Annotated in this window: 53 protein-coding genes (2 of these 53 cut by a window edge); 23 read left to right on the forward strand and 30 right to left on the reverse strand. The window is 70.7% G+C overall.

Annotated features, from left to right (window positions below; translation table 11 throughout):
* A protein-coding gene (locus FE633_RS24730) for a LacI family DNA-binding transcriptional regulator (protein ID WP_138047382.1) crosses the window boundary here: on the reverse strand, positions 1–382 show its 5' portion. Its footprint begins 653 nt before the window's first position; 382 of the gene's 1,035 nt are visible here — the first part of the coding sequence; its start codon is at positions 380–382; its stop codon lies beyond the left edge, outside the window.
* 215 nt (positions 383–597) lie between these two features.
* On the opposite strand from FE633_RS24730, the gene FE633_RS24735 reads away from it, so the two are divergent.
* Together FE633_RS24735 and FE633_RS24740 are read left to right on the forward strand one after the other, a co-directional pair.
* The gene (locus FE633_RS24735; RefSeq protein ID WP_138047383.1) at positions 598–2,055 is read left to right on the forward strand and encodes an amidase; all 1,458 of its coding nucleotides are present in this window, start codon (positions 598–600) and stop codon (positions 2,053–2,055) included.
* A gap of 83 nt (positions 2,056–2,138) precedes the next feature.
* Positions 2,139–2,597 carry a type II toxin-antitoxin system PemK/MazF family toxin gene (locus FE633_RS24740; RefSeq protein WP_138047384.1) on the forward strand — a complete coding sequence of 153 codons (459 nt, stop codon included), beginning with the start codon at positions 2,139–2,141 and terminating at the stop codon, positions 2,595–2,597.
* Here FE633_RS24740 and FE633_RS24745 read toward each other — a convergent pair.
* Positions 2,582–3,502, reverse strand: a complete 921-nt coding sequence (locus tag FE633_RS24745) for a TIGR02452 family protein (protein WP_138047385.1) — start codon at positions 3,500–3,502, stop codon at positions 2,582–2,584. The two genes, FE633_RS24740 and FE633_RS24745, sit on opposite strands and share 16 nt — an antisense overlap.
* Positions 3,503–3,736: 234 nt before the next feature.
* On the opposite strand from FE633_RS24745, the gene egtA reads away from it, so the two are divergent.
* The 5 genes from egtA (at position 3,737) to FE633_RS24770 (ending at position 8,449) form a co-directional block, all read left to right on the forward strand.
* The gene (gene egtA, locus FE633_RS24750) at positions 3,737–5,071 is read left to right on the forward strand and encodes an ergothioneine biosynthesis glutamate--cysteine ligase EgtA (protein ID WP_138047386.1); all 1,335 of its coding nucleotides are present in this window, start codon (positions 3,737–3,739) and stop codon (positions 5,069–5,071) included.
* Entirely contained in the window at positions 5,068–6,405 is a 1,338-nt protein-coding gene (gene egtB, locus FE633_RS24755) for an ergothioneine biosynthesis protein EgtB (RefSeq protein WP_138047387.1), read from the forward strand. The genes egtA and egtB overlap by 4 nt, the downstream gene beginning before the upstream one ends.
* Positions 6,405–7,196: an ergothioneine biosynthesis protein EgtC gene (egtC, locus tag FE633_RS24760; protein WP_138047388.1), complete on the forward strand. Its 792-nt coding sequence runs from the start codon at positions 6,405–6,407 to the stop codon at positions 7,194–7,196. The genes egtB and egtC overlap by 1 nt, the downstream gene beginning before the upstream one ends.
* Positions 7,193–8,155, forward strand: coding sequence for an L-histidine N(alpha)-methyltransferase (egtD, locus tag FE633_RS24765; protein ID WP_138047389.1), 963 nt, complete (start codon positions 7,193–7,195; stop codon positions 8,153–8,155). The genes egtC and egtD overlap by 4 nt, the downstream gene beginning before the upstream one ends.
* Before the next feature lie 78 nt (positions 8,156–8,233).
* Complete coding sequence (locus tag FE633_RS24770) at positions 8,234–8,449, forward strand: dodecin (RefSeq protein ID WP_138047390.1); 216 nt, start codon at positions 8,234–8,236, stop codon at positions 8,447–8,449.
* Between the two features lie 24 nt (positions 8,450–8,473).
* Here the strand turns inward: FE633_RS24770 and FE633_RS24775 are convergent, their stop codons facing one another.
* Together FE633_RS24775 and FE633_RS24780 are read right to left on the reverse strand one after the other, a co-directional pair.
* Positions 8,474–8,962: a phosphatase domain-containing protein gene (locus FE633_RS24775; RefSeq protein ID WP_138047391.1), complete on the reverse strand. Its 489-nt coding sequence runs from the start codon at positions 8,960–8,962 to the stop codon at positions 8,474–8,476.
* Between the two features lie 90 nt (positions 8,963–9,052).
* Positions 9,053–11,527: a SpoIIE family protein phosphatase gene (locus FE633_RS24780; RefSeq protein WP_138047392.1), complete on the reverse strand. Its 2,475-nt coding sequence runs from the start codon at positions 11,525–11,527 to the stop codon at positions 9,053–9,055.
* A 185-nt stretch (positions 11,528–11,712) separates the two neighbouring features.
* Here FE633_RS24780 and FE633_RS24785 point away from each other — a divergent pair, with 185 nt between their 5' ends.
* A complete protein-coding gene (locus FE633_RS24785; RefSeq protein WP_138047393.1) occupies positions 11,713–12,735 on the forward strand; it encodes an LLM class flavin-dependent oxidoreductase in 1,023 nt (340 codons plus the stop codon).
* A gap of 19 nt (positions 12,736–12,754) precedes the next feature.
* On the opposite strand, the gene FE633_RS24790 is transcribed toward FE633_RS24785, so the two are convergent.
* The 5 genes from FE633_RS24790 to FE633_RS24810 form a co-directional block, all read right to left on the reverse strand.
* Positions 12,755–13,525, reverse strand: coding sequence for a lysophospholipid acyltransferase family protein (locus FE633_RS24790; protein ID WP_138047447.1), 771 nt, complete (start codon positions 13,523–13,525; stop codon positions 12,755–12,757).
* A 233-nt stretch (positions 13,526–13,758) separates the two neighbouring features.
* Positions 13,759–14,529: a GNAT family N-acetyltransferase gene (locus tag FE633_RS24795; protein WP_138047394.1), complete on the reverse strand. Its 771-nt coding sequence runs from the start codon at positions 14,527–14,529 to the stop codon at positions 13,759–13,761.
* Positions 14,530–14,759: 230 nt separating this feature from the next.
* A complete protein-coding gene (locus FE633_RS24800; RefSeq protein WP_119104231.1) occupies positions 14,760–15,509 on the reverse strand; it encodes a succinate dehydrogenase/fumarate reductase iron-sulfur subunit in 750 nt (249 codons plus the stop codon).
* Positions 15,506–17,467, reverse strand: a complete 1,962-nt coding sequence (locus FE633_RS24805) for a fumarate reductase/succinate dehydrogenase flavoprotein subunit (RefSeq protein WP_138047395.1) — start codon at positions 17,465–17,467, stop codon at positions 15,506–15,508. The genes FE633_RS24800 and FE633_RS24805 overlap by 4 nt, the downstream gene beginning before the upstream one ends.
* 1 nt (position 17,468) lies before the next feature.
* Positions 17,469–18,176 (reverse strand): succinate dehydrogenase, encoded by a 708-nt coding sequence (locus tag FE633_RS24810; RefSeq protein WP_138047396.1) that lies wholly within the window; start codon positions 18,174–18,176, stop codon positions 17,469–17,471.
* Positions 18,177–18,260: 84 nt separating this feature from the next.
* Between FE633_RS24810 and FE633_RS24815 the strand changes: the two genes are divergently transcribed.
* Positions 18,261–19,145, forward strand: coding sequence for a LysR family transcriptional regulator (locus FE633_RS24815; RefSeq protein WP_138047397.1), 885 nt, complete (start codon positions 18,261–18,263; stop codon positions 19,143–19,145).
* Positions 19,146–19,299: 154 nt separating this feature from the next.
* Here FE633_RS24815 and FE633_RS24820 read toward each other — a convergent pair whose 3' ends face one another.
* The 3 genes from FE633_RS24820 to FE633_RS24830 all read right to left on the reverse strand — a co-directional run bounded on the left by FE633_RS24820 (position 19,300) and on the right by FE633_RS24830 (position 23,463).
* The gene (locus FE633_RS24820; protein WP_138047398.1) at positions 19,300–21,444 is read right to left on the reverse strand and encodes a putative bifunctional diguanylate cyclase/phosphodiesterase; all 2,145 of its coding nucleotides are present in this window, start codon (positions 21,442–21,444) and stop codon (positions 19,300–19,302) included.
* The gene (locus FE633_RS24825) at positions 21,441–22,253 is read right to left on the reverse strand and encodes an SAM-dependent methyltransferase (RefSeq protein WP_138047399.1); all 813 of its coding nucleotides are present in this window, start codon (positions 22,251–22,253) and stop codon (positions 21,441–21,443) included. The genes FE633_RS24820 and FE633_RS24825 overlap by 4 nt, the downstream gene beginning before the upstream one ends.
* A 229-nt stretch (positions 22,254–22,482) precedes the next feature.
* Complete coding sequence (locus tag FE633_RS24830; protein ID WP_138047400.1) at positions 22,483–23,463, reverse strand: SCO0930 family lipoprotein; 981 nt, start codon at positions 23,461–23,463, stop codon at positions 22,483–22,485.
* A 699-nt stretch (positions 23,464–24,162) separates the two neighbouring features.
* Here FE633_RS24830 and FE633_RS49285 point away from each other — a divergent pair.
* Together FE633_RS49285 and FE633_RS24840 are read left to right on the forward strand one after the other, a co-directional pair.
* On the forward strand, positions 24,163–24,291 hold the full coding sequence (locus FE633_RS49285) for a hypothetical protein (RefSeq protein ID WP_276147170.1): 129 nt from the start codon (positions 24,163–24,165) through the stop codon (positions 24,289–24,291).
* A 15-nt stretch (positions 24,292–24,306) separates the two neighbouring features.
* Positions 24,307–25,071, forward strand: a complete 765-nt coding sequence (locus tag FE633_RS24840; RefSeq protein WP_138047402.1) for a bestrophin-like domain — start codon at positions 24,307–24,309, stop codon at positions 25,069–25,071.
* A 152-nt stretch (positions 25,072–25,223) separates the two neighbouring features.
* Here the strand turns inward: FE633_RS24840 and FE633_RS24845 are convergent, their stop codons facing one another.
* Positions 25,224–25,712 (reverse strand): hypothetical protein, encoded by a 489-nt coding sequence (locus FE633_RS24845; protein WP_138047403.1) that lies wholly within the window; start codon positions 25,710–25,712, stop codon positions 25,224–25,226.
* Between the two features lie 335 nt (positions 25,713–26,047).
* Between FE633_RS24845 and FE633_RS24850 the strand changes: the two genes are divergently transcribed.
* Entirely contained in the window at positions 26,048–26,710 is a 663-nt protein-coding gene (locus tag FE633_RS24850; protein ID WP_138047404.1) for a class F sortase, read from the forward strand.
* Between the two features lie 48 nt (positions 26,711–26,758).
* Here FE633_RS24850 and FE633_RS24855 read toward each other — a convergent pair whose 3' ends face one another.
* The gene (locus tag FE633_RS24855; protein WP_138047405.1) at positions 26,759–27,745 is read right to left on the reverse strand and encodes a polysaccharide deacetylase family protein; all 987 of its coding nucleotides are present in this window, start codon (positions 27,743–27,745) and stop codon (positions 26,759–26,761) included.
* Between the two features lie 225 nt (positions 27,746–27,970).
* Between FE633_RS24855 and FE633_RS24860 the strand changes: the two genes are divergently transcribed.
* Positions 27,971–29,422, forward strand: a complete 1,452-nt coding sequence (locus tag FE633_RS24860) for an amino acid permease (RefSeq protein WP_138047406.1) — start codon at positions 27,971–27,973, stop codon at positions 29,420–29,422.
* Here the strand turns inward: FE633_RS24860 and FE633_RS24865 are convergent.
* Entirely contained in the window at positions 29,409–30,602 is a 1,194-nt protein-coding gene (locus FE633_RS24865; RefSeq protein WP_138047407.1) for a CapA family protein, read from the reverse strand. The genes FE633_RS24860 and FE633_RS24865 overlap by 14 nt on opposite strands.
* A 276-nt stretch (positions 30,603–30,878) precedes the next feature.
* Between FE633_RS24865 and FE633_RS24870 the strand changes: the two genes are divergently transcribed.
* The 3 genes from FE633_RS24870 (at position 30,879) to FE633_RS24880 (ending at position 32,881) form a co-directional block, all read left to right on the forward strand.
* The gene (locus FE633_RS24870) at positions 30,879–31,424 is read left to right on the forward strand and encodes a sigma-70 family RNA polymerase sigma factor (RefSeq protein WP_138047408.1); all 546 of its coding nucleotides are present in this window, start codon (positions 30,879–30,881) and stop codon (positions 31,422–31,424) included.
* A gap of 135 nt (positions 31,425–31,559) precedes the next feature.
* On the forward strand, positions 31,560–32,075 hold the full coding sequence (locus FE633_RS24875) for a hypothetical protein (RefSeq protein ID WP_138047409.1): 516 nt from the start codon (positions 31,560–31,562) through the stop codon (positions 32,073–32,075).
* Positions 32,076–32,230: 155 nt separating this feature from the next.
* Positions 32,231–32,881 carry an anti-sigma factor family protein gene (locus FE633_RS24880; protein WP_138047410.1) on the forward strand — a complete coding sequence of 217 codons (651 nt, stop codon included), beginning with the start codon at positions 32,231–32,233 and terminating at the stop codon, positions 32,879–32,881.
* A gap of 45 nt (positions 32,882–32,926) precedes the next feature.
* On the opposite strand, the gene FE633_RS24885 is transcribed toward FE633_RS24880, so the two are convergent.
* Positions 32,927–33,790: an Fpg/Nei family DNA glycosylase gene (locus FE633_RS24885; RefSeq protein WP_138047411.1), complete on the reverse strand. Its 864-nt coding sequence runs from the start codon at positions 33,788–33,790 to the stop codon at positions 32,927–32,929.
* A 50-nt stretch (positions 33,791–33,840) separates the two neighbouring features.
* Complete coding sequence (locus tag FE633_RS24890) at positions 33,841–35,931, reverse strand: SpoIIE family protein phosphatase (RefSeq protein WP_138047412.1); 2,091 nt, start codon at positions 35,929–35,931, stop codon at positions 33,841–33,843.
* Between the two features lie 158 nt (positions 35,932–36,089).
* On the opposite strand from FE633_RS24890, the gene FE633_RS24895 reads away from it, so the two are divergent.
* A complete protein-coding gene (locus FE633_RS24895; protein ID WP_138047413.1) occupies positions 36,090–37,508 on the forward strand; it encodes a lipase maturation factor family protein in 1,419 nt (472 codons plus the stop codon).
* Here the strand turns inward: FE633_RS24895 and FE633_RS24900 are convergent.
* From FE633_RS24900 to FE633_RS24935, 8 genes are read right to left on the reverse strand one after another with little or no spacing between them, the layout of a single operon-like run.
* A complete protein-coding gene (locus FE633_RS24900) occupies positions 37,496–38,347 on the reverse strand; it encodes an amidohydrolase family protein (RefSeq protein WP_246113823.1) in 852 nt (283 codons plus the stop codon). The genes FE633_RS24895 and FE633_RS24900 overlap by 13 nt on opposite strands.
* The gene (locus FE633_RS24905) at positions 38,344–38,658 is read right to left on the reverse strand and encodes an L-rhamnose mutarotase (protein ID WP_138047414.1); all 315 of its coding nucleotides are present in this window, start codon (positions 38,656–38,658) and stop codon (positions 38,344–38,346) included. The genes FE633_RS24900 and FE633_RS24905 overlap by 4 nt, the downstream gene beginning before the upstream one ends.
* Positions 38,655–39,695: an aldo/keto reductase gene (locus tag FE633_RS24910; RefSeq protein WP_138047415.1), complete on the reverse strand. Its 1,041-nt coding sequence runs from the start codon at positions 39,693–39,695 to the stop codon at positions 38,655–38,657. The genes FE633_RS24905 and FE633_RS24910 overlap by 4 nt, the downstream gene beginning before the upstream one ends.
* Positions 39,696–39,706: 11 nt before the next feature.
* On the reverse strand, positions 39,707–40,471 hold the full coding sequence (locus FE633_RS24915) for an SDR family NAD(P)-dependent oxidoreductase (protein WP_138047416.1): 765 nt from the start codon (positions 40,469–40,471) through the stop codon (positions 39,707–39,709).
* Positions 40,468–41,871 (reverse strand): L-fuconate dehydratase, encoded by a 1,404-nt coding sequence (locus FE633_RS24920; RefSeq protein ID WP_138047417.1) that lies wholly within the window; start codon positions 41,869–41,871, stop codon positions 40,468–40,470. Before FE633_RS24920 ends, FE633_RS24915 begins: the two co-directional genes overlap by 4 nt.
* 47 nt (positions 41,872–41,918) lie before the next feature.
* Positions 41,919–42,956: an ABC transporter permease gene (locus FE633_RS24925; RefSeq protein ID WP_138047418.1), complete on the reverse strand. Its 1,038-nt coding sequence runs from the start codon at positions 42,954–42,956 to the stop codon at positions 41,919–41,921.
* Positions 42,949–44,478 carry a sugar ABC transporter ATP-binding protein gene (locus FE633_RS24930; protein WP_138047419.1) on the reverse strand — a complete coding sequence of 510 codons (1,530 nt, stop codon included), beginning with the start codon at positions 44,476–44,478 and terminating at the stop codon, positions 42,949–42,951. Before FE633_RS24930 ends, FE633_RS24925 begins: the two co-directional genes overlap by 8 nt.
* Positions 44,475–45,551 carry a sugar ABC transporter substrate-binding protein gene (locus FE633_RS24935; RefSeq protein WP_138047420.1) on the reverse strand — a complete coding sequence of 359 codons (1,077 nt, stop codon included), beginning with the start codon at positions 45,549–45,551 and terminating at the stop codon, positions 44,475–44,477. The genes FE633_RS24930 and FE633_RS24935 overlap by 4 nt, the downstream gene beginning before the upstream one ends.
* Before the next feature lie 236 nt (positions 45,552–45,787).
* On the opposite strand from FE633_RS24935, the gene FE633_RS24940 reads away from it, so the two are divergent.
* Together FE633_RS24940 and FE633_RS24945 are read left to right on the forward strand one after the other, a co-directional pair.
* Positions 45,788–46,489, forward strand: coding sequence for a FadR/GntR family transcriptional regulator (locus FE633_RS24940; RefSeq protein ID WP_138047421.1), 702 nt, complete (start codon positions 45,788–45,790; stop codon positions 46,487–46,489).
* A gap of 123 nt (positions 46,490–46,612) precedes the next feature.
* Entirely contained in the window at positions 46,613–47,146 is a 534-nt protein-coding gene (locus FE633_RS24945) for a MarR family winged helix-turn-helix transcriptional regulator (RefSeq protein ID WP_138047422.1), read from the forward strand.
* 246 nt (positions 47,147–47,392) lie between these two features.
* Here the strand turns inward: FE633_RS24945 and FE633_RS24950 are convergent, their stop codons facing one another.
* Complete coding sequence (locus tag FE633_RS24950; RefSeq protein ID WP_171060112.1) at positions 47,393–48,136, reverse strand: DUF4142 domain-containing protein; 744 nt, start codon at positions 48,134–48,136, stop codon at positions 47,393–47,395.
* Between the two features lie 287 nt (positions 48,137–48,423).
* On the opposite strand from FE633_RS24950, the gene FE633_RS24955 reads away from it, so the two are divergent.
* Entirely contained in the window at positions 48,424–49,767 is a 1,344-nt protein-coding gene (locus FE633_RS24955; protein WP_138047423.1) for an amidase, read from the forward strand.
* A gap of 52 nt (positions 49,768–49,819) precedes the next feature.
* On the opposite strand, the gene FE633_RS24960 is transcribed toward FE633_RS24955, so the two are convergent.
* On the reverse strand, positions 49,820–50,302 hold the full coding sequence (locus FE633_RS24960) for a GNAT family N-acetyltransferase (RefSeq protein ID WP_138047424.1): 483 nt from the start codon (positions 50,300–50,302) through the stop codon (positions 49,820–49,822).
* A 59-nt stretch (positions 50,303–50,361) separates the two neighbouring features.
* On the reverse strand, positions 50,362–50,538 hold the full coding sequence (locus tag FE633_RS24965) for a hypothetical protein (RefSeq protein WP_138047425.1): 177 nt from the start codon (positions 50,536–50,538) through the stop codon (positions 50,362–50,364).
* Between the two features lie 413 nt (positions 50,539–50,951).
* On the opposite strand from FE633_RS24965, the gene FE633_RS24970 reads away from it, so the two are divergent.
* The 3 genes from FE633_RS24970 to FE633_RS24980 all read left to right on the forward strand — a co-directional run bounded on the left by FE633_RS24970 (position 50,952) and on the right by FE633_RS24980 (position 53,547).
* On the forward strand, positions 50,952–52,040 hold the full coding sequence (locus FE633_RS24970) for an S-(hydroxymethyl)mycothiol dehydrogenase (RefSeq protein ID WP_138047426.1): 1,089 nt from the start codon (positions 50,952–50,954) through the stop codon (positions 52,038–52,040).
* On the forward strand, positions 52,040–52,669 hold the full coding sequence (locus FE633_RS24975; protein ID WP_138047427.1) for an MBL fold metallo-hydrolase: 630 nt from the start codon (positions 52,040–52,042) through the stop codon (positions 52,667–52,669). The genes FE633_RS24970 and FE633_RS24975 overlap by 1 nt, the downstream gene beginning before the upstream one ends.
* 71 nt (positions 52,670–52,740) lie before the next feature.
* On the forward strand, positions 52,741–53,547 hold the full coding sequence (locus tag FE633_RS24980; protein WP_138047428.1) for an SDR family oxidoreductase: 807 nt from the start codon (positions 52,741–52,743) through the stop codon (positions 53,545–53,547).
* Here the strand turns inward: FE633_RS24980 and FE633_RS24985 are convergent.
* Entirely contained in the window at positions 53,526–55,046 is a 1,521-nt protein-coding gene (locus FE633_RS24985; RefSeq protein WP_246113824.1) for an SDR family NAD(P)-dependent oxidoreductase, read from the reverse strand. The two genes, FE633_RS24980 and FE633_RS24985, sit on opposite strands and share 22 nt — an antisense overlap.
* Before the next feature lie 102 nt (positions 55,047–55,148).
* Positions 55,149–56,467, reverse strand: partial view of a wax ester/triacylglycerol synthase family O-acyltransferase gene (locus FE633_RS24990; RefSeq protein ID WP_138047429.1) — the 3' portion only. Its footprint extends 19 nt past the window's final position; 1,319 of the gene's 1,338 nt are visible here — the last part of the coding sequence; its start codon lies off the right edge, out of view; the stop codon is at positions 55,149–55,151.

Here is a 56,467-nt window from a genome sequence, read left to right on the forward strand (position 1 = left end):
CGCGGGCCGCTTCGTCGCCCTGGAGGCCGACACTGCCGTACTGCACGACGGTGTAGTCGAAACGGCTGAGCGCCCACTGGAGTTCGTTGAAGAACTGGCTGTAGAGCGGGCCGACCGGCACGGCCGGCGCGGGCATCAGCACCATCCGGCTGTGCCCGGCGCGCAGGCTGCGGGCAGCCGCGTGCGGGACGTATCCGAGCTCCTTGGCGGCCTGGTGGACGCGGCGGCGCGTGGGCTCGCTGATCCGTACGGCGCTGGCGTTGTTCAGGACGTAGGAGACGGTCGCGCGCGAGACCCCCGCGAGGCGGGCCACATCCGCGCTCGTCGGCACGGAGTACTGCGGGGTCGAGGTCGGGGCGGGATGTTCCGGTATCTGCACCATGACGTATCGCATCTTCGCAGAAGCCCCGAGTGATGCCCGGCCCGGGTGGGCATCGGCTCGGCGCGGCCGAATCCACGGGTAATACCGCGGCCGAATCTACGGGTACAGCGCGGCCGAATCCAGATGTGTACGGGGGAAGTCCCGTATCTCGTACCGGATCTGTTTCCCCGGAGGTTACCGTTCGGTAGTCTATGTGCTTTCCGGAGGTGTCCCGTATGGCTCCCGACCGTGCCGCAGGACTGGCCGAGTGCGCTCGCGCCCTTGCCGAGGGCGAGGTGTCGTCGCGGACGCTCGTCGAGGAGACGCTGGCCAGGATCGAGGCGACCCAGGGCACGCTCAACGCCTTCCGCCTGGTGCGTGCCGAGGCGGCACTCGCCGAGGCCGACGCGGCGGACCGGGAGCTGGCCGGGGGTACGCGACGGGCCGATCGCGAGCGGCCGTTGCTCGGGGTGCCGGTGGCCGTGAAGGACGACATGGACGTGGCGGGCGAACCGACGGCGTTCGGGTGCTGCGGGGAGTTTCCGCCGGTGGCCGGCGACGGCGAGGCGGTACGCCGACTGCGGGCGGCCGGGGCCGTGATCATCGGCAAGACGAACACATGCGAGTTCGGGCAGTGGCCGTTCACCGAGGGACCCGCCTTCGGTGAGACCCGCAACCCGTGGCACACCGAGCACACACCGGGCGGCTCGTCCGGCGGCTCGGCGGCCGCGGTCGCGGCGGGCCTGGTACCGGCGGCGCTGGGCTCGGACGGCGCGGGCTCGGTGCGGATCCCGGCCTCCTGGACGCATCTGATCGGGATCAAGCCGCAGCGCGGCCGGATCTCGACCTGGCCGCGCGCGGAGTCGTTCCAGGGCATCACGGTCAACGGAACCCTCGCGCGCACCGTCGAGGACGCCGCGCTGCTCCTGGACGCGGCGAGCGGCCAGCACGAGGGCGATGTGCACCGCCCGCCCGCGCTGCGCGTATCGGACGCGGTGGGCCGGGAGCCGGGCCGACTGCGGATCGCCCTCTCACTGAAGCCGCCGTTCACCGCGCTGCCCGCACGGCTGCGGCCCGATGTACGGGCGCGGGTCGTCGCCCTGGCGGAGCGGCTGGCCGCGCTCGGGCACGAGGTCGAGGAGGCCGACCCGCCGTACGGGGCGATCGGGCTGACGTTCGTTCCGCGCGCGACGGTCGGGATCGCCGAGCGGGTGCGCGAGGCACCTCACCCCCAGCTGCTCGACCGGCGCACGCGCGGCGCGGCCCGCCTGGGCCGACTGCTCGGTGGCGCCCCGTTGCGGGTGGCCCGGCGCGCCGAGGCGACGCTGCAGCGGCGCGTCGGCGCGCTCTTCGAGATGTACGACGTGGTCCTCGCGCCGACGACGGCCACTCCCCCGCCGCGCATCGGCGCCCTCGCGCAGCTGAACGGGCTGGGCACCGACCGCGCCATGATCGCCGCCTGCCCGTACGCGTGGCCATGGAACGTCCTGGGCTGGCCCGGGGTGAACGTCCCCGCGGGCCTTGTGGGCGATGGGCTGCCCGTGGGCGCGCAGCTCCTCGGCCCGGCGAACAGCGAACCGCTTCTGGTCTCGTTGGCCGCTCAGCTGGAGGCGGACCTGCGGTGGCACGAACAGTGGCCGACCGCTCAATTCAACGGCGCTGTACAGGAGTTCAGGCCACCCACTGAGGCATAGAGGGTGTCGTTCGGATCACCCCTGGGCGTCATCGGCCGCCCCCGCTCGGCGGAGGGGAGAGGGCAAGCCCTAACGTGACCCGCGTGAATGCCTTCACCGATGACGCGCACGCTTCCGAAGTCCCCGGCCGCTACGGCCCGTCGGCGACCACCGAGGCCGAGCCCCGCGAGGTGGGCCGCGTCCACACGGAGTACTCGCCCGCGCACGACGGCGACCCCGACCCCGGCGAGATCGTCTGGACGTGGGTGCCCTTCGAGGAGAACGACGGACGGGGCAAGGACCGCCCGGTGCTCGTCGTCGCCCGCGAGGCGGCCGGGACCCTGCTCGCCGTCCAGCTGTCGAGCAAGCGGCACGACGGTGACCGGGAGTGGGTCCCGATCGGCAGCGGTCCGTGGGACCGGTCGGGGCGCGACTCGTGGGTGGCCGTGGACCGGGTGCTGCGGCTGCACGAGACGGGGATGCGCCGGGAGGCGTGCGCGCTGGACCGGATGCGGTTCAACCTGGTGGTGCACCGGCTGCGGGAGCGCTACGGCTGGCGCTGAACGCCCTGCCTGGCGTCCGTGCCCGCCACCGCCACCGCGCCTGTCGCGGCTCCGGCTCCGGCTCCGGCTCCGGCTCCGGCTCCGGCGAACGCTCGCTCGAAAGCGCCCCGGACCACCGTCCCCGGCGTACGGTCGAGCACGCCGAACACGACGTGCTCGAAGGAACCGGAGAACCGGCCGCCATCGCCGAGCAGGGTGCGGAACGCACCCGCCACCTGCTCCGGATCGTTCTGGAACACTCCGCATCCCCAGGCGCCGAGCACCAGCCGACGGTAGCCGCCGGCCACGGCCGTCTCCAGGACCCGCTCGGCCCTGGTCGCAAGCGCGCGCGGGAGTTCGGCCGCGCGCTCCGGCGTGGTGCGCAGGACGACTCCGGCGTTGGGTGCGGCGGCGGTGAGGAAGCCGACGGTGTACGGCTCGTCGAGCAGGCGCCCCCGGTCGTCGCGGAAAACCGGCACGGCCGGGGAGTGAATCACCCGATCGCTGTAGAACGCGTCGCGGTGTGCGCGGTGATGGTCGTAGAACTCGCGTGCCCGCAGCACGCACGCGTACAGCGCGGAGGCGCGGCACAGGGCCTCTTCCTGGGCCTGGGCGCCGTTCAGGTATCCCCCGCCGGGGTTGCGTGCCGAGGAGAAGTTCAGGACCGCGACCGGGCCGGTGTGCCGTACGGAGCCGGTGAGCCGACGGGCCGCCTCCAGGCTGCTCTCGCCCGTGACCTCGAAGAACGTGGGTACGGGAGCGGCCTGCGGAATGTCCACCGGACCGGGCCCGTACATGCGCGTGCCCTCCTGGGCGGCGGCCACCGCCGCGGCGATCGAGACCTCGCGCCCGTCGGACGCGTGGTACGAACCCGCCGCGACGATCTCCTCCGTCTGCCGTGCGATGCCCCTCAGGCGCGCACTCATGGCGTCACCCCCGTGGACGCCGCGATCGCGTCCCGCGCGATCTCCCCCGTCGTGCTCATGAACGCATCGTGAGCGATCCTTGTACTGCGCCGCAACAGAGTTTCCCGGCCCCAAGAGCACCCATACGCACCCTTGTGCGAATCGGCGCGAGGGTTTTGGGTGGACGGATGGTTGTCGACCCGGCCCATCCGACACCGGGCCGGCGGCATGGTGGAATCTCAGGAGGATCCCGACATGTCAGATTCGGTAAGTGACTGTACGGAGACCCGCTCCGCCGTCACCGAAGCCGAAGTAGAGGCCCTGATCAGGGGCATCTGCTTCAAGACGGGGCCGCCCCGTTTCCTCGGTGTCGAAGTGGAATGGTTTGTCCGCGAGCTGCGATCCCCGCGGCTCCCCGTACCACCCGAACGACTCGAAGCGGCCTACGCCGCACTGCGAACCCTGCCCCTGCGGTCGACACTCACGGTCGAACCCGGGGGCCAACTGGAGCTCAGCTCCTCCCCCGCCGCCTCCCTCATGGAGTGCATCGGCTCCGTCTCCGCCGACCTCGACGCCGTACGCGCGGTACTGCGCGAGGCGGATCTCGGCCTCACCGGAATGGGCCAGGACCCCTGGCACCCGCCCACCCGCTTCCTCCATGAGCCGCGCTACGACGCCATGGAGAGTTACCTCGACCGCACGGGTCCCGAGGGCCGGGCCATGATGTGCAGCTCGGCCTCCGTCCAGGTGTGTCTGGATGCCGGGTACGAGGAGCCGGGGCCCCTCGGGCATGTACGGCGCTGGTGGCTGGCGCATCTGCTGGGCGCGGTCCTGGTGGCCGCGTTCGCGAACTCACCGATGGCCCGGGGCCGGCCCACCGGCTGGCGCTCGACCCGGCAGTCCCTGTGGGCCGCGATGGATCCGGGCCGCGCCTGCGCCCCGCCTCTCGACGACGATCCACGGGCTACCTGGGCGCGGCACGTGCTGGACGCGCCGGTGATGTGTGTACGGGCGCCGAACGGCGGCGCATGGGACGTACCGGAGGCCATGAGTTTCCGTGCGTGGACCCGGTCCGGCGCGCCGCCGGACCGGGAGGATCTCGACTACCACCTGACGACCCTGTTTCCGCCCGTGCGTCCGCGGGGCCATCTGGAACTCCGCATGATCGACGCACAGCCGGGCGACGACGGATGGATCGTGCCGCTCGCCGTGGCCACGGCGTTGTTCGACGACGCGGAGGCGACCGAGATCGCGTACCGGACGGTCAAACCCCTTGCGGAGCGGGCCGGTTCGCCGACGGCTCCGCGCAATCCGCTGTGGCTCGCGGCCGCCCGCTCGGGGCCGGCCGATCCCGAACTGCGCGAGGCCGCGATCACCTGTTTCGAGGCGGCGGCCGAGGCCCTGCCCAGGCTCGGCGCCACGCCCGAAGTACAAGGCGCCGTAGCGGAGTTCATCGACCGCTATGTGGCCCGGGGCCGCTGCCCCGCCGACGACCTGATCGACATCCACGGACCGGCCGCCACCCAGGGCCGGATCGACCGAGACCACGGCACGGAACACCTGCTGCACCGGAAGGACATCCGCACATGACCGACCCCGCCTTCCTCACCGATCCGGAGACGCTCCGGGAGCGTGCGCTGGCGGCGCTGACCCGGGCGCGCGACCGCACCGCGCTGTTGACCTCCTGCGTGGAGGATCCCGACCTCACCGCGCAGCACTCGCCGTTGATGTCACCGCTGGTCTGGGACCTCGCGCACATCGGCAACCAGGAGGAGATGTGGCTGCTGCGGGAGGTCGCGGGCCGTGAGGCGATACGGCCCGAGATCGACGGCCTGTACGACGCGTTCGAGCACCCGCGCGCCGAGCGGCCCTCGCTGCCGCTGCTGCCGCCGGACGAGGCCCGCCGCTATGCCGCCGAGGTGCGCGGCCGGGCGCTCGACGTCCTGGAGAGCACGGCGTTCCGCGGCACGCGACTGACCGAGGCGGGCTTCGCCTTCGGCATGATCGCCCAGCACGAACAGCAGCACGACGAGACCATGCTGATCACCCATCAGCTGCGCAAGGGGCCCGCGGCCCTCACCGCGCCGGACCCCGCGCCCGCGCCGCCGTTCACCGGACCGGCCGAAGTCCTGGTCCCCGGCGGCCCGTTCACCATGGGTACCTCGGCCGAGCCATGGGCGCTGGACAACGAACGGCCCGCGCACCAGCGTTTCGTACCGCCGTTCTTCATCGACACCACACCGGTGACGAACGCCGCGTACCAGGCGTTCATCGCGGACGGCGGCTACACCGACCCGCGCTGGTGGGATTCCGACGGCTGGTCCCACATCCGCGCGCACTCCATCGAGGCGCCACTGTTCTGGCGCCGCGAGGGCGGCGAATGGCTGCGGCGACGCTTCGGGGTGACCGAGGTCGTGCCGCCCGACGAGCCGGTGCTGCACGTCAGCTGGTACGAGGCGGACGCGTACGCGCGCTGGTCGGGGCGGCGGCTGCCCACCGAGGCCGAGTGGGAGAAGGCGGCCCGGCACGACCCGGCGGCCCACCGCTCCACGCGCTACCCGTGGGGTGACGGCGACCCGACTCCCGAGCACGCCAACCTCGGCCAGCGCCATCTGCGCCCGGCCCCCGCCGGCAGCTACCCGGAGGGTGCGTCGCCGCTGGGCGTACGGCAGCTGATCGGTGACGTGTGGGAGTGGACGGCCAGCGACTTCCTGCCGTATCCGGGGTTCACGGCCTTCCCGTACAAGGAGTACTCGGAGGTGTTCTTCGGGCCGGAGCACAAGGTGCTGCGCGGCGGCTCGTTCGCCGTCGACGCGGTGGCCTGCCGGGGGACGTTCCGCAACTGGGACTATCCGATCCGGCGGCAGATCTTCTCCGGTTTCCGTACGGCACGGGACGCCGCGCCGGGGACGGAGACGTCCTGATGTGCCGTCACCTCGCCTACCTGGGACCCGAGGAGCCGCTCGGCCGGCTCCTCGTGGAACCGGCGCACAGTCTCTTCCACCAGTCGTGGGCGCCGCGCCGGCAGCGGCACGGAACCGTCAACGCCGATGGTTTCGGGGTCGGTTGGTACGCGCAAGGGGATCCCGTGCCCGCGCGGTACCGGCGTACGGGGCCCATCTGGGGCGATCAGTCCTTCGCCGACCTGGCGCGCGTGGTGCGCTCGGGCGCGCTGCTCGCCGCGGTGCGCGACGCGACCGTGGCGGGCGCGGACGGGGAGGCCGCGGCGGCACCGTACGCCGCGGGCCGCTGGCTGTTCAGCCACAACGGCGCGGTCAGCGGCTGGCCGCGCTCCCTGGCACCACTCGCGCGGACCCTGCCGCCCGCCGAACTGCTGTCGCTGGAGGCGCGTTGCGACTCGGCCCTCGTATGGGCCCTGGTCCTGAACCGGCTGAGCGGCGGAGACGAGGCGGGGCAGGCGCTCGCCGACACAGTGCTGGACGTCGCGGTGGCGGCCCCCGGCTCGCGGCTCAACCTCCTGCTCACCAACGGTGAGACGATCGCCGCGACCGCCTGGGGCGACACCCTCTGGTATCTCACCGAGCCCGGCCGGCGCACGGTCGTGGCGTCCGAACCGTACGACGACGATCCGCACTGGCAAGAGGTGCCCGACCGCACCCTGCTGGCCGCGAGCCGCACAGACGTCCTGCTCACGCCACTCAAGGACGTCGAAGAGCACCTGGCACCCGACCCACCCGAGGAGCCCACCTCGTGAGCCCGTTCCTGGTCACCCGCACCCTGCCCGAGGACGCCACCGACGCCGCGCTGCGCGCCGACGTCCTGCACGGCCTCACCCGCACCCCCAAGACACTGCCGCCGAAGTGGTTCTACGACGCCTACGGCAGCGAACTCTTCGAGAAGATCACCGAACTGCCGGAGTACTACCCCACGCGCGCGGAGCGCGAGATCCTCGTCGAGCGCGCCGCGGAGATCGCCCGGGCGACCGAGGCACGCACCCTGGTCGAGCTGGGCTCCGGTTCGTCCGACAAGACCCGGCACCTGCTCGATGAGCTGCCCGGCCTCCACACGTACGTGCCGGTCGACGTCAGCGAGAGCGCGCTCACACAGGCCGGGCAGGCGCTGATCGCCGAGCGCCCGTCGCTCGCCGTGCACGCGCTGATCGCCGACTTCACCAGCGGCCTCGCACTGCCCGGCACCCCAGGTCCGCGGCTCGTCGCCTTCCTGGGCGGCACGATCGGCAATCTCCTGCCCGACGAACGCGCCACGTTCCTGGCCTCCGTACGGTCGCTCCTGTCCCCCGGCGACGCCCTGCTGCTCGGAACCGACCTGGTGAAGGACGAGTCCGTGCTGGTCGCCGCCTACGACGACGCGGCCGAGGTGACGGCCGCGTTCAACAAGAACGTGCTGACCGTCGTCAACCGCGAGCTCGGCGCCGACTTCGACCCCGACGACTTCGCCCACGTGGCCCTCTGGGACCCGGAGCGGGAGTGGATCGAGATGCGGCTGCGCGCTCTTGCGCCGCTGACCGTGAAGGTGCCCGCGCTCGACCTCGCCGTGGATTTCGCGGCCGGCGAAGAGATGCGGACCGAGGTGTCCGCGAAGTTCCGCGAAGAAGGGGTACGCGGTGAACTGGCCGCGGCCGGGCTGGAGCTGACGCACTGGTGGACGGACGAGGAAGGTCGGTTCGCACTGTCGCTCAGCGTGGCCCGGTGACGGGTCGCGGACGTCCGCACCGTGCGGCACCGTGGAATGACGCGTGGCACACCCGCCACGGCGGAGAGGAGCAGTCGCATGACCAACCACACGTACCGGGTCACCGAGATCGTCGGGACCTCGCCCGAGGGCATCGACCAAGCGATCCGCAACGGGATCGCCCGGGCCTCGCAGACCCTGCGCAACCTGGACTGGTTCGAGGTCACGCAGGTCCGCGGGCAGATCGAGGGCGGGCAGATCGAGCACTATCAGGTCGGCCTGAAGGTCGGCTTCCGGCTGGAGGACGGGGAGTGACTCCTCCCCGCGGGGCGAAGCCCCTCAGGTGCGGCCCTCGCGCTCCTGTGCCACCTTCAGCGCCGCGGACGTGACCGCCCAGCGCGCCCGTACGACCGTGAAGCCCGCCCGCTCGGCGTCCTCGCACACCAGCTCGTCGTCGTCCACGAGCAGCCGCACCTCACGGTGCCGTGCGAGGCCGCGGAGGATCTCCAGCTTGGTGCGCCGGGCGGGCCTTCGGTCGTCGTTGCGGCGCATCCAGACGCGCCCGTCGGGCAGCCCCTGCGCGGCGAGCCAGGCCACCGTGTCCTTGCGGCACCGCTCGGGCCGTCCGGTCAGATAGACGACCTCGCACTCCTCCGCCTGCCGCAGCGCCAGCGCCACCCCCTCGGCCAGCGGCGGATCGTTCGGGGCCGCCGCGAAGAAGGCGTCCCAGTCCCGCGGCTTGCGCTCCAGAAAGCACTGCCGGTGCGCGGTGTCAGCGAGCGTGCCATCGAGGTCGAACACCGCGAGCGGCCTTTTGTCGTCCGTCACGTCGCCAACCCTAGAGCCGACCGCCCCGGGCCCGGCACAGCCCTGCTCATCCACCCGGGCTCTGCTCGTCCCACCGGGCCCGGCCCCGTTCTAGTCCTGGGCCACGTTCAGTTCCGCCCAGATGATCTTTCCGCCCGGGGTATGGCGCGTGCCCCAGCTTTCGGTGAGTTGGGCGACGAGGAGCAGGCCCCGTCCGCCCTCGTCGAAGGCGCGGGCGCGGCGCAGATGGGGTGCGGTGTCGCTGCCGTCGTAGACCTCGCAGATGAGCCTGGCGTCACGGATCAGGCGCAGCCGGATGGGGGCGTCGCCGTAGCGGATGGCGTTGGTGACGAGTTCGCTGACCACCAGTTCCGTGACGAAGGCGGCCTCGTCCAGGCCCCAGGCCGCGAGCTGGCCGGACGCGTACTTGCGGGCCTCGGCGACCATCTGAGGATCGCCGGGCAGTTCCCAGGTCGCCACTTGGGCGGCATCGAAGCCACGGGTCCTGGCCAGGAGGACGGCCACGTCGTCCGCGGGACGCCCGGGCAGCAGCTCCTCCAGCAGGTCGTCGCACAGCTTCTCCAGCGATCCGACGGGCCGGCCGAGGACGCGGCCCATGAGGGCCATGCCCGTGTCGACGTTCTGGTCGCTCGCCTCGATCAGCCCGTCTGTGTAGAGGGCGAGCAGGCTGCCTTCCGGGACGTCGAACTCCGAGATCTCGAAGGGCAGTCCGCCGAGACCGAGCGGCGGGCCGACGGGCAGGTCCAAAAAGTCGACCTCGCCGTCGGGCGTCACCACGGCGGGCAGCACATGCCCCGCGCTGGCGAGGGAGCAACGCCGGGCCACCGGGTCGTAGACCGCGTACAGACACGTGGCCCGCATCTCCCCGACCGGCCGTACCTCCCCGACCGGCCGTACCTCCCCGGTCGGCGGGACCTCCCCGGCCGGCGGGACCTCCCCGGCCGGCGGGTCAGCCGCGGCGGGGCCGGGATCGTCGAGCTCCTCCCGGGCCAGGCGGATGACCACGTCGTCGAGATGGGTGAGCAACTCGTCCGGCGCCAGGTCGACGTCGGCCAGCGTGCGCACCGCGGTGCGCAACTGGGCCATGGCGGCCGAGGCGCGCAGCCCGTGGCCGACCACGTCGCCGACCACGAGCGCCACCCGGGCACCGGACAGGGGGATCACGTCGAACCAGTCGCCGCCGACGCCCGCGCGCGTGCCGGCGGGCAGATAGCGGGTGGCCACCTCCACGGCGGACTGGTCCGGCGTGCTCCGCTGCAGCAGGCTGCGCTGCAGTGTCACCGCCGTGGCCCGCTCACGGCTGTAGCGGCGGGCGTTGTCGATGCTCAGGGCCGCCCTGTTCGCGATCTCCCGCGCCAGGAACAGATCCTCCTCGTCGAACGGCTCCGGCGTGCGGTGGCGGTGGAACTGGGCCAGCCCGAGCGTGATGCCCCGTGCCTGCAGAGGAACGATGAGCAACGAGTGGATTCCGTGCGTTCGGAAGCTGTCGGCACGATCGGGGAGCGCGGTCAGCCACACCGGGAGGCGGGCGCTGTCGAGGCGGTGCAGGAAGGGGCGGTCGGCGGTGAGGGCCTCGGCCTGCGGTGAGTCGTCGGCATAGACATGCCGCTGTCCGGCACCGAAGGTCGCCTCCGGGCAGCCCTCCAGTACGGAGGCCTGCGCGGACCGGCGGAAGACCAGCGGCCCCACGCCAGGCACGGTGTCCGTGTCGGCGTCCTGGAAGAGGTCGTCCAGGAGGTCCACGAGGACGAAGTCGGCGAACCCCGAGACGCTGATATCGGCGAGCTCCTGGGCGGTGCGTGTGACGTCGAGCGTGGTCCCGACGCGCAGGCCCGCCTCCCTCACCAGGGACATCCGCCGGCGCGCCCAGTACTGATCGGTGGTGTCGTAGACGGCGGAGGCAACACCCCGGACCCGCCCCTGTGGGTCCTTGAGGGGGAACAGCAGGGAGGACCAGGAGCGCTCGCGACTGACCCCCGGGATCCGCAGATAGGCCTGGTGGCGTACGACGTTCCCGGTCCGCATGGCCTGTTCGGCCAGGCGCGGGACCTCCTCGGCGCCTGCGAGGATCTCGCCGGAGAGCCGCTCGGCGATGCCGAGGCCCCGCAGCTGCTCCTCCGTCGCTCCCGACAGCGTGACGAAGGCGTCGTTGGCGCGCACGACCTTCCCGTCGTCGTCGCACACGACCACGGCGATGGGCAGCTGCTCCATCGCCCACCGGTCCAGAGTGGCGGGGGCGGCCTCGGCCGCGGCCGAGGCCGTGACGATCCACAGCGGGTCGTCGTCGGCGCCGGTCAGCGGCCGGAGGTCGACCAGCAGCTCCAGTCGCCGCCCCTCGTGGGTCCTGACCACGGCGCCACCGCTCCATGGCGCTCGGGCGGCGCAGGCGGTCCGGGCCGCGTACGGAAGCTCGGCGGCCAGCAGCTCCCGGGCGTCGCGGCCCACGGCGTCCACGGAGTCGTAGCCGAGCATCCGGCGGGCGTCCTCGCTCCAGGCGGTGACCTTCCCCGTTCCGTCCACGACGGCGGTCGCTGCCCAGGCCGAACCGAACACTTCTGAGTCCATGCACCCGTCTCTCACACACACCACGGGCCAACCCCGCGCCTGCCCTCAGCATGGCCCCACAGCAGGGCGGACTCAACGGGACTTCCCACTTCTGGTCTCATGTGATGAGGGGTTCGTAACCTTTCTGAAACCGTCGGCGGCGGGAGGGCCGGGAATCCTGGCGCCCGGCGAGCGTTGAAAGCCATGTGAGTTCAGTGATCGCTGCCGCCCGCTTCTCCGTTCTCGACCGCTCACGCACCCGGGAGGGGCACGAGGGCCCCGAGGCCCTGCGGGACACCGTGCGGATGGCGCGGGAGGTGGAGCGGCTCGGGTACCACCGGATCTGGGTGTCGGAGCACCACGGCGTGCCCGGAGTCGCGGGTTCCGCGCCGACCGTGCTGGCCGCCGCGGTCGCCGCCGCGACGCGCACGATCCGGGTGGGCACGGGCGGGGTGATGCTGCCCAACCACCAACCCCTGGTGGTAGCCGAGCAGTTCGGCGTCCTGGAGTCGCTCTTCCCGGGGCGCATCGACATGGGGCTGGGCCGCTCCGTGGGGTTCACCGACGGTGTGCGGAAGGCGCTCGGCCGGGACAAGGACGACGCCGGCGACTTCGCGGGGCAGCTCGAGGAGTTGCTGGGCTGGTTCCGCGGTACGTCGGCGACGGGGGTGCACGCGCGCCCCGCCGAGGGCCTGACCGTGCCGCCGTTCGTGCTGGCCATGGGCGAGGGCGCCACGATCGCGGCGCGGGCGGGGCTGCCGATGGTCATCGGCGACCTCAGGAACCGCGAGAAGATGCTGCGCGGCATCGACCACTACCGTGAGACGTTCCGGCCGTCCGCGTGGGCGAGCGAACCGTATGTCGTCATCTCCGGCACCATAGCGGTGGCGGGCACCCCTCAGGAGGCCCGCCGACTGCTGCTCCCCGAGGCCTGGTCGATGGCCCACTCGCGCACGCACGGCACCTTCCCGCCGCTGCCGCCCGCCGAGCGTGTCGAGGCGCTGCGCATGAGCGACAGGGAGCGCGGTTTCTACGAGTCCGGGCTCCGGGGCCACCTCGTGGGCACCGAGGACGAGGTCGCCCACGAACTGGAGACGGTGCTCAAGGACTCCGGCGCACACGAGGTCCTGGTCACCACCAGCACGTACGACCGTGAGGCGCTGCTGGACTCGTACGAGAGGCTGGCCCGGATCACGGGGACTGACCGGGGCTCTTCGAGGCGGCCGTAGTCCGCCACCGCGGGTTGCGTCAGATGTGTGCGGATGCCTCCGAGTGCGCGCAGGTCCGATGGGTGGTGGCTGCCTCGGCGGCGTGGGCGAGGGTCCGCCGGTCGGGTGCACCACCCGGCGGGAGCACCGGCTGTACGTGTACCTCCGCCACGAGACCGCGTGCCGACACGACCCGCCACACCGAGGCGAGCAGCGAGTCGCTCCCGACGAACGCGGGCGCGGTCGTCGCCGCTCCCCCGTCGATCCGGTAGTGCAGACGCACCGGCTGGACGGGCACAGTCGCGTCCAGGGCGGCCTGGAAGGCGGCCCTGCGGAAGTGGCCCTGGGCCCGGCCGCACCAGGTGCTCCCCTCGGGGAAGACCACGACCGCCGCGCCGCCCCGCAGGCTGTCCGCGATCCGCTCAACCGTCCCGGGCAGCGCGCGCAGCCGGTCGCGCTCGATGAACAGAGCGCCGCTGCTCGCGGTCAGCGCGCCCGCCACGGGCCACTGCCGGATCTCCGCCTTGGCGAGCATCCGGCCCGGACGAACGGCCGCCAGCAGCGGGATGTCCAGCCAGGAGATGTGGTTGGCGACCAGCAGCAGTCCGCCGGTGGGCGGGGCGGCGCCGGTGATCCGTAGGCGTACGCCGACCGCGCGCACGATCGTCCGGCACCACAGCCGGACGGCACGGTCGCGCCGCACACCCGCGAGCCGTCCCACGACCGGAATCAGCGCGATCCCGAAGAGGAGCACGGCCACGACCGCGGTCAGCCGCAGCGCGGCACGCGGTACGGCGGCCGGCGACCCCATGGACTCCACGCAGGCCCGCGGGGAGCACGGGGCGCTGGGCAGCCAGGCGCTCGCCGGAGCGGTGACGATGCGCGTCGCGCGGGGGCGCTTCCCGGATACGGGCCGCACGCTGCCGAGGCGCGGGCGTGGCACCTTCCGGGTGCCCGGGAGCGCGGCCGCGCTCGCACCCGGCCCCGCGAGGGCCGTCGCGCCGCGGCGGGAACGCAGTATCACTGCGATGCGAGGCGTGTTCATCACGCCGGCACGAGCGAGAGGAAGTGCCGCAGATACCGCGGGCTGACCCGCCGCATCGACAGCAGGACGTACAGGTCGGCGACGCCGAAGTCGGGGTCGTGGGCCGGTTCCGCGCAGACCCAGGCGCCGAGGCGAAGGTAGCCGCGCAGGAGCGGGGGAAGTTCGGTGCGCCCGGAGCGGGTGACGCCGTCGGCGCTCCAGGGCAGTCGCGGCCGTACGCGGTACTCCTCGGGGGCCAGGTACTTGGCCTGGACCCGGTCCCAGGTGCCCGCGGCGAGTGCGCCGCCGTCTGCCAGCGGGATGGAGCAGCAGCCGGCCAGCCACTCGTGACCGCCGTCGACCATGTAGCGCGCGATGCCGGCCCAGATCAGACCGATGACGGCGCCGTCCCGGTGGTCGGGGTGCACACAGGAGCGGCCGACCTCGACGAGCCCGGAGCGGATCCCGTCGAGCGGCGCGAGGTCGAACTCGCTCTCCGAGTAGAGCCGTCCGGCGATCGCGGCGCGGTCGGGCGGCAGCAGCCGGTAGGTGCCGACGACCTGTCCCGTCGTCGTGTCGCGGACCAGCAGGTGGTCGCAGTACGCGTCGAAGGAGTCGATGTCGAGGCCCGGCTGCGGGGAGGACAGCAGGGCGCCCATCTCTGCGGCGAAGACGTCGTGACGCAGCCGCTGTGCGGCCCGGACGTCTTCCTCGTCGCGGGCGAGGGTGACGGTGTAGCGGGTGGGGGCCGTCGACAGTGGGGGGCTGTCGAGGGTGGAAACGCCGGTCATGGCACTCTCCTGGTCGCGGGGCCGGTTCGGCGGAGCGGCGGCAGACCGATACCGTTACGGTCTGCGCGCTCCTGTTCTTCCGATGCCGATTGGCTTCCGCGTGACCCACGGCAGGAGTCAGGATGTGCGGTTGTTGAATGCCAGGGGGCGCCGTCGATGCGAGACGGGACCGGAGCTGAGCACCACCTCCGGTCCCGCCCGTCCGCACCTTTCCGGCGAACGACGTACGGCTAACGCTTGCCCGACGTGCGGGTCGCGCGCAGCCACTCCTTGTTCATGCTGGTGATGGAGACCAGCGGGATGCCCTTCGGGCACGCGGTGGCGCACTCGCCGGTGAGCGTGCAGCCGCCGAAGCCCTCCTCGTCCATCTGCCCCACCATGTCCAGCACCCGTGTCTCGCGCTCGGGCGCACCCTGCGGCAGGACGTTGAGGTGGTTGATCTTCGCTGAGGTGAAGAGCATGGCGGCACCGTTCGGGCAGGCCGCCACGCAGGCACCGCAGCCGATGCACTCGGCGTGCTCGAACGCGAAGTCCGCGTCCGGCTTCGGTACGGGCGTCGCATGGGCTTCGGGCGCGGCGCCGGTGGGCGCGGTGATGTAGCCGCCGGCCTGGATGATGCGGTCGAAGGCGCTCCGGTCGACCACGAGGTCCTTCACGACCGGGAACGCCGAGGCCCGCCACGGCTCGATGTCGATCGTGTCGCCGTCCTCGAAGGACCGCATGTGCAACTGGCAGGTGGTGGTGCGCTCGGGACCGTGCGCGTCGCCGTTGATGACCAGCGAGCAGGCCCCGCAGATGCCCTCACGGCAGTCGTGGTCGAAGGCGACCGGGTCCTCGCCCTTGAGGATGAGTTCCTCGTTGAGGGTGTCCAGCATCTCCAGGAAGGACATGTCGGCCGAGATGCCGTCCACTTCGTACGTGGACATCGCTCCGTCGGCGTCGGCGTTCTTCTGCCGCCAGACGCGCAGGGTGAGCTTCATGCGTAGCTCCGCTGGGTGGGGTGGACGTACTCGAAGACGAGGTCTTCCTTGTGCAGCACCGGCGCGTCACCGGTGGCGGTGAACTCCCAGGCCGCCGCGTACGAGAACTCCTCGTCCTTGCGGGCCGCCTCGCCGTCCGGGGTCTGGGACTCCTCGCGGAAGTGGCCACCGCACGACTCGCCGCGCTGCAGGGCGTCGAGGCACATGAGCTCGGCGAGCTCCAGGTAGTCGACGACGCGGTTCGCCTTCTCAAGCGACTGGTTGAACTCCTCGCCGGTGCCGGGCACCTTGATGCGCCGCCAGAACTCCTCGCGGATCTGCGGGATGCGCTCCAGGGCCTTGCGCAGCCCCGTTTCCGTACGGGCCATGCCGCAGAACTCCCACATCAGCTCGCCGAGTTCACGGTGGAAGGAGTCGGGGGTGCGGTCGCCGTCGACGGAGAGGAGCAGGTTCAGGCGGTCCTCGGTCTCGGCGAGCGCCTCCTGGACGACGGGGTGGTCGACCGTCACGTCATCGGCGGCGGAGCGGTGCGGATTGCGTGCCAGGTAGTCGTTGATCGTCGACGGCAGCACGAAGTAGCCGTCGGCGAGGCCCTGCATCAGCGCCGACGCGCCGAGCCGGTTCGCCCCGTGGTCGGAGAAGTTGGCCTCGCCGATCGCGAAGAGCCCCGGAATCGTGGTCTGGAGGTCGTAGTCGACCCACAGTCCGCCCATCGTGTAGTGCACGGCGGGGTAGATCCGCATCGGCACCTCGTACGGGTTCTCCGCGGTGATCCGCTCGTACATGTCGAAGAGGTTGCCGTACTTCTCCTCGACCTTGGCGCGGCCCATCCGCTGGATGGCGTCCGCGAAGTCCAGGTAGACGCCCTGCCCGCCGGGGCCGACGCCACGCCCTTCGTCGCAGACGTTCTTGGCGGCCCTGGACGCGATGTCGCGGGGCACGAGGTTGCCGAAGGCCGGGTAGATGCGCTCCAGGTAGTAGTCGCGCTCGTCCTCGGGGATCTCGTGCGCCGGACGGTTGTCGCCCTTCGCCTTGGGGACCCAGATCCGGCCGTCGTTGCGCAGGGACTCGCTCATCAGCGTGAGCTTCGACTGGTGGTCCCCGGTGCGTGGAATGCACGTCGGGTGGATCTGGGTGAAGCACGGGTTGGCGAAGTACGCGCCGCGCCGGTGCGCCCGCCAGATCGCGGTGGCGTTGGAGTTCATGGCGTTCGTCGACAGGTAGAAGACGTTGCCGTAGCCGCCGGACGCGAGGACGACGGCGTCCGCGAAGTACGTGTCGATCCTGCCGGTGATCAGATCGCGGGCCACGATGCCGCGCGCCCGGCCGTCCACCACGATCAGGTCCAGCATCTCGGTGCGCGGATGCATCTCGATGTTGCCGGCGGCGATCTGCCGGGACAGCGCCTGGTAGGCGCCGAGCAGCAGCTGCTGGCCGGTCTGGCCGCGGGCGTAGAAGGTCCGGGAGACCTGTACGCCGCCGAAGGACCGGGTGTCGAGGAGGCCGCCGTACTCACGCGCGAAGGGCACGCCCTGGGCGACGCACTGGTCGATGATCTCGACCGAGATCTGCGCCAGGCGGTGGACGTTGGACTCGCGGGCCCTGAAGTCCCCGCCCTTGACGGTGTCGTAGAACAGCCGGTGGACGGAGTCGCCGTCGTTGCGGTAGTTCTTCGCGGCGTTGATGCCGCCCTGCGCGGCGATCGAGTGGGCGCGGCGCGGCGAGTCCTGGTAGCAGAACTGCACGACGTGGTAGCCCTGTTCGGCGAGCGTGGCACCGGCCGAGCCGCCCGCGAGACCGGTCCCGACGACGATCACCGTGTGCTTGCGGCGGTTGGCGGGGTTGACCAGCTTGGCCTCGAAGCGACGGGTGTCCCAGCGCTCGTTGACCGGGCCCTTGGGTGCCTTGGTGTCGACGACCGGCTCACCGGTCGTGTACTCGGTGTACTCAGCAGTCATGTCAGCTCACCACTCCGGTCATGACGCCCACGGGTACGGCGATGAAGCCGGCCGTGAGCAGCAGCGCAAGGACGTTGGCGACGGTCTTGAGGGCGCGGTCGCGGGTGCGGCTGCCGACGCCGAGGGTCTGCGCGGCGCTCCAGAAGCCGTGCCGGACGTGCAGGCCGAGCGCGAGCATCGCGACGATGTAGATGACGTTGCCGTACCAGGTGGAGAAGGTGTCGATCACGTTCTGGTACGGGTGCCCGGCCTGGAAGCCGTCCGGGTGCACGGTGCCGGTCGTCAGGTCGAGGATGTGCCAGACGATGAACAGGCCGAGGATGATCCCGCCCCAGCGCATCGTCCGCGTCGCGTAACTGGCCCGCGGCTTCTTGTGCACGTACTTGGTCGGTCGCGCTCTGATGTCGCGGCGGCTCAGCTGGTACGCGGAGGTGGCGTGCGCGACGACGGCGACCACGAGCACGACGCGGATGAGCCACAGCGTCCACTCGTAGTGCATGAAGGGTTCGCCGATGGTGCGCAGCCAGTGCCCGTAGCGGTTGAACTCGCCCGCCCCGAAGTAGATCTTCAGGTTGCCGATCATGTGGGCGACCAGGTACAGCAGCATGATCAGGCCGCTCACGGCCATCACGGTCTTCTTGCCGAGGGACGAGTCCCACACGGTGCGCGTCCTGGACGGTTTTCGGACCGTCCGCGTTGCCAGAGCCATGGACAAGAACGCTAGGGCCGAACGACCCCATCGGTCCAAGACATGGTGTGGCTGGATTCGATAGGTGCGGCCTATCGTGGCGGTATGCAGTTCCAGCAGCTCCAGTACTTTGTCGCGGTGGCCGAGACACGGCACTTCACCCGCGCCGCGGACCTGGTCCATGTCGCCCAGCCGTCCCTGTCCCAGCAGATCAAGGCTCTGGAGCGGGAGTTGGGCGCGGATCTCTTCCTACGGGCGCGCGGCAACATCACGCTCACGGACGCGGGCGAGGCGCTGCTGCCGCTGGCCCGCCGCATCCTGGCCGACGCGGACACGGCACGGCACGAGGTCCAGGAACTGGTGCAGCTGCGCAGCGGCCGGGTCCGTCTGGGGGCGACTCCGAGCCTGTGCACGGGGCTGCTGCCGGACGTGCTCCGGGCCTTCCACGACCGGTACCCGGGCATCCGGCTGCTGATCGAGGAGGGCGGCTCGCACGATCTCGTACGCGAGCTCGCACGCGGAGCCCTGGACCTCGCCCTCGTCGTGCTGCCCCTGCCCAGCCCGTCGCCCGCGCTGACCACGGTCGAGGTGCTGCGGGAGGACCTGGTGGTGGTGTCGTCGCCGGACTCACCGGCTCCGGGGCAGGGGCGGCGGACCGTACAGGTAGCGGATCTGGAGGGCGAGCGGCTGGTCATGTTCCGGCACGGCTACGACCTGCGCGAGCTGACGGTCGCCGCGTGCCGCTCCGCGGGGTTCGAGCCGGACTTCGCGGTGGAGGGCGGGGAGATGGACGCGGTGCTGGGTTTCGTTCGGGCGGGACTGGGCGTGGCCGTGGTCCCGCGCATGGTGGCCGCACGGGCCGGGCGCGGGCTGCGGGTGACTCCGCTGGCCGCTCCGGGGATGCACCGGACGATCGCGTTGGCGCACCGTAGCGATGTGGCTCCGCCTCGGGCCGCCAGGGAGTTGCAGCGGATGTTGTTCGAGCGGTGACCTTTTGTTGGGGGCGTGGGTCCTGGGAGCGCCGTTGGGGGTAAGCGCTGTCCAGGTCTGCGGGGCCGTCGTGGCTGGTCGCGCAGTTCCCCGCGCCCCTTACGGGCGCGCCCCGAAGAGGCGCGGCCCTGAGGCCGCGCCCTCTCGCCGGCGCTCAGCCCGTCGCGTCCACCAGTGCCAGGTCGTGCAGGCGGTCCGGTGGGCCCGGGCGGGCGTAGTACCAGCCCTGGGCCGTGTCGCAGCCCAGGATGCGTAGCTGTTCGGCCTGCGCGCCCGTCTCCACGCCCTCTACCGTGACCGCGAGGTCGAGGCTGTGGGCCAGAGAAACGATCCCTTCGACGATCTTGAGGTCGACGGGATCGGCGGGGAACTGCTGCATGCCCTGGGTGAAGGAGCGGTCGAGCTTGAGGATGCTCACCGGGAGGCGGCGCAGGTTGGCGAGGTTCGAGTAGCCCGTGCCGAAGTCGTCCAGGGCGATGTCGACGCCCATCTCGGACAGGCGGCGCAACGGCTTGAGGAGGTCGTCGTCGGCGCCGATCAGCGCGGACTCGGTGACTTCCAGGCAGAGGGACGCCGGTTCGAGTCCGGCGCGCTCCAGGATGTCGACCGTGTCGGAGACCAGGCCGGGATGGGTCAGCTGGCAGGGCGACAGGTTCACATTGATGCGCAGCGGGACCGCGGCCGCCTCCCCGCCGTGTCGTTCCTGCCACTCCCGGGCCTGGCGAACGGACTGTTCCAGGACCCAGCGGCCCAGCGGGACGATCAGGCCGGTGTGCTCGGCGAGCGGGATGAACCGGTCGGGAGTGAGCACGCCGTGCTGCGGATGCAGCCAGCGGACGAGTGCCTCGGCGCCGTGCACGCTGCCGTCGCCGAGGTGGACGAGCGGCTGGTACTCGATGAAGAACTCGTTCCGGTCCAGGGCCGCGGGCAGCTGCGTGGTGAGCCCGTGCCGGGTGATGGCGCGCGCGTCGGCCTCGGCGTCGGCGAGTTCGTAGCGGTTGCCGCCCGCCGACTTGGCCCGGTACATCGTGATGTCGGCGCTGCGCAGCACCTCCGCCGGGCCGCGCTCGCCCGTCGGGCCCTCGACGATGCCGATGCTGCCGCGGACCGTCAGCTCGCGGCCGTCGATACGGACCGGGGTGACGAGGGCGTTCATGATGCGGTCGGCCAGCGCGTCGACCTCGCGCTCCGTGTCGGGCCCGGTGGTCAGCGCCACGAACTCGTCGCCGCCGATCCGGGCGACCATCTCACCGGGCGCGGTCGCGCAGGACTGCAGCCGGTCGGCGACCTCGACGAGCAGCCGGTCGCCGGCCGCGTGCCCCAGGCTGTCGTTGATGGTCTTGAAGCCGTCGAGGTCCAGGTAGCAGAGCCCGAAGCGCATGCCCTCACGCGCGGACAGTGCCTTGTCGAGGCGCTCGAAGAACAGCGTCCGGTTGGGCAGTCCGGTGAGCGCGTCGTGCGTCGCCTCGTACCTCAGCCGCAGATTGAGCAGCCGGCGTTCGGTGGTGTCCTCCATGAGGGCGAGCTGGTACTTCGGGGAGCCGTCCGCGTCGCGCAGCAGGGAGACCGTCAGGTTGGTCCAGAGAACCGTTCCGTCAGGGCGGTAGAAGGCCTTCTCCACGTGATAGTGCTCGCGCTCGCCCCGTACCAGTTCCTCGTACAGGCGCCAGACCTGAGGAGCGTCGTCGGGGTGCGTCCACTCGACGACCTTGCGGCCGCGCACCGTTTGCTCGGTGCCGCCGAACATCCGCAGCAGGGCGTTGTTCACCTGGAGGACGTTGCCGTCGAGGTCCGCGATGCCGATGCCTATGGCCGCGCCCTCGAACACCGCGCGAAGCATCGCCTCGCTCGAGTGCAGCGCCTCCGCGACCACACCCTGGGCCTCGAGCGCGGCTTGTGCGATGGCCTCCTGCTCCGCCAGCGTCCTTTCCCGCAGCGCCTGCGCGAACCCGGCGGCCATGGCGTGCTGCAGCCGGGCCGAGCGGTTGCGCAGGTCTTCCTGGGGCCCGTCCTCGCCGCAGTAGAGCACCAGGTAGGCGTCGACGCAGTCGAGGGAGCGGCTGAGCGCCTCCGGTTCGGTGCAGTGCGCGTCGATCAGCGCGGCGCCGACGGCCTGCCCCTCGGCCGCGTCGAACGTCCTCGCCCGCAAGGCGTCGCTCAACCGCCGGGCGAGCGGCACCAGATCCAGCTCGAACTCCAGCCGGGTCAGCGACGTCGCGGTGGCCGGGTAGACCGCCCGGCTCCAGATCGTCGCGAACCGGCGCAGTCTGTCCTCCGGTCCGTCCGGCTCCGCCATCACGCCGAACGCCCCACTCCCGCGAAACCGGAGTAGGCAAAGGGATCCTCGTCCTCCGGTGCTGTCTCGGGCCGCCAGTTCGCCATCGTCACCAGGCCGGGTTCCACCATGTCGTACCCCTCGAAGAACCGCGTGATGTTGTCACGCGTGCGCATGATCAGCGGGTTGCGGATGTCTTTGTAGACATCGACCGCACCCTCGACCCGCTCCTGTGGGAGCGGGATTCCCTCGTACGAGGCGTGCGTGACGATGAGCAGGCTGCCGGGCGCCAGCGCCTCGCGCAACTCCGCCACAGCCCCGTACGGGTCGTCCTCTTCCTCCACGAAGTGAAGTATGGCAACGAGGAGGAGTGCGACTGGCCGATTCAGGTCGATCAGACGCTCGACCTCGGGACTCGTCAGGATTTCCTGGGGTTTGCGCAGATCCGCGGCGACGACGTCCGCGTCCTCGTTGCCCTCCAGGACGGCCTTGCTGTGCGCCACGGCCACCGGGTCGTTGTCGACGTACACGACGCGTGCACCGGGACTGGCGCTCTGGACCACCTCGTGGACGCTGCCGAAGGTGGGGATGCCCGAGCCGATGTCGAGGAACTGGGTGATGCCCTCGTCCACCGCGAAACGCGCCGCACGGCGCAGGAACGCCCGGTTCGCCTGCATGATCTTGGGAAGTCCCGGCATGAACTCCATCGCCTTCCGGGCCGCCGCCCGGTCGACTTCGAAGTTGTGCGATCCGCCCAGGTAGTAGTCGTAGATCCGGCTCACGCTCGGCACCGAGATGTCGATACTGCGTGGGGCCCAGGCGGGACGCTCCATCTATCTCTCCAAGGCGTAGGCGATCCGGTGTTCGAGCTGAGGCTACTGATCGCCCGCCAAACGAGCGAGCGGAAACGGAAATTGACCATCCGTTCCCGGTCTCTGCCCGCGGCACGTGCCGAAATAACGTCATACGAAAGCGTCCGAAGCGTTCCAAAGCCTCGTGAAACAGGCCGACCCCCTCCGTACGATACGGAGGGGGTGGACCGGGGAATCGTGCCCGCTCTGCCTACTTGGGCTTGCCGAGCGGCTTGCCCTCCGGCGAGATGGCGTACCAAGTGCCGCCCACGCCCTGGCCGTTGGTGTCGCCGGGCTTCTTGTCGCCCGCGAAGGTGTACAGCGGCCAGCAGTCGATGCTCTGCTGCTTGAGGCCGTCCGGGCGGTTCAGGACGACATAGCCCCGGCGGCCGTCGTTCTTGTTGTCGATGCCCTTGGTGTCGGCGGCGTCCACCGGCTCGACGACCGGCCACTTCTCCAGGCACTCACCGACGCAGTTCGACTTCATCGGCCACGGGACGTCCTTCTCGAAGCGGTAGACCGTCATACCGTTCTTGTCGACGACGACCTCGCCCAGTTCGGGGTCGTTGCGGGTCGACAGACCGGGAAGGTCGGCGGCGGCCTCGCCGCCCCCCTCGGTCGCCTTCTTGCCGGTCGGAGCCGATGCGTACCAAGTGCCACCCACGCCCTGACCCTTGGTGTCACCGGCCTTGGTGTCCTTGGCGTACCGGTACATCGGCCAACCGTCGAGGGTGAGCTGCTTCGTACCGTCGGAGCGGGTGACCTCACCGAGCAGCGACTTGTCGATACCCGCCGGGGCGCTGGCGCCCGAGGCCGGAACGGGCGGCCAGGTCGTGGCGCAGTCGCCGTCACAGGTCGACTTCGGCGGTTCGGCCGTGTCCTTGTCGAAGCGGTAGAGCGTCATGCCCGCGCTGTCCGTCACCACTTCGCCGAGCTTCGCGTTCTCCGCCACGGCAAGCCTGCCGGCGGTCTCCGACTTGGCCCCAGCGCCCTCTTGCGCACCCTGGGCACCAGCGGTGGGATTACTCGTACCGATCTCGTAGTCATTGCCCGATCCCACACCGTTGGCCGCGGGCGCCGCACCCACGTTCTGGCTCCCCGTGGACTGGGCGTTGTCCTGACCGCACGCCGTCGTCAGCGCCAGGGCCGCAGCTGCCGCTACGAGTGAGGCGCTCCGCCAGGAGGTCTTCATAACCAACTCCCCGCTGTTCGCTTAGGTGTTGCGGCGCACTACTGCGCCGCGTATGGCCCTAGGTACGGGCGGAAGCGCCGAGAGTGTTCAACCAGCTCACAAGTTTCTTTGAGAAAACTGCCGGTGAGCCCGTTCGGGATGCGGCTCGGCAACCCCCTGAGGCCTTGGGTCCCTCCTTCGGGGCAATCCCTGCGGGCTCCGGCATACAGGGCTTGGCCAAGGCCCAGGATCTCCGTCGTGCATGGACCACAACGGACCCGATTCGCCCTCGCCATACGGCTGTTGGCGCTGCTCACGCTGGTCTGGCTGCTCATCGGCGCACCGATCCCGGCGGCCGCGGACACCTGCGCGTCGGCCTCGGCGGGCCCGGACGGTTCCCACGCCGTGGCGGTCGCCGGGACCGGCGTTTCCTGCCGACCGAGCCCGACACCACCTCCGCCGAGCCCGACACCGACACCCACCCCCGAGCCGGTGCCGCCACCGGCACCAACCCCACCAGCTCCACCGCCTCCTCCCCCGCGACCGCCGTCGCCCTCTCCCGCACCGTCGACGGTTCCACCGACGCCACGGCCGACTCCCGCCGCGCCACGACCGGCGGCACCCGAGCCGGCACCGGTGCCGCTCCCGCCGCGAGCGGCACCTCTCCCACCGGCTCCGACCCCGACCCCGACCGAGCGGATCAAACCCTCACCGACTCCCGTGAGTTATCCCCCGTACCGCACGGCGTCCCGACGGCAGCCGCCTCGCGGCGGCCCGTCCCTGGTCTCGCTCACCCTGCTCATCACCGCGCCCGCGGTGCTCGCCGTCGCCGCGCTGCGCCCGCGCTGACCCCCGGAGGATTCTTTGTCGGAATGGCTTGTTCTCGCCCTCGCGATGGCGGCTTCGTGCTTCGTCGTCCTCGCCGTGGCCGTCGTACGGCATCACACGGCCACCGAGGACGACGACCCGTCCGAGACCCCGGACGTGATCGAGTACATGACGATGATGATCGGCGTGGTGTACGCCATCGTGCTGGGCCTCGCCATCGCCGGTGTCTGGGAGGCGCGCGGCGTCGCCGAGGACCACGTACGGACCGAGGCGTACGCACTGCACGAGGTCTCGGAGCGCGTACGGGTCTACCCGCCCGACGTCCGCGAACAGATCCGGGACGACGTCAACGCCTATGTCGGCCACGTCGTCACCACGGAGTGGAAAGCCATGGCCGACGAAGGCCGGGTCACCGACCGCGGCACCCGGCTGTTCGAGCGGATGCGCCACGACGTCACCGACTATGAGCCCAAGACCGACTTCGAGGCCCAGGCCTATCAGCCGCTCCTCGACCAGATCACCGCGGCCGACGACGCGCGGCGCGCCCGCGCCGAGGCGGCTGAGCCGACCATGCCGGGCGTCGTCTGGTTCGGACTGATCACCGGAGCCGTCGTCACCATCGGGATGGTCTTCGCGTTGCAGATCCGCCGTACCCTGCGCGAACTGATCCTCGCCGGGCTGTTCTCCGCCCTGATCGGCTTCCTGCTCTTCCTGATCTGGGACTTCGACGCGCCCTACGGCCGTGGGATCACGGCGCCGCCCGACCCGTTCCTGTCGCTGTTCCCGAACGCGCGGGGGTGACGCCTCCCGGCGCACAGCCCTTCGCCCCGGAACCATGGGGGGTCCCCTGCTCGAGCGAAGCCGAGAGCTCGGGGGAGGGTCCGGCGCGAAGGGCTGTCACGTGCGATCGTCTCCGAAGGACAAGACGTCGACCGTCTCGGAAAGACAGGGCCTCAGAACTTGTTGTCGGAGCGACGGCGCATCCAGAACACCCCGCCGCCGATCAGCGCGAGGGCCACCAGACCCCCGCCGATCGCCATGTCGGTCGGCGTGGCACCGCTGGAGTTGCTGCCGCCGAGGCCACCTTGGACACCTCCGATCACGGTGAAGGCGGCGGGCTTCGTAAGGCTGCCCTTGCCGGTGCAGTTGACGGTGATGTCGTAAGAGCCGGGAGTGGCGGTCTGGTTGATGGTCGCAACACCCTTGGACGTCCCCCGGCTGTCGTTGATGGGTGAGAGTGTCGTCTTCGCGAACGCGTTCGACGTCGCGTGGCCGCCCTGAGGGCAGCCGTCTACCGTGATCGTCAGCTGCCCTCCACGGGCGACGACGCTGGGCGAGGCGACGATGTTGCTCGGACTGTTCCAGGCCAGAGCCACGGGCGCGGCGAGTCCCAGGGTGGCGACCGCCGTCGCGGAGACGGCCAGGGCACGAGTGGTACGCATGTGATCCTCCGGGGAAGGCGCCCCCGGGAACCGTCCCCGGGTCCGATCGGCGAGAAAACGCCTCCCAGAGAGACCCTCAGACGCCGATCGGGGAGCCGCATTTCGAGAATGGTCCGTCCTGGTGAAAGAACGCGCCGAATAAAGACACACAATCGCATATTGCCGCAGGTCACGGACGATCGAAAAATTCCTGGTCCGTGGCGACTCGGATGGCGCACGCACGCGGGCGCCACCACCCGTTCGGAGCTTCTCCCGTCGCCCGCCGGGCGTGCTGCACTTAGCGTTCTCATATGCGCGACGGATGCGGCGACGGCCGCGTCGAGAGGGGTTTGCGAATGTCTGCGTCCGAGCTGGCCGAAGAGGAGCAGAGGCAGAGGAGGCGCGCTCCGTGGGGCGTGATAGCGCTTGTGCTGCTGACCGGCCTCGCTCTCGTTCGAAATGGCTCAGGAGAGTTCGACATCGGCCCTCCGCAGCCCGCGACGGCCGCCGCCGCGGACAACCACACCACCCCGAACACCCGCCCGAAGGCACCGGCTCCCTTGCCGTTCTCCGTGGCCGACCGCATCAGGATCCCCTCGATCCAGGTCGACGCGCCCGTCATGCCGGTGGGCATCGACGAGATGGGCTGGGTGGCCGCTCCACCGCCGGAGGACCCGAATCTCGCGGGCTGGTTCTCCAGCTCGGTCACGCCCGGCGAAGTGGGAACGGCCGTCGTCGTGGGCCATGTGGACAACAAACAGGGCCCCGCCGTTTTCTTCGGCCTCGGGGCCGTGAAAAAGGGGAGTCTCGTGGAGGTGCGCCGCCAGGACGGGAAGTTCGCCGTATTCCAGACCTACGGCATCGAGGTGTTCGAGAAGAACAACTTCCCCGGCGAGCGCGTCTACGGCAACACCGGAACTCCCGAACTGCGTGTCATTACCTGCGGAGGCGGTTTCTCCAAGCAGAACGGCTACGACGGGAACGTCGTCGTGTTCGCCCGCCTGGTCGAGGTTCGCTGAGCGTTCCCCGACCGGGCGGGCGAAAGCCCGTGGAACTCGGCCCGGAAATTACCTGGCCTGCCGCCTGGGCACGGTGATGTGATAGCCCGAATCCAGCAGCCGGGGCAGATAGTGGCGCAGGGCCCGTACGCTCGTCGAGCGGTCGCCGCCCGCGTCGTGCGAGAGGACCACGATTCCCTCAGCCGCGCCCTTCAGGACCCGGCGCTCGATGGACTCGGAGCTGGGCGCCGTCCAGTCGAGTGTGTCGACGCTCCAGGCGAGCGGTTCCATGCCGAGTTCGGCGCCGATCTCGAAGACCGCACGGTTCCAGGCCCCGTACGGCGCCCGGAACCAGCCGGGACGCTCTCCGCACGCCTGCTCGATGACGTCGCTGGTCCGCTCGATCTCGGAGCGGATCGCGGACCGGGTCAGCTCGGTCAGCAGCGGGTGGGACCAGGTGTGGTTTCCGATGACGTGCCCCTCGTCGGCCATCTTCCGGACCATGTCCTTGTTCTCGACGACCATCTCGCCGCACACGAAGAACATCGCGCGTACGTCGTGCGCCTTGAGCGTGCGCAGGACTTCCGGGGTGTAGCGGGGGTCGGGACCGTCGTCGAAGGTGAGCACGATGCTGCGGCGGCGCCCCTTGATGCGCAGGAACGGCTCGCGCCGTACGAGGGTCCGGCGGGGCATGGCACGGGCCGGGCCGTATCCGGTGATGGGCTGGAGCCGGTAGGCGGACGGCTTGACGGAACGGCCGGCCCTGGCTCCCGCGGCGGGGGTGGCGGAGGCACGGACCGACGACGTCGGTGAGGCCGATGGCGGTGACGCGGAGGCCGTTGACGCCGAAGCCGATGACGTCGCGGCACGTGACGCGGAGGCAGATGATCTCGAAGCACGTGACGCCGAGGCAGATGACGCGGAGGCGGATGAGACCGGCGGTGACCCCGGACCAGCGGTCAGGAGGCGTGCGGTGCCGGTCGCTCCCGCCGCTCCCAGGACGGCGGCGCCGACGAGCAGCGCCCGGCGCCGTGAGAGCACATAATCCTTATTCATGATTGATCAGTCGCCCGAACGGAGCCCTGAACAGCGCCCCGCCACCGGTCCGGACGCGTGAAAGCACCCGATGGGACCAGCTACCGGCGGTGCTCGCATGTGAAGGCCGGGCGATGGACTGTGACTGTTGTGGCGTGAACCGCGCGTAACACCTTTCGCCCCCGCCGCCCCTGGGCCATCATGATCCGCCATCAGCCGACAGCCGTCTGCGAAGAGGTGAGGCTCATGGCCGGGCTCCGTATGAACGAGGGCGTTCTCCGCCGCAAACCCATCGAACACATCGAGGAGACGGAGGCAGGCGAGGGAACCCGCCTCGAGCGCTCGCTGGGCCTGTGGCAGCTGACCGCGATCGGGGTCGGCGGCATCATCGGCGCGGGCATCTTCACGCTCGCCGGCACGGTCGCCAACGGCACGGCCGGTCCCGCCGTTCTCATCTCGTTCCTGATCGCGGGCGTCGCGAGCGCCGCGGCCGCGCTGTCGTACGCCGAGTTCGCGGGCCTCATACCGAAGGCGGGCTCCGCCTACACCTATGGGTACGCGGTGCTGGGCGAGCTCGCGGGCTGGTTCATCGGCTGGGACCTGCTCCTGGAGTACACCGCGATCGTGGCGGTGGTCGCGATCGGCATATCCGGGTACTTCAGCTTCCTGGTCGGGGAGATGGGCGCCGATCTGCCGAACTGGATGCTGGGCGCGCCCAGTACCGGCGACGGACACAAGGTCGACCTGTTCGCGGTCGTGCTGTGCCTGTTCGTCGCCTATCTGTTGAACCTCGGCATCAAGAACGCGGCCCGCTTCGAGATGGTCGTCGTGGTCCTGAAGGTCCTCGTCGTGCTTCTCGTGATCGGTGTCGGCGTGTTCCACATCGACACCGGGAACTACAACCCGTTCTTCCCGTACGGGGTCGGCGGGGCGTTCACGGGAGCGGCGACCGTCTTCTTCGCGGTCTTCGGGTACGACGCCATGTCGACGGCGGCCGAGGAGTCGAAGGACGCGCAGCGCCACATGCCGAAGGCGATCATCTACTCCCTCGTCATCTCGATGGTCCTGTACGTGGCCGCCTGTCTGGTCCTGACGGGCATGCAGGACTACAAGGACATCGACCCAGAGAGCGGCTTCTCGTCCGCCTTCAAGTCGGTGGGCCTGAGCGGGCTCGCGGACATCATCGCGGTCGGCGCGATCGTCGGCATCCTCACGGTGATGTTCACGTTCATGCTGGGCGTCACGCGTGTGTGGTTCTCGATGTCGCGCGACGGGTTGCTGCCGAAGTGGTTCGCGAAGACGCATCCGACGCGGCATGTGCCGACGCGTGTGACCTGGATCGTGGGGGTCGCGTCGGCGGCCATCGCCGGGTTCCTGCCGATCGGTGAGGCGGCCGAACTGACCAACATCGGGATCCTGTTGGCGTTCGTGGTCGTGTGCGTCGCGGTGATCGTGCTGCGCTACCGGCGGCCCGACCTGCCGCGCAGTTTCCGTACGCCGTGGATGCCGGTGGTGCCGGCGGTGGGCGTCGTCTTCTCGATCTGGCTGATCACCTTCCTGCAGTGGCAGACGTGGGTGCGGTTCGCCGTATGGCTCGTGATCGGACTCGCCATCTACTTCGGGTACTCACGCCGGCGGTCCGAGCTGGCGAAGACGGAGCGGGTGACGAAGCCGGAGACGGATGCTACTTCGCCATGACGAGCCCGTCCCCGGCCGCGCCGCGGCTGAGGACGACCTGGCGGATGCGGTCGCGTACGCCGGTCGCACCGGTGCCCTGGAGGCGGGCGTCGCCGAGGTTCACGACACGGCCGGGGCCGACGTCGAACCACTGAGGGACGAACTCCGCCTTCTCGACCTGCCAGCGGCCGCTCCGGTCGTTTGCGGGAACGAAGGTGAAGCGGCCGATGGTGCCCTCGTTACCGCGCGGGTCGTGGGCGCCGGAGTGGTTGACCATCGGGCCGGCGACCTGGTCGCCCATGCCGTAGACGACCCAGGTGCCGTTGACCTTCTCGTACGCCTGTGGGACATGGGCGTGGGTGCCGAGGATCAGGTCGATGTCGGGGCGGCCGTTGGTACGGGACTCGGTGAGCTGCCTGCTCAGCCGCAGCTGCTGCGCGTCGGGTTCGTCCTGCCATTCGCTGCCCCAGTGCATGGATACGACCACGACGTCGGCGCCCGCCCGGCGCACGGCCCGGGCATCGGCGACGATCTTGTCGGGGTCGATCAGATTCACCGCCCAGGGCCGGCCCTCGGGGAGCGGGATTCCGTTCGTGCCGTAGGTGTACGCGAGGTGGCCGACCCGCGCCCCGCCCGCCTGCAGCAGGGTGGGCGCGGCCGCCTCGGCCGCGGTGCGAGCGGAGCCGGCGTGCCGTACGCCCGCCCGGTCGAGCGCGTCGAGGGTGCGGTGGATGCCCGCGGCGCCGTCGTCCAGGGTGTGGTTGGAGGCGGTCGAGCAGGCGTCGTAGCCGGTGGCGGCGAGGGCCTCGGCCACCTGGGGCGGGGACTTGAAGGTGGGGTAGCCGGTGTAGTCGCCGTCCGCGCCGTACACCGTCTCCATGTGGCAGATCGCCAGGTCGGCATCGGTCACTACGGGTTTGACGCCCGCGAGCATGGGCCGGAAGTCGTATCCCTGGCCGCCCGCGTCGGCGTTCGCCTGGCGGATGATCGAGCTGTGCGGAAGGACATCGCCGGAGGCGACCAGCGTGAAGCCGGCGCCTCCGGAGGACGGCGCGGGCGCTCCGGACGACGGCGCGGCGGCTTTCGAGGAGGGCGCGGGGTCTCGCGGCCGCGCGGGCGGATCCTGCGCCTGACAGCCGGTGGTCGCCGCGAGAAGCAGCGCTGTCAGGACCACGGCCGTTTGTCGCCCGCGTGCGGTCATCAATTCACCCCGTTGTGCTCGTATGAATACATGAAGTGACACGACTGCACATACAGGACAAACAGGAGTCAAGGCGCCTTACCGGTAGGAGTGGCCGGATTCAGCTGGTCCGACGTGCGGGGACAAGGCCGTTCAGGCCAACACGGGCGCGGGGGCGGAGCCACGGCAGAACCTGATTGACCGTTCATCGCACCGTTCGTCGACAGGTTCGACCGTCTGCCGACGATCCGTGTGTGTGGCCTGTCCCGGCGGACCGCCCTGCGTTGACATACGGCCATGACGGCCGCCACCACCATCACGAGCAGGACGACCGCCGAGCACGAGCTGGCCGAATTGCAGCGGGAGCACGGCGCACCACTCTTCGCCCTGCTGCTGAGGCTCTCCGACGGAGACCGGCAGCGCGCCGAGGACCTGGTGCAGGAGACACTCGTACGCGCCTGGCAGCACCCCGAAGCGCTACGAGCCGATGACTTCGACTCCGTACGGCCCTGGCTGCTGACCGTCGCGCGGCGGCTGGCCATCGACGCGCGCCGGGCCCGCCAGGCACGGCCCGCCGAGGTCGGGGACGCCGTACTGGAGAACGCACGGGTCTGTGCCGATCACGCCGAAAGGTCGGTCGAGACGCTCGATGTACGCGAGGCTGTGAAGACACTCACTCCCGAGCACCGGGAAGTCCTGGTGCAGGTGTACTTCCGCGGGGCGAGTGTGGCGGAGGCCGCCGCGGCACTGGGTATCCCGCCCGGTACCGTGAAGTCCCGCGCGTACTACGCACTGCGGGCCCTGCGTCGGGTACTTCCGGGATATGCGGCCGACCTGCGGTGAAACCAATGGCCGAGTCAAACCTCCGTAAAGCGCCTTGCCGAGGACCTCGGTTGAGTAATCGGCTGTCCTCATCCGTGTTCCGGAATGGGGCCCGGGGTCGGGCGACGCTCACGTACCGGAGGAAGGCAGGAAGGGATGCTGCACAGAGGCCAGGAGAGCACGGACGGCGCCGGCGGCGGGGAACTCACTGTCCCCATGGCGTGGTTGTACGCCGAGTACATCGCCGATGAGCTGTTGCGCACCGGGGATCTCATGCCGCCGACGTCCTTCGAGTTCCGCGCCGGGCGCGACGCCCTGGCGCTGACCATCTTCCTGTCGGACACGAGCGGTGAGCTCTCCGGCATACGCGTCGTCTCGCAGCTGGAGACCTGGCTGTCGCTAACGGCGTACGACCAGCCGTGGCAGGACTGGGTGCGCGAACGCATGGCGGTACTGGCGGCCGAGGCGGCCGAGGCGGGCGCGCCCGACCCGGATCTGGAGCTGGCCGCCGCGGCCTGGCGCTGGCTGGAGGAGACCGAACTCCTCGCACCCGACCTCGACGCGGTGCCGGGCGGTGGTCCGGTGCCCGGCGAAGAGGACGGCCCGAAGGTGTGGACCCCGGCCTGGCGGCTGGGGCTGCCGCTGGGGCACCTGGCCATCCATCTCTTCTGAGATTTTTCTGAGCCTCGACCAATCCGCGGGCCCTCTCGCTCCGAATCTCTTGGTTGGTTTCCGGCAGGACTTGAGTGATTCGGCGGTCTGGTGCGTACCGGTGGGCAGCAGTTACCGCCAGTCCACCCACTCACCATCGCCCCGAGGATTACGGTATGAGGTCCCTGGAACGCCATCGCGACGTCGGCGCCTACGCGCTCGGCGTGCTGGACCCTGCGGACGCCTTCCGCTTCGAGGACCACCTCATGGAGTGCCCTCAGTGCGCGATGCAGATTCGCGAGCTGGCGCCCACGACACGGTCACTGCGGGCCTACGCCCAGGCGACTCCGCGCACAGTCTCCGCCATGACCCGGCCCGGCCCCGCGCTGCTGGACCGGCTGCTCGAGAATGTGGTCGTGGTGCGCCGGAGCGGGCGCAGGCGGTGGCTGAGCGCCGTCGCCGCCGCGGTGGTGTTCGCGGTGGCCGGGCCCGCGGTCGCGATGCTCGCCGGCGGCTCGGGCTCGGACGGCGAGCCGATCGCCGCGACCGACCCCGGGACGGGTGTGTGGGCCGAGGTCACCACCCGGAACCGTGCCTGGGGCAGCGATGTGGACCTGACGGTCAAGGGCGCCCCCGGTCCCCGGCCCTGCCAGCTCGTCGTCATCGGCCGCGACGGCTCGGAGGAGACGGTGCTGAGCTGGCAGCCGGGCAGCGGGAAGCCCAGCCCCATGCAGGGCTCGGCGGCGATGCACCCCGACGAGATCGTCCAGTACGAGGTACGCACATCGGGCGGCCAGCGGCTGGTGATGCTCAAGGCCCACTCATGATCGACCGCGACACCCGCTGATGCCCTGGATACACGGCTGCTCCGGCTACTTCAGGAGCCGGGACATCCTGCGGTCCGCGAGGGGCTTGCCGCCGGTCTGGCAGGTGGGGCAGTACTGCAGTGACGAGTCACTGAAGGAGACCTCGCGGATGGTGTCGCCGCACACCGGACAGGGCTCGCCGGTGCGGCCGTGCACTCTGAGCCCACTCTTCTTCTCGGCCTTCAGGCGTCCCGCCGCAAGCCCGTGGGCGCGCTCGACGGCCTCGGTGAGGGTGCTGCGCAGCGCCTCGTACAGCCGTCCTGTCTCCTCGGGCGTCAGGGCGGAGGCGAGCTTGAAGGGGGACATCCGGGCCGCGTGCAGGATCTCGTCGCTGTAGGCGTTCCCCACCCCCGCGATCAGGCTCTGGTCGCGCAGCGCGCCCTTGATCTGGCGGCGCTCACCCTGGAGCAGCCGCGTGAAGCGGGTCTCGTCGAAGTCGTCGGCCAGCGGATCGGGGCCGAGGCGGGCGATGCCGGGCACCTCGCCGGGGTCCCGTACGACATACACGGCCAGCCGCTTCTGGGTTCCCGCCTCGGTCAGGTCGAAGCCCTCGCCCGTCTCCAGGGCGACGCGCATCGCGAGAGGGCCTTTCCCGGGGCGGGGCGGGCCGTCGGGCAGACGGTCCTTCCAGTGGAGCCAGCCGGCGCGGGCCAGATGTGTCACGAAGTGCGGGCCGCCGTCCGTCTCGAGGTCCAGGAACTTGCCGTGCCGGTGCACGGCGGTGACCTCGCGGCCTTCGAGGGCGGCGAGCGGCGGGTCGTACGTCTTCAGAACGCTGATCGCGACGGGCAGTACGCGCACGATCTCGTGGCGGACGACATGATCGGCGAGGAAGTCCTTGAGCGCTTCCACCTCGGGCAGTTCCGGCATACGTCCAGAGTGCCCACCCGGCACCGACGACGCCAGGCGCGCAACCGTGCTCAGCGCTGTTCCGACACCAGGAACTCGCACCACACGCACTTACCGCCGCCCCGCGCCTCCACGCCCCACACGTCCGCGAGACGGTCCACCAGAAGCAGTCCGCGCCCCGAGACCCCGCACTCCCCCGCCTCTCGCCGGCGCGGCAGGGCGCTGGAGGAGTCCTCGACCTCGACGCGCAGGCGACGGTCCGAGCCGGTGAGGATCCGGAGGGTGACGATCGCGGAGCCCTCGGTGTGCATCAGGGCGTTGGTGATCAGTTCGTCGGCGACCAGCTCCACCTCGTCGGCGCGCTCGTCGGCACCCCAGGCGCCGACCGCGGCGCGGATCATGTGCCGGGACTCGGTGAGCGCCTCCGGGTCGCCCGGCCCCACGTGCTGCTGGAGCCGGCCGCCGGGCTGCTGCACGTCGGGGCTGAGGCGGCGCAGCAGGAGCAGCGCGACATCGTCCTCGCCACCGCGCTCCTCGGCCACGTCGATGAGCCGGTCGGCGAGGTCGCGCACATCGTCCGGGCCCGTGGCGATGAGCGCCCGGAGGGTCTGCATGCCCTCGTCGAGGTCCGCTCCGGGCTGTTCGACGAGACCGTCGGTGCACAGCAACAGGGTCTGGCCGGGGTCGAGTTCGATGGTGTTGACGGGATATTCCAGGCGCCCGAACTCGGCGGACAGACCGAGCGGCAGGCCACCTTCGACGGGCAGCCTGCGGCAGGTGCCGTCCGTGTCCCGCACCAGCGGGTCTATGTGGCCCGACCGGACGACCTGGACCACTCCGGTGGACAGGTCGGCCTCCGCGTACAGACAGGTCGCGAAGCGTTCGGTGTCCAGTTCGTGCAGGAACACGGAGGCGCGGGCCATGACGGTGGCGGGCGTGTGACCCTCGGCCGCGTAGGCACGCAGCACGATGCGCAGCTGCCCCATGACGGCGGCCGCATGGGTGTCGTGGCCCTGGACATCGCCGATCACGGCGCCGACGCGACCGCCCGGCAGCGGTATGACGTCGTACCAGTCGCCGCCGATGTCCCGGCCCAGGGAGCCCCCGGCAAAGCCAGAGCGGTAGCGGACGGCGATGTCGGCGCCCGGGACGCTGGGGATGGAGCGCGGCAGCATGGCCTGCTGGAGGCCTTGGGCGACGTCCTTCTCCTGTTCGTAGAACATGGCCCGCTGGAGGCTCTGCGCGATGCTGCTGCCCAGGGCGACGAGCACGTTGCGCTCCTCCGCCGAGAAGCCGCGCCGGTCGTTGTAGAGCAGGCCCATCGCGCCGATGGGCCTGGCCTGCGCGATGAGCGGCAGATACGCGGCCGAGGTGATGTTCAGTTCGGTGAGATGCGGCCACAGCTGCGGGTAGGACTCGGCGAAGTCCTCCGGGGACTCGATGAAACACGGGGCGAGGGTGCGGACGACCTCGCTCATCGGGTACTTCTCGTCGATGCGCGTGACCCGGGTGCCGGGTACGAAGCTGCCCTCGGGGCCCTCCGCGACGAGCCGGATCCGGCCGGCCTCCACCAGGCCCATGACCAGGCTGGTCGCGCCGAGGTGGATCAGCCCGTGGGTGTCCTTGAGGACGTCGATCACGTCCTGGACGGTGCGGGCGTGCGCGAGCGCCGCCGTGGTGATCTGCACGACGTTGGTCTGCCGGCGGCGGGCCTCGTCCAGGGCCGCCTGCTCGCGCTGGGCCTCCTCGCTCTCGCTCAGCTCCTGGGTGGCGTCGCGGACGATCCCGATGATGCGGCGCGGCCGACCCGTCTCGTCACGCAGGACATAGCCCTGGGTGTGGGCCCAGCGCAGGGTGCCGTCGCGGCGACGGACACGGAAGTACGCCCCGTAGTTCTCGCTGCCGTCCTTGAGGGCCTGGGAGACGTGGAGGTCGAGGCGGACGGCCTCGGGCTGGGGGATCCGCGTCGACAGGTTCTCGGGGCGGCCGTTGAATTCGTCGGGGCGCACGTCGAAGACTTCGTGGGCCATCGCGTCCATCTGCAAGATGCCGACGTCGAGGTCCCATTCGAAGCTGCCCATGCGGTTGAGCGCCAGGATCGGGTCCGGGTGGGTGGGCCAGTCGTCCGGGAGTGACGGGGCGCTCGCTCCCCGATCAGCCATGGGCCTACCTTGCCAGGCTTTGGCCGAATCTTCGAGTCTTGGCCGATTCGGATGCTTCTTCCCCTGCTCCTTCCCCTTGTTCACGCCGATTCCGGGAACCCACACAGGCAACGCCATCAACACACAGCGTCACAATGGGAGGGAAGGGAGCCCTAGACGTGGAGTGGTTCATCGCCCCCGAGTACTGGACGAGCCGGCTGGTCTTCCAGCGCGCGCTGGCCGCCCTGTATCTCGTCGCGTTCCTGAACGCCGCGCTGCAGTGCCGTGCGCTGATCGGCGAGCGCGGCATGCTGCCGGTGCCCCGTTTCGTGGCGCGGGTGCCGTTCCGGCAGGCACCGAGCGTGTTCCACCTCCACTACTCCGACCGCTTCTTCGCGGTCTGGTCCTGGGCCGGCTGTGCGGTGTCGGTGGCGCTCCTCGCGGGCCTGGACGGACGGCTGCCGCTCTGGGGCGGCATGCTGCTGTGGCTCGTCCCGTGGGTGCTGTACCTGTCGATCGTCAACGTCGGCCAGACCTGGTACTCCTTCGGCTGGGAGTCCCTTCTCCTGGAGGTCGGCTTCCTCGCCGTGTTCCTCGGCAATGACGAGGTCGCCCCGCCGATCGTGGTGCTCTTCCTGCTGCGCTGGATCCTGTTCCGCGTCGAGTTCGGTGCCGGCCTGATCAAGATGCGCGGCGACGCGTGCTGGCGGAAGCTGACCTGCCTCGACCACCACCACGAGACGCAGCCGATGCCGGGCCCGCTGAGCTGGTTCTTCCACCATCTGCCGAAGCCCTTCCACCGGGTCGAGGTGGCGGCCAACCACTTCACCCAACTCGTCGTCCCCTTCTTCCTCTTCGCCCCGCAGCCCATCGCGACGGCCGCCGCGTCCCTGATGATCGTCACGCAGTTGTGGCTGGTCCTGTCGGGCAATTTCGCCTGGCTGAACTGGATCACGATCGTGGTCGCGCTGTCGGCCGTGGACTACGGGGCACCGCGGGGGCCGTCGGACGCCCCGCTCTGGTACGAGGTCCTCGTGCTGGCCGTCGCCGCGGGGCTGGTCGCCCTCAGCTACCGCCCGGCGCGCAATCTGGTCTCCCGCCGCCAGGTCATGAACCGCTCCTTCGACCCGCTCCACCTGGTCAACACCTACGGAGCGTTCGGCAGCGTCAGCCGCCTCCGGTACGAGGTGGTGATCGAGGGCACGGCGGACGAGGTGCCCCGCGAGGACGCCGACTGGCGGGAGTACGAGTTCAAGGGCAAGCCGGGCGATCCCCGGCGCTGGCCGCGCCAGTACGCCCCGTACCATCTGCGGCTCGACTGGCTGATGTGGTTCGTGGCGCTCTCCCCCGCGTACGCGGGCTCCTGGTTCGGCGTGCTGATGGAGCGGCTGCTGGAGAACGACCGGGACACACTGCGGTTGCTGCGCCGCTCCCCGTTCCCGGCGGACGCCCCTCCGCGGTTCGTGCGCGCCCGCCTCTACCGCTACCGGTACACGACCTGGCGTGAGCTGCGGGAGACGGGCGCCTGCTGGCAGCGGACGTACGTACGGGAGTTCCTGCCGCCGACTCGGCTGGAGGCCGCCGTTCAGAGGGCGTAGACGCGGGTGGCCGTCGCCGCGAAGACCTCCGCCCTCTCGCTGCCGCTCAACTCCGCCGTCAACGCGTCCGCCGCGCCCAGGACTTGGGCGTACGTCGCGGCCAGTGTGCACACCGGCCAGTCCGAGCCGAACATCAGCCGGGACGGGCCGAAGGCCTCCAGTACGGTGGCCGCGTACGGCCGCAGGTCGTCGACACTCCAGGTGGCGTGGTCCGCCTCGGTGACCATGCCGGACAGCTTGCAGACGGTGTTGGGGAGTTCGGCGAGTGCCCTGACGGCGTCGGCCCAGGGCTCGCGCCTGCCCGAGGCGATGGGCGGCTTGCCCAGGTGGTCGAGGACGAAGGTGAGCCCCGGGTGGTCGGCGGCAGCCTTGACGCACGCGGGGAGCTGGTGGGGCACCACCACCAGGTCATAGACGAGGCCGGCCCGCGCGACCGCGTCCAGCCCGCGGCGTACGTCCGGGCGCAGCAGCCATTCGGGGTCGGGCTCGCCCTGGACCTGGTGACGGATGCCGCGCAGGTACGCGCCGCCCGGGAGTTCGCGCAGCCGCGCCAGCTCGTCGGTGACATCCGGACGGGTCAGGTCGGTCCATCCGACCACTCCCCCGATCAGTTCGGTCTCCTCCGCGAGGGCCAGGAACTCCGGGGTCTCCTCGGGCACGGTGATGGTCTGCACGAGGACGGTGCGGTCGACTCCGGCGGCCCGCGCCTCCGGTTCGAGGTCGGCGGCGGTGAAGTTCCGTCGGATCGGCTGGAGTTCGGGGCCTGTGATCCAGTCCTGGTCGCGTACGGAGAGGTCCCAGACGTGGTGATGCGCGTCGACGGTCGTACGTTCCGTCACGGCAGTTCCCAGACGACCGGCAGCCCCGCCTCGGCACCCTCGGCCGAGTAGTCGTGGATCACGTCGAGGAGTTCGGCCATCCTTGCCTGCCAGGCGATGTTGACCGGCAGTTTCTCCAGCTCGGCGAGGAGCCGCGAGTAGTCCTCGCACTCCAGGACGTGGAAGAGATCGGTGCCGCTGCGCCAGATGGTCCAGGAGGTGGCTCCGGCGGCGCGGATGGCGTCCGTGAGCTCTTCGGGGACTTCGCGGTGTGCGGCCTCGTACTCGGCGATGCGGTCGGCGCGGACCTTGGTGTGCAGGGCGATCCTCACGACGGCTCCTCTCCGGCGCCGGGGGCGGGGCTGGGGTCGAGGGCGGGGCTGGGGTCGAGGCTGGGGGCGGGGACTGGTGCTTCCTCGGGCAGCAGCTTCGCCTCCCGCAGCTCCTGCCAGAAGTCCGCGGGTACGGCCGTCGCGAACTGCCGTACGGCGTCGCGGACTTCGTCCGCCGAGCGGGTGCCGACGAGGACGCTCGCGACGGCCGGGTGGGCGAGCGGGAAGGCGAGGGCGGCGGCGCGCAGGGTGGTGCCGTGGCGTTCGGCGACGGCCTTGATCCGCAGGGCCTGGTCCAGCACATCCTGGGGCGCGGACGCGTAGTTGTACGTCGCTCCCGGCTTCGGGTCCGCGAGGAGACCGGAGTTGAAGGCGCCGCCGATGACGACGGACGTGCCGCGTTCCTCGGCGGACGGCAGCAGTTCGGTGAGGGCCCGCTGGTCGAGGAGCGTGTAGCGGCCCGCGCACAGCACCACGTCGACGTCGGTGTCGCGGACGAAGCGCGTGAGCATCTCGGCCTGGTTCATACCGGCGCCGATCGCGCCGACCACGCCTTCGGAGCGAAGCCGTTCCAGGGCCGGGTAGGCCTCGCCGAAGGCCTCGGAGGCGTGGTCGTCCGGGTCGTGCAGATAGACGACGTCGACCCGGTCCAGGCCGAGCCGCTCCAGGCTCTCCTCCAGACCGCGGCGCACGCCGTCGGCGCTGAAGTCCCAGACGCGGCGGTGGGTGGCGGGTACGGCGAAGCCGTTGTCGAGGTCGTCGCCTCCCCCGCCGAAGGGCTCCAGGAGGCGCCCCACCTTGGTGGAGACCGTGTACCCGGACCGGCCGCGCAGCATCGCGCCGAGACGCCGTTCGGACAGGCCGACCCCGTAGTGCGGTGCCGTGTCGAAGTAGCGGATCCCCGCGTCCCAGGCGGTGCCCAGGGCGGCGTACGCCTGCTCCTCGCTCACCGGCGTGTAGAGGCCGGCGATGCCCGCGGCGCCGAAGGCCAGCTCGGTGACCTCGACTCCGGACCGCCCCAGGGTTCCGGACGGCATCGGGGTTCCCATCACTGCCCCACGGGGCGCAGCCGCAGCCCCTGCATGCCGCCGTCGACCGCGAGCGCCGTGCCGGTGGTCGCGCCGGACAGCGGGCTCGCCAGGTAGGCGATGGCTCCCGCGACTTCGGGCGCCGACACAAGACGGCCGGTGGGCTGGCGGGCTTCCAGGGCGGCCCGTTCGGCGGCGGGGTCCGGCGCGGCGTCCAGGAGGCGGCCGACCCACGGGGTGTCCACGGTGCCGGGGTTCACGCAGTTGACGCGGATGCCCTCGCGGACGTGGTCGGCGGCCATGGCGAGGGTGAGCGACAGGACGGCGCCCTTGGACGCGGAGTACAGGGCGCGTTGCGGCAGGCCCGCGGTGGCGGCGATGGAGCAGGTGTTCACGATGGCCGCGTGCGAGGACTCACGCAGATGGGGCAGGGCCGCGCGGGTGGTGCGCACCATGCCGAGAACGTTGACGTCCAGGACCTGGTGCCACTGGGCGTCGTCGTTGTCCTCGACGGTGCCCTGGGCGCCGATGCCCGCGTTGTTGACCAGTACGTCGAGTCCGCCCAGGTCCGCGACGGCGGCGGCGACGGCCCGGCGTACGGAGGCGTCGTCGGTGACGTCCGCCTGGTGTCCGAGCAGGGGCTTGTCGACGCTCGACGGGTCCAGGTCGAGGACGGCGACCTGGGCGCCGCGGGCGGCCAGGAGTTCCGCGGTGGCCCGGCCGATACCGGACGCACCGCCGGTGACCAGGGCCTTGAGCCCGGCGAAGTCCTGTGTGTCGGTCACGCCGCTTCCCCCTTCTTGCCGGTGGGCTTGTGATCGGTGGGGTTGTGATCGGTGGGCTTCGGATCGGTGGCTGTCTGCTGGGCGAGGTCGGCGGCCCAGAAGGTGCCGTCGGGGAACGTGAACTCCGTGAGGGACTCGGGTCGCATGGTGGCCGAGAAGCCCGGCGTGGTGGGTGGCATGTAGTGACCCTCCCGGATCACCACCGGCTCGAGGAAGTGGTCGTGCAGATGGTCCACGTACTCGATGACGCGGTCCTCGGTGGTCCCGGAGAGGGCGACGTAGTCGAACATCGAGAGGTGCTGGACGAGTTCGCACAGGCCGACGCCGCCCGCGTGCGGGCAGACGGGGACGCCGAACTTCGCGGCGAGGAGCAGGATCGCGAGGTTCTCGTTGACGCCGCCGACGCGGGCCGCGTCGATCTGCAGGATGTCGATGGCCCCGGCCTGGAGCAGCTGTTTGAAGACGATCCGGTTCTGCACGTGCTCGCCGGTGGCGACCTTGACCGGCGCGACGGCCTTCCGGACGGCGGCGTGGCCGAGGATGTCGTCGGGGCTGGTGGGCTCCTCGATCCAGTAGGGGTCGAACTCGGCGAGCGCCTTGGTCCACTCGATGGCCTCGTGGATGTTCCACCGCTGGTTGGCGTCGATGGCCATCCGGATGCCGGGGCCGACGACGGCGCGGGCCACGCGGCAGCGGCGCACGTCGTCGGCGAGGTCCGCGCCGACCTTCAGCTTGATCTGGGTGAAGCCCTCGGCCACGGCCTGGCGGGCCAGCCGGGTGAGTTTCTCGTCGGAGTAGCCGAGCCAGCCCGGCGACGTGGTGTAGCCGGGAAAGCCGCGCTCCTTCAGCAGTTCGGCTCTCTCCGCGGCGCCCTCCTGACCCCGTCTCAGCAGCTGAAGCGCGTCCTCGGGCGTGAGAACGTCCGCGATGTAGCGGAAGTCGACCTGGGACACGAGCCATTCGGGGGTGGCGTCGGCGAGCAGCTGCCACAGCGGCTTGTGGGCGCGCTTGGCGGTGAGGTCCCAGAGGGCGTTCACGACGGCGCCGATCGCCATGTGCATCACGCCCTTCTCGGGTCCGAGCCAGCGCAGCTGGCTGTCCCCGATCAGGTCCCGGCCCAGCGATCCCGGGTCCGCGCACAGCTCGTCCACCGGCCGCCCGAGGACATGCGGGCGCAGCGCGTCGATCGCGGCGACCTGGACATCGTTGCCCCGCCCGATGGTGAAGGTGAATCCGTGCCCCTCCAAGCCGTCGGCCGCGTCGGTGCGCAGCACGACGTACGCGGCCGAGTAGTCGGGGTCCGGGTTCATCGCGTCGGAGCCGTCGAGCTCGCGCGAGGTGGGGAAGCGGATGTCGTAGGTGTCGACCGCGGTGATGCGGGGGGCGGCAGATGCGGACACAGAAGTGCCTTTCGGTCCGGGACAGGGGTCGTACGGCAGCGGCTGGGTCAGTCCTGGGCGCGGCCGGTCGTCACGCGGGCGATCATCAGGGCTACCAGGATGATTCCTCCGTAGATCGCCTGGATCCAGAAGGACGGGACCTGGGCGAGGGTGAGCAGGTTCTGTACGACACCGAGGAGCAGGACACCGGTGAGGGCGCCGAACATGGTGCCCTTGCCCCCGTCGAGGCTGATGCCGCCGATGACCGCGGCCGCGAACACCGTGAAGATCATGTTCTGGCCCTGGTTGGCGTTGATCGCGCCGACGTAGCCCGTCTGCATCAGCCCGCCGACCGCGGCGAGCGTGCCGGCCACGATGAACACGGCGAGCATCACGCGCTCGACCCGGATACCGGCCGCGCGTGCCGCGTCCGCGTTGCCGCCGATCGCGTACAGGGCGCGTCCCCAGCGGTGGTACCTGAGGATGAAGCCCGCGACGCCGAACGCGGCCGCCGCCAGCCACACCGAGATGGGCACGGTCAGGAAGGTGGTGGTGGCGAGCGTGTAGAAGGCTTCGGGCATGCCGAACAGCGTCTTGCCCTTGGTCGCGCCGACCAGCAGACCGCGCAGGACGATCAGCATGGCGAGCGTCACGATGAACGCGTTGAGCTTGAACTTCACCACGAGGACGCCGTTGAAGGCTCCGATGACCGCGCCCACGCCGAGGATCGCGAGCAGGGCGAGCCCCGCCGGGAGGTCCGTGCCCCAGCCGGACTGCGCGGCGGGCAGCACGAGGAGCGCGCCGACGGCGGGCGCGATGCCGACGACCGACTCCATGGACAGGTCGAACTTGCCGGTGATGAGGACGAGCGACTCGGCGAGCACGACCATCGCGAGGGCGGCGGAGGCACCGAGGATCGAGATCAGGTTGCGCTCGGTGAGGAACGAGTCGTTGACGAACGCGCCGAGTACGAGAAGCAGCAACAGCGCCGGTACGAGGGCGAGTTCGCGTGCCCGTCGCAGCAGTACGGACTTGGCGGTGCCGGCGATTTTCTCCGGGTGTACGGGGGTGGCGGGCGAGGCCGACGGGGCCTTCGTGTCAGCCATGGTCCACTCCTTCGATGGATGCGATGAGCTCGTGGTCGCGCCAGCCGGCCGGATGCTCGGCCACGACGCGGCCGTGGAAGAGGACGAGGACGCGGTCGCAGCGGCGCAGGTCGTCGAGTTCGTCGGAGACGACGAGGACGGCGGTCCCGTCGTCACGGGCGGAATCCATCCGGGAGAGCAGCGACTCCTTGGACTTCACGTCGACGCCCGCGGTGGGGTTGATGAGGACGAGGAGCCGTGGGTCGGAGGCGAGCGCACGGGCCATGACGACCTTCTGCGCGTTGCCTCCCGACAGGTCGGAGACGGGCTGGTCGGGGCCCTCGGTGTGGATGTCGAGGCGTTCGATCAGCTCGGTGGCGGCGCTGCGCTTGCGGGCGGTTCCGACGAACCCGTACTTCCCTAGACGGTTCAGGACGCTCATGGTGGCGTTGTCGCCGACGGACATGCCGAAGACGAGCCCTTGGCCGTGCCGGTCGCGCGGGACGCAGCCGACGCCGGCCTTCAGGGCTCCTTGGACATCGCCGAACGGCAGCGGCCTGCCGTCCACGAGGGCGGTTCCCGAGGTCGGGGTGTGCAGCCCGGCGAAGGACTCGGCGAGCGCGATCTTCCCGCTGGCGCTGGAGCCGGCGAGGCCGACGACCTCGCCGCGCCGGACCGTCAGGTCGACGTTCTCGTACGTGTCCGAGGTCAGGCTTTTCACGTCCAGCACGACCGGCGCGTCGGCACCGTCCTGTTCCAGCACGGCGTCCGCGTGTTCCAGCACCGCGTCCGCGGCGGCCGCCTGCTGTTCGGCGACCGCCTCCCCCGCCATGGCCTCCACCAGCGCCGCCCGCGGCAGCTCGGCGACCGGCGCCGTGGTGATCCAGCGGGCGTCGCGCAGGACGGTGACCGTCTGGCACACCTCGTACACCTCCTGGAGGTGGTGCGAGATGAACAGGAAGGTGACGCCGGACTCCTGGAGTGCGCGCATACGGACGAAGAGGCGCTCGATCTCCCGGTTGTCGAGCTGCGCGGTGGGCTCGTCGAGGACGATGAACCGGGCGCCGAAGCTCAACGCCCGGGCGATCTCGACCATTTGACGGTCCTCGACCTTGAGATCGGCGGTCCGCGCCTCCGGATCGACGTGGACGTCCCAGGTCTCCAGGACCGCGGCTGCCTCGGCCTTCAGCCGACGCCAGCTGATGAAGCCGCCGCGGCCGGTCGGCTGCCGGTTGATGAAGAGGTTCTCGGCGACCGTCAGCTCGGGGACCACCGTGGGCTTCTGGTAGACGCAGGCCACCTTGCGCCGCCAGGCGTCCCGGTCGGCGAGCGCGGGCGCGGGCTCGCCGTCGAAGCGGACCGTGCCCTCGTCGGGCGCCTGGAGTCCGGTGAGGATGGTGACGAGCGTCGACTTGCCCGCGCCGTTGCGGCCCACGAGGGCGTGGGATTCGCCGGGGAGCACGGTGAGCCGACCGCCCTGGAGTGCGACGGTCGGGCCGTACCGCTTGGTGATTCCCTGCGCCTGAACGAGTGGTGTGCTCATCCGACCGTGTTTCCCCAGAGCTTGGGGTCGTCGACGTTCTCCTTGGTGACCAGCGGCGCCGGCAGCTGGTCCTCGAGGATCCCGCTGGGCAGCTTCACGATCTCGGAGTCGTGGTCGGTCGGGCCCGGCTTGAACTTCTTTCCCTGCATCGCCGCCTTGATGTAGTACATGCCGTACTTGGCGTACAGGTCGGCGGGCTGCGAGACGGTGGCGTCGATCTGGCCCTTGCGGATGGCGTCGTACTCCTGCGGGATGCCGTCGTTGGAGACGATCGTGATGTGGCCCTTCTCGCCGGTCTTCTTCAGCATTCCCTTGGACTTGAGGGTCTGCAGCGTCGGCGCGAGGTAGACGCCGCCGGCCTGCATGTAGATGCCCTTGATGTCCGGGTTCGCGTTGAGCAGCGTGTCCAGCTTGGAGGCCGCGGTGTCGGACTCCCACTTGGCGGGGATCTCCAGGACCTTCAGCTTCGGGTAGTTCTTCTTGACGCAGGCACGGAACGCCTCGGAGCGATCGCGGCCGTTGACCGAGGCGAGGTCGCCCATGATCTGTACGACCTTGCCGGAGGGGATCTGCTTGCCGAGGTATTCGCAGGCCTTCTCGCCGTACGCGACGTTGTTGGCGCGGACGACCATCGCGACCTTGCCCTTCTCGGGCGCCACGTCGACGGCGACCACGGGCACGCCCTTGCGCTCGGCCTGGTCGAGCCCGGCGGAGATCGCGGCGCTGTCCAGGGGGGCCACGACGAGGCCCTTCACACCCTGGTTGAGCTGGTTGTTGATGTCGGTGATCTGCTGCGAGGGGTCGCTGTTGGAGTTGACGGTCTTGAGGGCGTCGACGCCCTCGGACTTCGCCATCTTCGGCACGTAGTCGTTGTACGACTGCCAGAACGGCGAGGTCAGCAGGGGCAGGATCACTCCGACCTTGCCGTTGCCGTCGCCGCCGTCGTCGCCGGAGGCGACGGTGTCCTTGGTGCTGCCGCACGCCGTGAGTACGAGGCCGGCGCAGGCGGCCACAGCCGCCGCACGTACCGCCCTTGACGTGATTCTCCCGTTCCGCACTGTCCTGACGGCCATCTGACGGCTCCTCATCGAGCGAGATAGAGCAATGATCAAGCAGCGATCGTGACTGCTGTGAGGGCTTGGCCCCACAGGCCCCGGCCGGATGCGCCGCGTCCGGCGGACGAATATTTATCAGACCACTTCGGGGTCACAACACCCCTTCACGGGAACTTTTCGCAATTCTCAGCCGTAGTGGTCCGACCACCCGAGTGGTTAGACTGCGGCGCACCCGGGCGACAGGAGATGGTGGCGTGGACGAGACCGCCCCGCAGAAGGGCACTGTGACGCAGCGCGCCATTGAGCAGATCAAGGCGTTGATCGCCGAGGGGCGGCTGGAGCCGGGCGAGCGGCTGCCGACCGAGCGTGATCTGGCGGCGCGGCTGGGTATCTCGCGCAGTTCGATGCGCGAGGCCATCCGCGCGCTGACCGTCATGGGTGTGCTGGAGGCACGGCACGGGTCGGGGATCTACGTCACGCAGCTGGAGGCCGGCGATCTGCTGGAGACCTTCGGTGTGGTCGCGGACCTCTCCCGCGGCCCGCAGCTGGTGGAGTTGCTGGAGGTGCGGCGGATCCTGGAGTCGACGGCGACCGGGCTGGCGGCCGCACGGATCACCTCCGGTGAACTCGCCGAGGTGGAGAAGCACTTGACCGCGATGAACGAGACGGACGACCCGGAGGAGATCCTCTCCCACGACCTGGCGTTCCATCGCGCCATCGTGGCGGCCGCGGGCAACGGGTCGATGGCGGCGATCCTGGAGGGCCTGTCCTCCCGCACGTTCCGCGCCCGCGTGTGGCGCGGCTACCAGCAGGAGGACGCTTTCGAACGCACCCGCCGTGAGCACGCGGCCATCCACCGCGCCCTGGTCGCCCACGACCCGGAGGCGGCGCGGGCGGCGGCGGCCGCACACGTGGGCGAGGTGGAGCAATGGCTGCGGACCCAACTGAGCTCGTGACCGGCGCACGACTCGGGCTCATGTCGGGGCTCATGGCAACACCGCCGTGATGGGCATGGTGGAAAAGAAAATCTGTTCCCATCGGTTGAGGCCACGGACACTTCGGCGCGATAGAAAGGACCCATGCCGGAGCGCGAGCCCCTCGCAGGGGGCGTGGACGATGTGGATGAGGTGACCCGCGCGGTGCTGACCGCGTCGCGGTTGCTGGTTTCTGTCTGCGCTCGCTCGCTGTCCGCGGTCGAAGAGCGAGTGACGCTCCCGCAGTTCCGGATGCTGGTGGCGCTGTCCACGAGAGGTGCCACCAATCTCGTCACGCTGGCCGAGCTGCTCCATGTGGCACCGTCCACCGCCATGCGCATGGTGGACCGGCTGATCGCGGCCGGTCTCGCCGACCGGCAGACCAACCCCGACAACCGCCGGGAGACCCTGCTACGGCTGAATGAAGAGGGCAGACGCACCGTTCAGGAAGTCATGGCCCGGCGCCGTGCCGAGATCGTGGCCATCGTCGAACGGCTCGGTCCCCAGCAGCGATCGGCGCTCATCGGCGCGCTCACGGCCTTCAACGAGGCGGGCGGGGAACCGTCTGCCGCAGCGGCGGACGACACCGAGCCGTATCACTTGGGCTGGACGGACGCCGAACTGGGACAGGAAGCCTGACCTTCCGCGCCGGCCGTCGCTGCGGTCACCGGGGCCGCCGCGCCGCCATCCGGACCAGCCGCACTCCTCCTGACCGGCCGCACTGCCTCCTGACCAGCCGCACTCCTCCTGACCGGCCGCACTGCCTCCTGTCCATCTGCGTACGGTGAACGCCGGGAGCTGAGGTACCAAGGCGCCGGCCCTGGCGCGCACGCGCGCCGGCCGGCGTGGTCGTGCCGCTCCCGGTCCGGGGTGGTTGACGTCCCGTCATTGCGACGTCGTCGGCTTGCCTGTCGGTTCGGGAGTCTTCACGTTCAGGTCCGGTCGGGGCTTGAGGACGGTGACCGGTGTTCCCGGCTGGGGCGCGGGCGGGGTCATCTCTTCCTGGGGGAGTTTCGGCGGGGCGGTCTGCTGGAAGTTGACCTGATCGGTGTTCACCATCCCCGTGTTCTCCAGGATGGTCATGTGGTCGAGGACGGTGGAGTTGGCCAGGTTGGCGAGCTGACGCACCATGGAATTCTGGGTGGAGGCACGGATCTTCGCGATGGTCGAGTAGATCTGGCCGTGGGTGACACGCATGATGTTGACCGCGGTGGAGTCGAACTCCTTGCCGGCCTTGGAGTCGATCGTGGCCACGAACTGCTGCTGTTGCGGGGACGCCTGGTTGGGCAGGGTGATGCCCAGCTCCGGGGCGATCTTGCGGCTCATCTCGTCGAGACCGGCGTGGCCGACGATCAGGTGTTCGCCCGCCTCCTTCATGGCCGGGGTCGTGCCCCGCTCCATGACCATCTCGCCGAGGGGGTACTCCCACAGACCGGCCGCACGTACCTTCACCACGAAGTCACGGTCGGCCTCGGTCAGCGGGCCGTACCGGGTGTTGGCGATCACGCGATCCCCGGTCGTGGCCGTGTTCTCCACCCCCAGCATGGCCGGGTAGGCGAGCGCGGCGACGGTCAACGTGAGGCCGCCGATCACGAAGACGCTGCCCGCTGTTTTCTGCGAAATGCCCATGGTTCCTCCTGGCGTGACTGGGGCGGTCGCAAGGAGATACGGATGCGCAACGCGCGGCAATCATTGCACCGGGTAAATTTTGCACCCGGCCGTGTGTTTTGTGTCACATACTGAACGCCCGTGGCCCTCATGGCGCGTTGGGGACGCCCGTATGACACCCCCAGAGTAGTCAGGCCGGAACGGTGACGGGAGGCTTCAACGGGGTGTGCGGCTCAGGCGAATTGAGCAGGTACTCACGAGTAAGGCCACGCACCGCTCGTACCGGAACCACCGACAAGGAGCACCCCGTGAACAGCTGGGCCGGCCGGACCGCCGCCGAAATCGCCGCAGCCGTACGCGAGAAGCGGGCCACGCCCCGCGAGGTGGTGGCCGAGCACCTCGCGCGGATCGAGCTGCACGACGCGCGAGTGGGCGCCTTCCGCCGACTGCGCGCGGCGGCTGCACTCGCCGAGGCGGACGAGGTGGCGGCCCGGGCCGACCTGGCCGAACTCCCCCTCGCGGGCGTGCCGGTGGCGGTCAAGGACAACCTGTCCGTACGCGGCGAGTCCACCCGCAACGGCTCCGCCGCGACCCCGGACACCCCGGCCGAGCACGACCATGTCACGGTGGCGCGGCTGCGCGCGGCGGGCGCCGTCGTCGTGGGGGTGACGAACGTGCCGGAACTCTGTGTCTTCGGCACCACGGACGGCGTACACGGCACGGCCCGCAACCCGTGGGACACCAGGCGCACGGCGGGCGGCTCCTCCGGCGGCAGCGCGGCCGCGGTCGCCGCCGGAATGGTGCCCCTCGCGCTGGGCAACGACGGCATGGGTTCCCTGCGCATACCCGCCGCCAACTGCGGTCTCGTCGGCCTGAAGCCGGGCCATGGCACCGTTCCGGCGGACATCGGCCACGGCGACTGGTTCGGCATGTCGGAGAACGGCCCGCTCGCCACGACGGTGGAGGACGCCCGGCTGATGTTCTCGGTGCTGGCCGCCACCGATGCCGTCCACGCGGCCGAGCCCGTCACCCGCGAGGTGGCCGTCTCCGTGCGCAGCCCGCTGGTCGGTGTCACGATCGGCCGCCCCTACGCGGCCGCGGCCCGGGAGGCGGCTCGACTGCTGGCCGGGGCGGGCCATCGGGTGCGGCGTGCCGACCCGCCGTATCCGCTGTGGCTGGGCACGACCGCGCTCGCGCACTGGACGGCGGGGACGGCGGTGGACGCCGAGGGACTCGACCGGCGAGCGCTCACGCGAAGGACGCGCGTCCACGCGGCCGTGGGACGCCGCTTCGTGGGGTCGGTACGCGAAGGCGCACGCAGGGAGCAGTTGCGCAGACGCATGGAACCGTTCTTCGCGGAGCACGAGGTGCTGCTCACTCCGGCCCTCGCCCGGCGGGGTCCCGCCGCCGCGGCCTGGCACGAACGCGGCTGGCTGCGCAATCTGCTGGCCAACACGAACTACTCGCCGCTGACGCCACCGTGGAACCTGACCGGCTGGCCGGCGATGACGGTGCCGTTCGGGGCACTGCCGTCGGGTGCCCCCTGCGCCGTACAGCTGGTGGGGCGGCCCGGCGCGGAGACCGGTCTTCTGGAGCTCGCGGCTCAGTTGGAGCAGCTGCGCCCGTGGCGGCGCACCGCGCCCCTGGCGTAGGGAGTGGTCCGATGCCGAGGCCCGAGCCGGTCCTGGCCGAGCCGCTCCGGGATCACAGCGCCCGGTACATGATGTGCAGGCCGACCCGGCCGTGTCGTGGGTGTTCGTACGCGTCCGGCACGGTGCCCAGGATGCTGAAGCCGAGCGAGGTCCAGAGCCGGACGGCCGGGTTGGTCTCCACGACGGCGTTGAACACCATGCCCTGATACCCCTCCGACTTGGCGACGGCCAGGACGTGTTCGGCGAGGCGGCGGCCGAGGCCGCGCCCGGCGTGGTCCGGGTCGACCATGAAGCCGGCGTTGGCGATACGGGCGGCGGGGCCGCCGTAGTTGGGCGTGACGTAGGCGGAGCCGACGACCGCTCCGGTGTCGTCCTCGGCTACGTACACGCGCTTGCCCGGCGCCATCCACAGGGCGCGGGCGTCCTCTTCGGAGGTGTCCGGGTCCCAGGCGTAGGTCTCGGCCGCGGCGACGATGCGGTGCCAGAAAGGCCAGATGCGCGGCCAGTCGTCGGCCGCGCCTTCTCTGATCAGCATGGACGTGAGTCTGACACGCCCATGCCGTCAGCGATCCCGATGGCCCCTCGGTGAACGTCTCAGTCCACGCTGGGCAGGATGTGGGGCTCCGCGAGGTCTTCCTCGTAACCCGCCAGGCGGATCGGGGCGGACCTGGCCCACACGTCTAGGCTGCCGAGCGTCTCGTCGGCCCGGCGGCCGGCCCGGTCCTTGCGTTCCTTGGGGCGGTCATCGCTGTTCGTCTTCTCCGGTGTCACCGCGCACTCCTTATGTGTCGGATCACCCTCGGGACGGGCGGGCCAGTCTGCTGCCGGTCACCTGACGTCCGCATGGGTCTGATTGGAAGCAGTACGGACGCGGTGGCGCCGACAACTCATCTGAGAGCAGGCCGTGGTGTCCGGCTTGTCCCGGGACGGACCGTGGGTGTGGGTGGGACCCATATAGGCTGTCCGTCCGATACAGAGTAACCAAATGAGCGGCCGACCGCTCGATGGGGCCGAAAACAAGAGGTAACTGTCTCAAGTCATACAGCGACATACTTGGGCATTCTCACCTATTCCGGCTGTTGATGGCGCCGGTTTCCCTTTGGTTGTCCACAGGCACGGATCCGCTCCTCCGGCCCTGTGCCAACATGATCAGCGCACCCATTTGTCACGCGAAGGAGCCCGATATGGCCGCTCAGCAGGTACGCGGTGTCATCGCCCCAGGGAAGAACGAACCGGTTCAGGTCCGCACGATCCTGGTCCCGGACCCGGGTCCGGGCGAGGCCGTGGTGCAGGTTCAGGCCTGCGGGGTCTGCCACACGGACCTGCACTACAAGCAGGGCGGCATCAGCGACGACTATCCGTTCCTTCTCGGCCACGAGGCCGCCGGGATCGTGGAGTCGGTCGGCGAGGGCGTTACCGACGTGGCGCCCGGCGACTTCGTGATCCTCAACTGGCGTGCGGTGTGCGGCCAGTGCCGGGCCTGTCTGCGCGGCCGCCCCTGGTACTGCTTCGACACCCACAACGCGCAGCAGAAGATGACCCTGGAGGACGGCACGGAGCTCTCCCCCGCCCTGGGGATCGGCGCCTTCGCCGAGAAGACTCTGGTCGCGGCCGGGCAGTGCACCAAGGTCGACCCGTCCGTCTCCCCGGCCGTCGCCGGGCTGCTCGGCTGCGGGGTGATGGCCGGCATCGGCGCGGCCATCAACACCGGTTCGGTGGGTCGCGGCGACTCGGTGGCCGTCATCGGCTGCGGCGGAGTGGGCGACGCGGCGATCGCCGGGGCCCGGCTGGCCGGCGCGGCGCGGATCATCGCCGTCGACATCGACGAGCGGAAGCTGGCCACCGCACGCACCATGGGCGCCACGCACACGGTGAACTCGAAGGAGACCGACCCGGTCGAGGCCGTCCGCGAGCTGACCGGCGGGTTCGGGGCCGACGTGGTCATCGAGGCGGTGGGCCGCCCCGAGACGTACAAGCAGGCGTTCTACGCCCGCGACCTGGCGGGCACCGTCGTCCTGGTCGGTGTGCCGACCCCGGAGATGAAGCTGGAACTGCCGCTGCTCGACGTCTTCGGCCGCGGTGGCGCGCTCAAGTCCTCCTGGTACGGGGACTGTCTGCCCTCGCGTGACTTCCCGATGCTGATCGATCTGCACCAGCAGGGGCGGCTCGACCTGGCGGCGTTCGTCACCGAGACGATCGAACTGGACGCGGTGGAGCAGGCCTTCGACCGGATGCACGAGGGCGATGTGCTGCGTTCGGTGGTGGTGCTGTGATGGCCGCCCGTATCGAGCACCTGGTCACCTCCGGCACGTTCAGCCTGGACGGCGGCACATGGGACGTCGACAACAATGTCTGGATCGTGGGGGACGAATCCGAAGCCCTGGTGATCGACGCGGCCCATGACGCCGACGCCATCGCCGAGGCACTCGGCGACCGCCGGCTCACGGCGATCGTCTGTACCCACGCCCACAACGACCACATCGACGCGGCCCCGGCCCTCGCCGCACGCACCGGCGCGCCGATCCTCCTCCACCCCGACGACCTCCCGCTGTGGAAGCAGACGCATCCCGGCCGCCTGCCGGACGGTGAACTGGCCGACGGACAACGTCTGTCCGTGGCCGGCACCGATCTCACCGTCCTGCACACCCCGGGCCACGCCCCGGGCGCGGTCTGCCTGCACGCCCCGCAGCTGGACACCGTCTTCACCGGAGACACCTTGTTCCAGGGCGGACCGGGCGCGACAGGACGTTCCTTCTCCCACTTCCCGACGATCATCGCGTCGATCCGGGAGCGGCTGCTCGACCTGCCGCCCGGGACGGAGGTCCGCACCGGACACGGCGACTCCACGACGATCGGCGCCGAAGCCCCCCACCTGCAGGAGTGGATCGACCGGGGCCACTGAACCGGAGAGTCGTCGAGGCGGCCGTCGCCCGATGCCTGGTGGCTGACGGCCCGCCATGAGACGGTACGCGGATGACTTCGCCGTACGGGCTTGCGGGCAAGGCCGCGATCGTCACGGGAGCTTCGCGCGGGATCGGGCGGGCGGTCGCAGAGGCACTCGTCCAGGCGGGCGCGCGGGTGTGCGTGACCGCCCGTGATCCCGGCAGGGTGAGCCGGGTCGCCGAGGAACTCGGAGGCGTCGGGCTCTCGGGCTCGGTCGCCGACCCGGCGCATCTGTGGGAGCTGACGGAGCTGACGCTGCGCTCGTTCGGGCGGATCGACATCGTGGTGAACAACGCCGCGACGAACGAGCCGTACGGCCCGCTGATGGACGCCGACCCGGACCGCTGGCGCGAGGCGTTCACCGTCAACGTCGAGGCACCGCTCCGGCTGGTGCAGTGTGCCTGGCGGGCGTGGATGGGCGAGCACGGCGGCGCGGTGGTGAACGTCTGCACCGAGGGGGCCGCCCACGTCGGGCCCAACGTGGGCGCTTACGGCACGAGCAAGGCGGCGCTGATCCATCTGACGCAACAGCTGGCGGGCGAGCTGGCGCCGACGGTGCGGGTCAATTCCGTCTCCCCCGGCCTCGTACGCACGGAGATGGCCCGCTTCGTATGGGAGCGGGCCGAGGACGAGGTGGCCTCCGGGCTGCCCCTCGGCCGCATCGGCGAGCCGGAGGACATCGCCCGGGCCGTGGTGTGGCTGGCCTCCGACGCGGCCGAATGGGTGACCGGGACGGACCTGCTGGTCGACGGGGGTACTCGGGTACGGGCCGCGTACAGCTCCGCCGCGTACGCGGTCCACGACCGCCTACGAGGTCACCACTTGCCGGGCGCGTAGTCCTTCAGGAACACCCCGTACAGGTCCTCGCCCTGCTCGCCCCGCACGATCGGGTCGTACACCCGGGCCGCGCCGTCGATCAGATCGAGCGGGGCGTGGAAGCCCGCGTCGGCGAGGCGCACCTTGTCCGGGTGCGGGCGCTCGTCGGTGATCCAGCCGGTGTCGACGGCGGTCATCAGGATGCGGTCCTTCTCGAACATCTCCTGGGCGCTGGTGCGCGTCAGCATGTTGAGCGCGGCCTTGGCCATGTTGGTGTGCGGGTGCCCCGCGCCCTTGTAGCCGCGGCTGAAGACACCCTCCATCGCGGACACGTTGACGATGTACGTCCGCCGGGCCCCGGCCCCGGTACCGGCCCCGGCGCCTGCCGCGGACATGGCGGCGCGCAGCCGGCTGATGAGGATGAACGGCGCGGTGGAGTTGCAGAGCTGGACCTCGAGCAGCTCGACCGGAGTGACCTCGTCGACGGACTGGATCCAGCTGTTGGTGTCGTGCAGGTCGGGCACGAGACCGCCGGCGTCGATGGCCGTACCCGCGGCGATGCGCTCCAGCGAGGCCGAACCGGAGACCAGGGCGAGGTCGGTGACGTCCTGAGCGGTCAGCGCGCCGCCCCCGGCCACCGGCAGCGCGGCCACGGCGCCGGACCCGAAGGTGCCGATCACTTCGGCCGGCGGCAGCTCACCGGCGGGCAGCGGCCCCGACTCGGCGGCGAGCAGCTCGCTGTAGGCCTCCGGTGAGCGGCGTACGGTCTGGGCCGCGTTGTTGATCAGGATGTCGAGCGGGCCCGCGGCGGCGACCGAGTCGGCGAGCGCGACGACCTGGGCGGGGTCGCGCAGATCGATGCCGACGATCTTCAGCCGGTGGATCCAGTCCGCGCTGTCGGGCATGGCCTTGAAGCGACGGATCGCGTCGTTCGGGAAGCGCGTGGTGATCGTGGTGTGCGCGCCGTCGCGCAGCAGCCGCAGCGCGATGTACATGCCGATCTTGGCGCGGCCGCCGGTGAGCAGCGCGCGCTTGCCGGTGAGGTCGGCGCGGGCGTCGCGGCGGGCGCGGTTCTCGGCGGCGCACTTCTGGCAGAGCTGGTGGTAGAAGTAGTCGACCTCGACGTACCGCGTCTTGCAGATGTAGCAGGAGCGCGGGCGCTGGAGTATCCCCGCGATCTCTCCGGCGTCCGTCACGGACGAGGGCAGGATGCCCTCCGTCTCGTCGTCGATGCGCTGGGCGGAGCCCGTCGCGGTGGCCTCCGTGACCGCCTTGTCGTGGGCGGTCTTGGCGGCCCGGCGCTCCTGACGGCGGCGCTGCTTCACGGTGCGGTAGATCCCCGCCGTGGCGCGGCGCACGGCGATGGCGTCGGGGTGGTCGACGTCCAGCTTGTCGAGTTCCTCGAGCACGCTGAGGCAGACGGCCAGCCGCTCCGGGTCGATACCGGGACCGTACGAGGCCTCTGCCACCTCTGCCGTGTCCATGGCGGGGGTCGCCGGGCTGTCCTCTGTCACCGTCATCGCCGTTGCCGTTCCTCGGGTTCCGCGCCGCGCTCGAACCGCGCTCGCTTTCGAAGGCGGAATTTTACGGAGCGCGGGGCGAAGGCACCAAACCCGCGGTGATCAAGGAGCGCAGGCGAGGGCCAGTTCCTCCACCTCGACGGACACCGCCTTGGCCAGCCGGTCCAGGTCCGGCACGGCCTCCGCGTCGGCGACGAGCCCGTAGTGGACGCGTCCGCGGTAGGTCGAGACGGCGACCGCCAGGGACTGGCCGGCGGCGAGCGGGGCGAGCGGATAGACCTCGGTGAGCGGGCAGCCGCCGAGCTTCAGGCCGAGGCTGGGCAGCGGCACGCTGGTGACCAGGATGTCGAAGAGCAGCCGGGCCGCCGCGCCGACGACGGGACCGCCGAGCCGGTGCCCCAGCGGCGGCACATGGTCGGCGAGCAGGGCGACGGCGCCCGCGCCACGGTTGGGGCCCGCGTCCTTGTTGCGGTTCATGGCCGCACGCACCGTTTCGAGCCGGCTGAGCGGGTCCGCGTCGTCGACGGGGAGCCGTATCAAGTAGCCGGAGAGCCGGTTGCCCTGTGGGTGCGCGGTGCGCGGGCGGCGTTTGGAGACGGGGATCAGAGCACGGGGTGCGACGCCTTCGCTGCCGTCACCGCGCTCGTCCAGCCAGCGGCGCAGGGCACCCGCGACGACCGCGATCAGGACGTCGTTCACGGTGCCGCCCACGCTCTTGCGGATCTTGTGCACCTCGTCGAGTTCGATGGCCACGCCCGCGATGCGGCGAGTGCCGGTCGGCACGGCCACCAGGGCGGACGAGGAGCGCACGCCCCAGGTGGCGCGGGCGACGGAGGCGCCGATGTCGAGGGCACGGTTCACGTCGGAGAAAGCGTCGCGGACGAGGCCCGGCAGTTTGCGCACGTCGGGGAAGAGGCCCCTCGGCGGCTCCTGGGGGCGCGGGCGGGGCTCGGGCATGTCCATGGGGTCCATGACCGCCGCGGCGAGCGTCAGCGCCCGCAGTCCGTCGGCCAGGGCGTGGTGGAACTTGAAGAGCACGGCGAACGAGGTGCCGTCCACGCCGGGCAGCACATGCGCCTCCCACGGCGGCCTGCCGCGCTCCAGAGAGCGCTGCATGAGCGCGCCCGCGGCCGCATGGAAGTCCGCGGTCGGCGCGTGCAGCCTGACGTGGTCGAGCGGGTCGAAGTCGGGGGCGGACTCACGGGCCGCGCCGCCGAAGGCGAGCGGCTGCCCGAAGGCCAGCGGCCGCCATACGTCACGAATCCGCATGCGCAGCCCTGGTACGCCCGCGGCGCGGGCCGCCAGCAGGTCGGCTGCATGGGCGCCCGCGGCCGGCGAATGGGACGCGAACACGCCCAGGGCACCGAGGTGCATCGGGTGCTGGGCGGACTCGATGTTCCAGAACGCCAGGTCGAGTGGTG

Origin of the sequence: Streptomyces montanus, from assembly GCF_005786655.1 — a bacterium.
GTDB lineage: Bacteria > Actinomycetota > Actinomycetes > Streptomycetales > Streptomycetaceae > Streptomyces > Streptomyces sporangiiformans.

Coding starts and splice junctions, on each gene's coding strand:
- FE633_RS24910 (WP_138047415.1), bottom strand. CDS start 39,695: ATGCCGTCCGGAACCCTGGGGCGGTCCGGAGTCGAGGTCACCGAGCTG.
- FE633_RS24875 (WP_138047409.1), top strand. CDS start 31,560: ATGCTGCACAGAGGCCAGGAGAGCACGGACGGCGCCGGCGGCGGGGAA.
- FE633_RS24960 (WP_138047424.1), bottom strand. CDS start 50,302: ATGCTGATCAGAGAAGGCGCGGCCGACGACTGGCCGCGCATCTGGCCT.
- FE633_RS24735 (WP_138047383.1), top strand. CDS start 598: ATGGCTCCCGACCGTGCCGCAGGACTGGCCGAGTGCGCTCGCGCCCTT.
- FE633_RS24745 (WP_138047385.1), bottom strand. CDS start 3,502: ATGAGTGCGCGCCTGAGGGGCATCGCACGGCAGACGGAGGAGATCGTC.
- FE633_RS24790 (WP_138047447.1), bottom strand. CDS start 13,525: ATGGGGTCGCCGGCCGCCGTACCGCGTGCCGCGCTGCGGCTGACCGCG.
- FE633_RS24805 (WP_138047395.1), bottom strand. CDS start 17,467: ATGACTGCTGAGTACACCGAGTACACGACCGGTGAGCCGGTCGTCGAC.
- FE633_RS24865 (WP_138047407.1), bottom strand. CDS start 30,602: ATGACCGCACGCGGGCGACAAACGGCCGTGGTCCTGACAGCGCTGCTT.
- FE633_RS24980 (WP_138047428.1), top strand. CDS start 52,741: ATGACTTCGCCGTACGGGCTTGCGGGCAAGGCCGCGATCGTCACGGGA.
- FE633_RS24825 (WP_138047399.1), bottom strand. CDS start 22,253: ATGGAGCGTCCCGCCTGGGCCCCACGCAGTATCGACATCTCGGTGCCG.
- FE633_RS24925 (WP_138047418.1), bottom strand. CDS start 42,956: ATGGCTGACACGAAGGCCCCGTCGGCCTCGCCCGCCACCCCCGTACAC.
- FE633_RS24810 (WP_138047396.1), bottom strand. CDS start 18,176: ATGGCTCTGGCAACGCGGACGGTCCGAAAACCGTCCAGGACGCGCACC.
- egtB (WP_138047387.1), top strand. CDS start 5,068: ATGACCGACCCCGCCTTCCTCACCGATCCGGAGACGCTCCGGGAGCGT.
- FE633_RS24800 (WP_119104231.1), bottom strand. CDS start 15,509: ATGAAGCTCACCCTGCGCGTCTGGCGGCAGAAGAACGCCGACGCCGAC.
- FE633_RS24795 (WP_138047394.1), bottom strand. CDS start 14,529: ATGACCGGCGTTTCCACCCTCGACAGCCCCCCACTGTCGACGGCCCCC.
- FE633_RS24985 (WP_246113824.1), bottom strand. CDS start 55,046: ATGACGGTGACAGAGGACAGCCCGGCGACCCCCGCCATGGACACGGCA.
- FE633_RS24815 (WP_138047397.1), top strand. CDS start 18,261: ATGCAGTTCCAGCAGCTCCAGTACTTTGTCGCGGTGGCCGAGACACGG.
- egtC (WP_138047388.1), top strand. CDS start 6,405: ATGTGCCGTCACCTCGCCTACCTGGGACCCGAGGAGCCGCTCGGCCGG.
- FE633_RS24945 (WP_138047422.1), top strand. CDS start 46,613: ATGCCGGAGCGCGAGCCCCTCGCAGGGGGCGTGGACGATGTGGATGAG.
- FE633_RS24770 (WP_138047390.1), top strand. CDS start 8,234: ATGACCAACCACACGTACCGGGTCACCGAGATCGTCGGGACCTCGCCC.
- FE633_RS24855 (WP_138047405.1), bottom strand. CDS start 27,745: ATGAATAAGGATTATGTGCTCTCACGGCGCCGGGCGCTGCTCGTCGGC.
- FE633_RS24860 (WP_138047406.1), top strand. CDS start 27,971: ATGGCCGGGCTCCGTATGAACGAGGGCGTTCTCCGCCGCAAACCCATC.
- FE633_RS24845 (WP_138047403.1), bottom strand. CDS start 25,712: ATGCGTACCACTCGTGCCCTGGCCGTCTCCGCGACGGCGGTCGCCACC.
- FE633_RS24850 (WP_138047404.1), top strand. CDS start 26,048: ATGTCTGCGTCCGAGCTGGCCGAAGAGGAGCAGAGGCAGAGGAGGCGC.
- FE633_RS24880 (WP_138047410.1), top strand. CDS start 32,231: ATGAGGTCCCTGGAACGCCATCGCGACGTCGGCGCCTACGCGCTCGGC.
- FE633_RS24970 (WP_138047426.1), top strand. CDS start 50,952: ATGGCCGCTCAGCAGGTACGCGGTGTCATCGCCCCAGGGAAGAACGAA.
- egtA (WP_138047386.1), top strand. CDS start 3,737: ATGTCAGATTCGGTAAGTGACTGTACGGAGACCCGCTCCGCCGTCACC.
- FE633_RS24890 (WP_138047412.1), bottom strand. CDS start 35,931: ATGGCTGATCGGGGAGCGAGCGCCCCGTCACTCCCGGACGACTGGCCC.
- FE633_RS24935 (WP_138047420.1), bottom strand. CDS start 45,551: ATGGCCGTCAGGACAGTGCGGAACGGGAGAATCACGTCAAGGGCGGTA.
- FE633_RS24975 (WP_138047427.1), top strand. CDS start 52,040: ATGGCCGCCCGTATCGAGCACCTGGTCACCTCCGGCACGTTCAGCCTG.
- FE633_RS24950 (WP_171060112.1), bottom strand. CDS start 48,136: ATGGGCATTTCGCAGAAAACAGCGGGCAGCGTCTTCGTGATCGGCGGC.
- FE633_RS24885 (WP_138047411.1), bottom strand. CDS start 33,790: ATGCCGGAACTGCCCGAGGTGGAAGCGCTCAAGGACTTCCTCGCCGAT.
- FE633_RS24830 (WP_138047400.1), bottom strand. CDS start 23,463: ATGAAGACCTCCTGGCGGAGCGCCTCACTCGTAGCGGCAGCTGCGGCC.
- FE633_RS24780 (WP_138047392.1), bottom strand. CDS start 11,527: ATGGACTCAGAAGTGTTCGGTTCGGCCTGGGCAGCGACCGCCGTCGTG.
- FE633_RS24930 (WP_138047419.1), bottom strand. CDS start 44,478: ATGAGCACACCACTCGTTCAGGCGCAGGGAATCACCAAGCGGTACGGC.
- FE633_RS24870 (WP_138047408.1), top strand. CDS start 30,879: ATGACGGCCGCCACCACCATCACGAGCAGGACGACCGCCGAGCACGAG.